Consider the following 56080-nt stretch of genomic DNA (forward strand, 5'->3'; position numbering starts at 1 on the left):
CCGGCGGCACGCCGATCGTCCTCGACCTGCGGATCGATGCCGTCCCGGACGGCCTCGACGCCGTCGCGGTCGACGTCACCGACACCGAGGCGACCGAGCGAGCCGTCCGCGAGGCAGCGGAGCGGCACGGCGGCCTCGACGCCGTCGTGACCGCGGCGGGGATCGACAAGCCCGCACCGATCGGCGGCATCTCGTCCGGCGACTGGGAGCGGATCGTCGCCGTCAACCTGCTCGGCACGGCGGCCGTCGTCCGTGCGGCGCTGCCCGCGCTCGAGGCGTCGCACGGTCGCGTCGTCACGGTCTCCTCGTCGCTCGCCCTCCGCGGCGTCGGGGACGGCACCGCCTACTCGGCGTCGAAGTTCGGCGTCCGCGGGTTCTCGCAGGCCCTCGCCGCCGAGACCGGCGGCAGCGTCGGCGTCACGAACGTGATCCCGGCGGGCATGCGGACGAACTTCTTCGCCGACCGCACGGAGCAGTACAAGCCCGGGCCGGACGCGCAGCTCATCGAGCCGGAGTACGTCGCGAACGCGATCCTGTTCGCGCTCGCGCAGCCGGCCGGCTGCGAGATCCGCGAGCTGTCGATCATGCCGGCGACGGAGCCGAGTTGGCCGTAGACGCGACCGTCTGACGGACGGGAGGCGCGGTGCGGGCCCGCACCGCGCCTCCCGTCACGTGGTGCGGAGCAGGTCCGCGACGTCGTCGAGCACGGCCTGCGGCTCGACCTCGTCGACGTAGGACGGGTCGTGCGCGCAGCGCTCGGCCGTCCACCCGACCTGCGTCACGTCGACCCCGCACACGGGGCACCGCGTCACGTACGAGAGGTGGACGCGGTGTCGACCGCGGTCGAACGGACCGGCGTTCACCACGTTGCCGAACCAGAACACGCCCACCGTCGGGGTGCCCACGGCCACGGCGAGGTGCCGCGGGCCGGAGTCGTCGCCGACCATGACGTCCGCCGCCGCGAGGACCGCCGGGAGGTCGGTGAGCGGGAGCGCGCCGGTGCGGTCGTGCACTCGGTCCGCGGAGTCGGCGGGCAGCGCGGCCCGGATCGCTGCCGCAGCGGGCACGTCCGTGGCGTCACCGACGAGGACGACGTCGTCACCGGCGGTGAGCCGAGCCCGGGCGACGGCGGCGAACCGGTCCGGGCTCCAGCGGCGCCGTGGATCGGTGGCCCCCGGGTGGATCGCGACGAGCCGCCCGCTGCGGTCCGACGCGGTGCGGACGCCGAGCCGGTCGCGGACCGCCGCGCGCTCCTCGTCGGAGACGCGCACCCGCGGGTCGAGCGTCACCGGTGCGGCACCGGCGAGCGAGACGACCTCGAGGGCCCGGAGGACCTCGTGCTGGTAGTAGACGTAGCGGACCCAACGCTCCGTGACCTCGGCGTCCTCGGTGGCGGTGCCGACCGTGTGCCGGGCGCCGAGCCGGAGGAGGAACGGGTTCGAGTTCCGTCCGCCCCCGTGCAGCTGCACGGCGAGGTCGAAGCGCCCGGCGAGCCGCGACTCGAAGTCCGCGAGGGTCGGGGCACCCTCGCCGGAGTCCCGGACGCCCGGGACGACCGGCAGCTCCTCGAACGCGTGCACGGCGTCGGTCCGGCCGCGCAGCACCGCCGGGGCGGTCGGCGTGCCGAGCAGGGTGATGCGCGCGTCGGGGTACGCCGCTGCCAGGGCCTCGAGCGCCGGCACCGCGAAGAGCAGGTCGCCGAGGCCCCCGCCCCGGAGCACCCCGATCTCGCGGACGTCGTCGAACCGTTCTCCACCGTTGCCGATCAGTTGCACCCGTCCCGTCTACCGACCAGGGGCCGCCCGGACGTCCAGCAGCGGGCTCGGATGGACGAGAAACGCGATGCCGTGGGCGTGCCCAGCTTCCCGCGAGGACCGTCGGACCCCCGCCCGTCCCCCGGAAGGACACCATGACGATCGCTCCCCCCGCCACCGATGACATCGTGGTGGCCGACCCCGCCACCGGGACCCTCGCCTCGACGGTGCGCCGCGCCTCCGAGGAGGAGGTCCGCACCGCCGTCGCCCGTGCCCGCGCCGCGGCCCCGATTTGGGCCCGGACCGCACCGGCGGAGCGGGGTGCCCTGCTGCACCGCGCTGCCGAGCACGTCCGCGCGCACGCCCAGGAGCTGGCTGACCTGAACACCCGGGAGACCGGCAAGGTCCCCGGCGACGCGCTCGGCGGGGTCGAGGCCGGGGTCGGGACGCTCGTGCAGTACGCCGAGCTCGGACCCGTGCACCGCGGCGAGGCCCTGCGCGGCGCGTTCGGCGCTGCCGACTGGTCGGTGCCGCACCCCCGCGGCGTGGTGCTCGCGCTCACCCCGTGGAACGACCCGGTCGCCGTGGCGTGCGGGATCCTCGGCGCCGCGATCGTCACCGGCAACACGGTCGTGCACAAGGGCAGCGAGCGCTCCCCCGCGACGATCGCCCGCCTGAACGCCCTGCTCGCCGAGGTCCTGCCGGACGGCGTCCTCGTCGGGGTGGACGGCGACGGCGCGACGGGTGAACTGCTCCTCGCACAGGACGGCATCAACGTGTACGCGCACGTCGGCTCGACCGCGACCGGTGACCGGCTCTCCGAGGCTGCAGTGCGGACCCGTGCCCACGTCGTCCGGGAGAACGGCGGGAACGACGCGGTCGTCGTGGACGCCGACGTCGACCCGGTGTGGGCCGCCGCCCAGGTGGCCCTCGGCGCCTTCGCGAACACCGGTCAGATCTGCACGAGCGTCGAGCGGGTGTACGTGCACCGCGCGGTCGCCGAGCCGTTCGTGACCGCGCTCGTCGCCGAGGCCGAGCGGCGCACGTCCGCCCCGGCGGCGGAGTACGGGCCGCTCGTCGACGACCGGCTCCGGCGCACCGTGCAGTCGCACGTCGACGATGCCCTGCGGCGTGGGGCGTCGGCGCGCACCGGCGGGGCCACACCGGACGGCCCGGGCGCCTTCTACCCCGCGACCGTGCTCACCGGTGTCACCGACGACATGCTCGTCATGACCGAGGAGACCTTCGGGCCGATCGCCCCCGTGCGCGTCGTCGAGGACTTCGACGAGGGCCTGCGACTCGCGGCGGCCGACCGCTACGGCCTCGCGGCGACGGTGCTCACGAACGACACCGGACACGCCCTGCGTGCGGCCGCGGAACTCCCCGTCGGCACGGTGAAGGTGAACGCCGTCTTCGGCGGTGCCCCGGGCGGCAGCGCGCAGCCCCGGGGTGCCTCCGGAGCCGGGTTCGGGTACGGCCCGCACCTGCTCGACGAGCTCACCACCACGACGGTCGTGCACCTCGAGGCGGCCCCGCCGGCCGGCGGTGCCCGGTGAGCGTCGACGTCCGGCTCGTCCGGGACCTCGTCGCCACGGTCGACGACCGCGAGCCGCTCGTCGTCGTCATCGGCGACTGCATCCTCGACCGCTGGACCGTCGGCGAGGCGGAACGGGTCTCGCGCGAGGCCCCGGCCCCGGTGGTCCGCGTGACGGAGACCGTGGCGGTCCCTGGTGGCGCGGCGAACACCGCGGTCAACGCCCGCGCACTCGCTGCCCGCGTCCGGATGGTCGGGCTGCTCGGTGACGACGAGGCCGGCGCCGTGCTCCGCGAACGCCTCGACGCCGCCGGGGTGGACACGTCCTGCATGGTCGTCGTCCCCGGCACCCGCACCACGACGAAGTCGCGGGTCGTCGGCGGCGACCGGGTCGTCGTCCGCGTCGACGAGATCGCCGCGGAGCCCACCGCCGAGCACGGCGTCCGGCTGGCCGAGGCCGTCGCCCGTGCGCTGCGGTGCGCCGACGCCGCGGTCGTCTGCGACTACGGCCTCGGGGTGGACCCGGCCGACGTCGTCCCCGTGCTCGACGCCGACCGTCCCACCGCGGTCGTCGTCGACGCGCACGACCTCACCCGCTGGGCGGCGCTCCGGCCCGACCTCGTGACGCCCAACGCCGGCGAGGCGGCCGCGCTGCTCGGTGCGCCGCTCGGGACCGGCCCGGACCGGGCGTCCGCGATCGTCGACGCCCGGCACGAGGTGCTCCGACGGACCGGCGCACGTGCGGCGGTCGTGACGCTGGACCGCGACGGCACGGTCCTGGTCGAGCACGGTTCCGACGGTGGCTTCCGGACGCGGGCGGTCCCCGCGTCGGAGCAGCAGGCCTCCGGCGCCGGCGACACCTTCTGCGCCGCTGCGACGGTGGCGCTCGCCGTGCACGCCCCGCTCCGCGACGCCGTGTCGGTCGCCCAGGCGGCAGCCGACGTGGTCGTCCGCGAGGCCGGGACCTCGGTGTGCTCGGCCGCGGCGCTGCTGGAGTCGGTGACCGCGCCGGCCGCGACCGTCGTCGACCACGACGAGCTCGCCGCCGCGGTGGACGCCGCGCGGGAGGCCGGACGACGCATCGTGTTCACGAACGGCTGCTTCGACGTGGTCCACCGCGGGCACACGACGTACCTCCGGCAGGCCCGGGACCTGGGCGACCTGCTCGTCGTCGCACTGAACGACGACGACTCCGTCCGGCGCCTGAAGGGTCCGGAACGGCCGATCAACCCGGCCGAGGACCGGGCCGGCGTACTCGCCGCCCTCGCGTGCGTCGACCTGGTGACGGTCTTCGCCACCGACACCCCGATCCCGCTCATCGAACGGCTGCACCCCGAGGTCTACGTGAAGGGCGGCGACTACTCCCCCGAGATGCTGCGCGAGACCGCCGTGGTGCAGGGCTACGGCGGCGAGGTCGTCATGGTCGACTACGTGCCCGAACACTCCACGACCGCCGTCGTCCGACGGATCCGCGAAGCGGCCGCGGCGACCGAGGCCGCGCGGACGGACCCCGAGGCCACACCGTGACCCGTCAGGGGGAAGTCATACCGCGGTAGGGGGTGGTCGAGACCCGCGCGGGATGGCAGCCGGTCGCACGCTCCGTAGCGTCGATCCCGTCGACGAGGTCCGTCGGCGGAGGGAGCCACCGTGTTCGACCAGATCACCCCGCTCGTCGTCGAGCTGGCGGCCAGCCCACTCGTCTTCGTCGTCCTCTTCGCGCTCTGCCTGGTGGACGGCTTCTTCCCACCCGTGCCGAGCGAGGCCGCCCTCGTCGCGGTCGCCGCCATCGCCGCGACCTCCGGCCAGCCGGTCCTCGCCGGGGTCCTCGCAGCCGCCGCACTCGGCGCGGTCGCCGGGGACTCCGTCGCCTACTGGATCGGCCGTCGGATCGGACTCGGCCGCCTCGCGCGGTCCCGGCGTCCGAGGATCGCCGCGGCGTTCGCGTTCGCCGAGCGCCAGATGCGACGGCGGTCCGCGAGCCTCATCCTCGTCGGTCGGTACATCCCCGTCGGACGCGTCGCGGTGAACATGACCGCCGGTGCGACCCGGCTCCCCTACCGCCGGTTCCTCGCGATCAGCTCGGTCGCCGGGCTGGCGTGGTCGGCCACCTCGATCGGGATCGCCCTCGCGGCGTCGAGCGTGCTGCACGAGCCGCTCGTCGCAGCACTGGTCTCGATGGTGGTCGCCGCCGGACTGGGGATCGCCGTCGACCGGGTCATCGGTAGAGTCACCCGGAAGCGGGAGGCCCGAGCAGCCGCCCGGGCGGACGACCGCGCGGACGCCCGGGCAGCGGTCCTCGACGCCGCCCGCCCCGCACCGCACCTCGCCCACTCCGGAGGGACCGCACGACCGTGACCGCCCACGTCCCACCCGCGACGCCGCGCCGACGCCGGCCGTGGTCGACGCGCCGGGAGTGGGCGACCTGGCCCGTCGTCGCCGCCCGGATCGTGCTCGTCGTCGTGGCCGCGACGCTCTTCGCGGTGGCCGCACCCGTGACGGTCGCCGTGTACGACGTGCCCGTCCCGCTCGCGCTGCTCGTGACCGCGGTGCTCTCCGTCTCGCTCGGGCTCGCTCCCGTGCTGCCACGGACGGCCTCGGTGGTGCACCTGGCGGGAGTGGCGGCCCTCGGGCTCCTCACCGCCGGGTCGCCGGCCGGTCCGTGGCCGCTCCCGGTCACCGCGATCATCGGCGTGGGCGCGCTCCTCGTCGTGCTCGGCGTCCGGACGGACTGGCGACTCACCGCTGCCGTCTGGACCGCGGCGACGGTGCTCACGCTCGGCCTGGTCGCGGTGGTCCCCGGTCGGTGGGACCCGGCCGACGTCTGGGCCGCGACCTTCGTCGTGTCCGCCGGCAGCGACCTGCTCCTCGCCGGGACGGCCGTGGCGATCGGGCAGCGCCGGGCCGTCCGGGTGGAGCTCGCCGAGGCCCGCCGCGACGCCGAACTCGAGCAGGCCCGCCGCCGGTCGGTCGAGGAACGCTCCCGGATCGCCCGCGAACTCCACGACGTCGTGGCGCACAGCATGTCCGTCGTGCACATGCAGGCCGAGTCGGCGCCGTTCCGCGTGGCCGACCTCCCGCCGGCAGCACGTGCGGAGTTCGCGGCGATCGCCGAGACCTCGCGGACGGCGCTCCGCGAGATGCGGCAGCTGCTCGGCACCCTCCGCGGCGACGGCTCGGCCGAACGGGCGCCGCAGCCCCGGCTCGCCGACCTCCCCGCGCTCGTGCAGGCCACGCGGGCCGCCGGGATCCCGGTCGAGCTCCACCTCGACGACGACGCACCCGACGAAGGGGACGACCGGCTGGCACAGCTGAGCGCGTACCGGGTCGTGCAGGAGGCCCTCGGGAACGTCGCGCGGCACGCTCCCGGTGCCGACACGACCGTGACGGTCGCCCGGCGCGGCCCCCTGCTGGCGGTCGAGGTGACCAACGCCGCGCCACCCGCCGGCACCGTCCCCGCCGCTCCCCCGGACGACGGCGGGTTCGGGCTCGCCGGCATGCGGGAGCGCGTGTCGGCACTCGGCGGGACGATCGAGCACGGGCCGCTCCCGGACGGCGGGTTCCGGGTCGCCGTGACCCTGCCCGCCCAGCCGAGCACGGCCCCGCCCGCCCAGCCGAGCACGGCCCCGCCCGACCGAGGAACCCGATGACGCGTGTGATGGTGGTGGACGACCAGCAGATGTTCCGCATGGGACTGCGGGCGATCCTCCAGGCCCAGGACGACGTCGAGGTCGTGGGCGAGGCGTCGGACGGCGCCGAAGCGGTCGTCGAGGCGCTGCGGCTGCGACCCGACGTCGTGCTCATGGACGTCCGGATGCCCGAGCTCGACGGGATCGAGGCGACCCGACGGATCACGGCCGCCCCGGCCACGCAGCCGGTGCGGGTCGTCATGCTCACGACGTTCGACATCGACGACTACGTGTTCGACGCCCTCCGGGCCGGGGCGAGCGGCTTCCTGCTCAAGGACGCCAGCGCCGACGAGCTCGTGCAGGCGGTCCGGACGGTCGCGGCGGGTGACTCGTTGCTGGCGCCGCGGGTGACCCGGCACCTCGTCGAGGCGTTCGTCGCGGGCCCGCTCCCGGCCGCACCCCGGACCGAGGTGCTCGAGGTGCTGACCGAACGGGAGCGCGACGTGTTCCTGCTGCTGGCACGGGGTCGGTCGAACGGGGAGATCGCGGCGGAGCTCTACATCGCCGAGCAGACGGTGAAGACGCACGTCGGCCGGATCCTGGCGAAGCTGCAGCTGCGGGACCGGGTGCACGCGGTGGTGCTGGCGTACGAGACCGGCCTGGTGACGCCGGCCCCCTGAGGGACCGGTGCCACCAGGCCGTCTCGACCGAGCCGAGGAGGCTAGCGGACTCGGACCTGCTTCGAGGCCTGCTTGCCGGACTGCACGCCGGTGAAGGTGATCGTCGACTTCCCCGACGTCGCCTTCCACGCCACCGTCGCCGTGCCGTCGATGACGTCCACCGTGCCGAGGTCGGTCGACCCGACCGCGACCCGCACCTGGCGGTCACCGGCGAACCGCGACCCGGTGAGCGTCACGCGCTGGTTCGGACGCGGTGCCCCGACGGACAGGTCGATGCGGGCGCCGCGCGACAGTGCTGCGAGGTCGTCGTGCAGCCGGAGCCCGTCGCGGATGGTGAAGAACGTGTCCGTCTGGTCCGACAGCCCGACGACGTTCGCGGCACCCGGGCCGTACGCCGCGATGCGGACCTGCGTGCCGGTGTGCTGCTGCGAGCTGCCCGCGGCCGAGGTGCCGTACGAGACCTTCATCGTGGTGCCGTCGGCGGTGCGGAGCGCCGTGGAGAGCGAGGTCGGCGGCGTGCTGTCGACGATCTGGCTCGAGTGGGCGTGGTCGGCCGTGGCGATGACGAGCGTGTTGCCGTCCTGCTTCGCGAAGGCGAGTGCGGACTGCACGGCCTCGTCGAAGTCGATCGTCTCGCCGATCTGGCCGCAGGCGTCGGCGGCGTGGTCCTGCTTGTCGATGCTCGCGCCCTCGACCTGCAGGAAGAAGCCCTTGCCGGTCTTCGCACGGTCACGGTTCAGCAGGTCGATCGACTTGTTCGTGAGCGACTGCAGCGACAGCCCGGTCGACAGGCGTGCCGGGTTCGGCGTGCACTGCACCGGTGCCTGGTCCGCCCCGCCGACGGTCGCCGTGGTGGGTGCGTACCGGGTCGGGAAGTTGCCCGGGGTGAAGAGCCCGAGGAGCGGCTTCGACTGGTCGGCACGACGGACGGCAGCGAGGCCGTCGGCGTCGGAGACCACCTGGTAGCCGCGCTGCGCGGCCTGGGCGAAGAGCGTCGAGCCCTGCCACTGCCCGGCCTTCGCGGTCTGTTGGAAGCTCGCCGAACCCCCGCCGAGGGTGAGGTCCGGGCGCGTGTTCAGCAGCTGCTCGCTGATCGACCCGAGCCCACCGTTCTGCAGCGCGTCCGTGCCGCACGACGCCGTGTCCGGGCCGTAGCAGGAGCGGGCGCCGACGTGGGCGACCTGGACCGCCGGGGTGGCGTCCTGGATCTCGGCGGTGGACACGTCGCCGGTGCGGAGACCGTTCGCCTTCGCGAGCTCGAGGAGCGTCTGCTGCTGCTTCCCGTCGATGTCGACCGAGATCGCGCCGTCGTACGTCTTCGTCCCCGTCGCCCAGGCGCTCCCGGAGGCCGCCGAGTCGGTGACGTAGTCGGGCTTGCCCTTGTCCGCACCGTCCTTGTACAGGGAGTACGTCGTGTACGAGCCGGTGAGCGGCAGCGCGTCGAGGCCCGGGAGTCGACCGGCCGCGCCGTACTGGTAGTTCCGCGCGATGGTGATCTCGGAGTCGCCCATCCCGTCGCCGATGAGCAGGATGACGTTCTTCGCGCCGGCCCGCTTGATCTCCTGCTGGATCGACCGGGTCTGGTCGCCCTGGTGGCGCTGTGCGCCGCCGTGCTGGTTCAGCGCGAGCTGCCCGACGGCCTCGGCCGCGCCCGGCAGGGCGACGGCGCCGGCGATGAGCGCGGCGCCGAGTGCGAGCGCGGCGCGGCGGCGGCGCTGCGGAGTGTGCTGCATTGGGTGTTCCCCTCGTCTGTGCCCCGAACGGGTGCCATCCGAGGATGGCTGTGCGTGGGTACAGGCGGGTGAACGGGCCCGGTCTGGTCGATGAACAGACGCGGTGACAGCGAGACGGGAGGCGCGGTGCCAGCTGGCACCGCGCCTCCCGTCGGAAGTCGGTCGCGTCTACGCGGCGAGGTGCGCCTGCAGGAACCAGCGGTCCTTGGTCAGGCCGCGCTCGATCTCGATGACGACGTCCTGGCTGTTGAGGTCGACCTCGTCGAGGCCCTCGACGGCGCGGCGGACCTGCAGCAGCGCGGCGTCGATCTCGGCGATGACCTCGGTGATGGTCACGTCGGAGTTCTGGAAGCCCTCCGACAGCGGCGGGATAGTGGTCTTCGCGGCGACCGTGGCGATGCGGGAGTCGACCGGGAGGCCCAGGGCGACGATGCGCTCCGCGGCGAGGTCGGCCCACTCCTGGGCGTGCTCGACGATGGTGTCGAGGAGCTCGTGGACGCCGACGAAGTTGCGGCCACGGACGTGCCAGTGCGCCTGCTTGCCGTTGACGACGAGCGCCTCGAGGTCGATCACGACGGGGGCGAGGAACTGCGCCACCCCAGCGGCGAGCTCCGGCGTCGTCGAGAACGGGGACGTGGTGGGCGTGGTGCTGGTGGTGTTGGTCATGTCGTTTCCTCCTGCCTCGTGGTCCCACCCGAGTGGGGTGGATCCGATGGTGACAACAGTGCCCGCTTCTCTTGTATGCCGCAAGGAAGCGAAGGCTGACCTCACCCGGTCAGCCGACGAGGGTGTCGAAGCCCGCGTCGGCCAGTTCGATCTGCACGACGGAGCGGGCGCGCTCGACCCAGGGGCTGTCGGCGCAGCCGATCCAGACGCTCGTGCGCGGTTCGCAGTCGGCGACGCACCACTCGGCCGCCCACCCGGTGACGGCGTGCGCGAGGGCCTCGCCGTGGTCGGCGAAGACGAGGGGTGACACCGCGGACGTCCGGGCGCTCCGGAGCAGCCACGTCACCGTGACGCGCGGGGGCGCCGGGAGCGTGCGGACCTGCTCGGCGAGGGCTGCCTCGACGAAGACCTGGCCGTAGGCGTTCTCGGGCAGGTCCTCGAGCATGCGGGTCATCTCGGGGAGGTCGTCGACACTGCCGGCGATGAGGATGCGTTCGCTGGGCTGTCGCCGGGTCCGTGCCATGCGTCAACGGTAAGGGAAGCCTTACCTCATCACAAGGGTGTCGCGGCGGTTCCCCCGAGACGCGCAGGTGCCACACTGAGCTCGTGGGCGAGGAAGGTCCACATCCAGGACAGGGCGACCGTGTTCGTGAGGTCCGGCACCCCCTGCGCGATCTGCGTCGCGACCCCGTCGCTGTACGCCGCGAGCTTGAGCGCCACGACCTCGGGCGACTCCGCGGGCGTGAACACCCCAGCCTCGACGCCTCGACGGACGACGCGGACCAGGCAGGCCTCCCACACGCGGATCCGCTCGGCGTACTCCGCCGCGACCTCGGGCCGCCGCACGACCGCCGTCCAGTAGTCCGACCAGATCCGCCAGTGCTGCCGCACCTGCTCGGTGTCCCCGAAGAGCGGTTCCACGAGCATGCGGATGCCGGCGACGGGGTCCGGCTCCGCGTCGACCGCGGCGACGATCGCCCCGTAGAAGCGCTCCGTCTCGAGCACGACGACCTCGTTGAGGATCTCCGCGACGCTGCCGAAGTGGTACGTGACGGTCCCGACCGAGACGTCCGCCTCGGCGGCGATGTCCCGCAGGCCCGTCGCCCCGACGCCGTTCCGGACGATCACGGCACGTGCCGCCTCGACGATCATCGCCCGCCGGACCTCGGGACGCTGCCGGACCCGTGTCTGCTCCGGCCCGCTCACGCCGAGGTCCTCGGGACCTCGTCGACGAACGTGTGCTCGGCGACGAGCACCTCGGCGACGTCGGGACCACCGTCCCGGGCCCAGGCACGCACGGTGTTCCGGACGTGGAAGGCGTCGGCGTCCGCGGTGACCTCGGAGGCGGTCTCGAGCCGTGCGGCCCACTCCGGCTTCGCCAGGCCGATCGACCAGCGGGACGTCGCGCTGGCACTGGTCGGGTCGTCGGACCGGATGCGGTAGGTCTCGCGGGCGTCCTCGCTGAAGACGAGCCCGTCCGGGTACACGCGTCCGCCGCCGTACCCGGGGTCGACGTCGAGCGTCCACTCCCCCGACTCGACGTCGTGCGTGACGGTGCGCTGCGGCAGGACCTCGGTCGGCGCGACCCGTTCGATCGCGAGCGGCTCGGAGCGTTCCGGCTGCTCGAACCGCACGCCGTCGTCGGTGGCGCGGGTCCACACCGGGAGCTCGACGCGTGAGGCGGCGGGGTCGATCGCGACGGTCGGTGCGACGCCGTGCGGCCAGACCCACGGCCAGTACGACGTCGACACGGCGATCCGGAGCCGGTGTCCCGCGGCGAACCGGTGACCGGTCGACACGAGCCGGACGGGCAGCGACGCCGCGGCGCCGGGTTCGAGCGGGTCGTCCCGGTCCATCCCGTCGCGCTTCGCGGCGTTGAGCACACCCCGGGTGACGAGGGTCGACGACCCGTCCGGCGCGACGTCGCACAGGCGCACGGTCACGGTGGCCCGGGGTTGATCGCTCGTCACGGCGAGGTGGACGAGGACGGTGCCGAGCACGTCGACCGGCTCGTCGAGCGGCAGGTCGAAGCAGACCGAACGGCCGTCCTCGGCGCGCTGGTCCGGCGGCAGGTCGGTGGCGTTGCCGAACGGGAAGAAGCGTCCGGCGTCGGCACCGGTGTGCTGCGGCGACCGGACGACGACCGCGCCGTCCGCGCCGCCGCGGAACCCGGCGAGGGAAACCGTGCGGGACACGGTGGCGGACGACGGCCAGGCCTCGGCACCGACCCACCGGCCGCGGCGCGTCTCGTAGTACGTCGCCGGCGGCTCGCCCTCGTTGATCCAGGCCCGGAGCGCGGGCTCCTGCTCGACGCCGGTGTCGACCCCGCGCAGCCAGTGGTCCCACCACCGCAGGGTCTCCTGCAGGAAGCCGATCGACGGCCCGGGTGCGAGCCCCCGGTCGGGGTACTGGTGCGACCACGGTCCGACGATCCCCTTGACCGGGGCGTCCACGTTGGCCACGAGCCGGAGCACGGCGTCGCGGTACGGGTCGGCCCAGCCGCCGACCGCGAGGACCGCGGCGCCGATGTTCCCGTACTCCTCCGCGGCGCTGCCGTGCCGCCAGTAGTCGTCGCGCTCCTGGTGGGACAGCCACACGGGCGTCGTCGGGCGGTTCGCATCGAGGCGGTCACGCCACTGGTCGACCCAGCCGGAGCCGACCACCTCGGGCCGCGGCGGCCGCGAGTTGAACGCGAACATCGTCGCACCCCACGCCGCCATGTCGATCCCGAGCACCGCACCGCCGACGTAGTGCACGTCGTTGTCGTACCGGTCGTCGGTCGAGCACACCGTCACGATCGCCTTCAGTGCCTCGGGTGCGCGGGCCGCGAGCTGCAGCGCGTTGAACCCGCCCCACGAGATGCCGAACATCCCGACGGCACCCGTCGACCACTCCTGTGCGGCGAGCCAGGCGATCACGGCCTCGCCGTCGCGGAGTTCCTGCTCGCTGTACTCGTCGTCGAAGAACCCGTCCGACGAGCCGGTCCCGCGGATGTCCACCCGCACCGAGGCGTACCCGTGCTGCGCGTACCAGGGGTGCCGCTCGGAGTCCCGCGGCGCGGTCCAGTCGTCGAGCCGGTAGGGCAGGTACTCGAGCAGCACCGGCACGGGGCCGTCGGGTGCCGCCGGGGACCAGATCCTCGTGTGCAACCGGACGCCGTCGGGCATCGGGATCCACTCGTCGCGGACGGTCACGCCGTCGGGCAGGGCCGGGTCCACCCCGAGTGCGGTGAAGCCGGTCATGCGTCCTCCCAGTTCCGGGTCAGGTGTCCGTCGCCGCGGTCGGTCCACCCCGGAGCCTCGCGCCACCGCGGCACGCCGTCGCCGACGTCGGGCAGCTCGGTGCTGCCGGGTTCGAGCGTCGCTGCGAGGAGCGTCGCCGTGTACGGGTGGTTCGGGCCGCCGAACACGGCCTCGGTCGGGCCGATCTCGACGATGCGCCCGCCGGTCATCACGGCGACGCGATCGGCCACACCCCGCACCACCGCGAGGTCGTGGCTGATGAACAGGCAACTCAGCCCGCGCTCGCGCTGCAGGTCGGCGAGCAGCGCGAGGATCCCCGCCTGCACCTGCACGTCGAGCGCGGTCGTGATCTCGTCGGCGATGACCAGGCGCGGCTCGGCGGCGAGGGCCCGGGCGATCCCGACACGCTGCCGCTGCCCGCCGGAGAGCTGCGCCGGCAGCCTGTCAGCGAACTCCGGCCCGAGGCCGACCTGGGAGAGCAGTTCCCCGACCCGCTCGCGCGACGAGGAACCGGTGAACAGCTTCAGCGGCCGCGCGATGGCGGCCCCGACGGTCCGGCGGGGGTTCAGCGAGGTGTCGGCGTTCTGGAACACGAGTTGCACCGCACGACGGAGGTCCGGGGACCGTCCGGCGATCGGCTCGCGCAGGTCCCCGCTCACGGTCCCGTCGTCGAACGAGAACGTGCCCGACTCGGCCGGGACCAGGCCGGCCAGGGCCGTCGCGAGCGTCGACTTGCCGCTGCCGGACTCCCCCACGACGGCGAGCGTCTCGCGCGGCGCGATCGTGAACGAGACGCCGTCGACGGCGGCCGGCAGGCCGCGTCCGTAGCGGATCACCAGGTCCTCGGCGGTCACCACGGGACGGACGAGCGGTTCGGGACCAACGGTCCGGCCGGCCCTGGAGGCGACCGTCGACGAGACGGTCGCCGTCTCGGGCACGTGGTCCGTTCCTCCTGGCCGGCGCCCGTCCGGCACCGCGGCCAGCAGGGCACGCGTGTACTCGTGCTGCGGGGCGGCGAAGAGCGCCGCCGTCTCGGCGTGCTCGACGACCTTGCCGTCGCGCATCACGGCGATCTCGTCGGCCATCGCGGACACGACGCCGAGGTCGTGGCTGACGAGCAGGACGGCCATGCCGAGCTCGCGGCCGAGGTCGGCGACGAGGTCGAGCACGGCGGCCTGCGTGACCACGTCGAGGGCGGTGGTGGGTTCGTCGAGGACCAACACGCGGGGGCGCGCGGCCACGGCCATCGCGATCGCGACGCGCTGCTGCTGCCCGCCGGAGAGCTGGTGCGGGTACCGGCGGACGATCGTCTCCGGCGACGGCAGCCGCACGAGCCGGACGAGCTCGAGCACGCGCTCGGGGCCGTCGGGCTCGCCGTGGGCGCGGAGGGCCTCGCGGATCTGCTCGCCGACGCGCATCGACGGCGTGAGTGCCTGTCCGGCGTTCTGCGCGACCACCGACGCGGTGCCGCCACGGAGCGCCCGTCGGCCGGCCGGCGAGAGGGCGAAGACGTCCTCGCCGTCGACGTGCACCGTGCCGTGCTCGATGCGCGACCCGGTCCGGAGGTGCGCGAGCAGGGTGCGGGCGACGGTGGACTTGCCGCTGCCGGACTCGCCGACGAGCCCGAGGGTCCGGCCCGCCTCGATGGCGAACGAGACACCGCGGACGACCGGCACGGAGCGCTTGCCGGCGGCGTACGAGATCGCGAGGCGGTCGACCTGGACGATGCTCACGCGCTGACTCCCTTCGTCGCGCGGTCGACACCGAGCGACTTGCTCAGCCCGTCGGCCGCGAGGTTGAGGCCGACCACCAGGGTCGCGAGCGCCACGATGGGCGCGAGCGTGCCGAGGGGCACGACCGTGAGGGCGGTCCGGTTCTCCTGGACCATGAGCCCCCAGTCCGGTGTCGGCGGGTTCGCACCGAAGCCGAGGAACGACAGCGACGCCACGAGCAGCACGATCCAGGAGGCGCGCATCGCGTACTCGACGAGGACCACGTCGAGGACGTTCGGCAGGATCTCGCGGAACACGATGGACAGGGAGCGTTCGCCCCGGGCGCGCGCGGCCGTGACGTAGTCCTGCGTGATCACCGTCCGCGCCGCGCCGCGCACCACCCGGGTCGCGGCGGGCGCGTAGACGATGGTCACGGCGAGGACGATCACCCAGAGCCCGGCGTCGAACACGGTGACGACGACGAGGAGCGCGAGGATCGACGGCACGCTGAGCAGGGCGTCCACGATCCGCATGACGACCTCGTCGAACCAGTTGTCGGCGTACGCGGTGACGCAGCCGAGGACGGTGCCGACCGCCACGGCGATCGTCGTCGCCAGGAAGGTCACGAGCAGGGCGTAGCGGCCGCCGTTGAGCGTCCGGGACAGGATGTCGCGGCCGTACTGGTCGGTGCCGAGCCAGTGCGTCCACGTCGGGCCGGCGAGCACGTCGGCGGAGTTCGTCGCGACCGGGTCGTGGCCGGCGATGACGGGGGCGAGGACGGCGAGCACGAGGTGCAGCGCGATCAGGCCGAGGCCGATGCTCAACGCGGTGGAGCTGCGCAGGGGGGCGACGGCTGCGCCGATGACGTTCCGGGAACGCGGGGCGATGGCGGTCATGCTGCTGCCTTCCGGGTGGGGCGTGTGCCGGTGCGGCTCCGGGTGCGCGCCCGTCGCTGTCGTGTGCGGAGCTTCGGGTCGAGCACCAGCGCGACGAGGTCGGCCGCGAGGTTGCACACGACGTAGACGAGGGCGCTGAGAAGCGCGATCGCCTCGATCGTCGGCAGGTCGCGGTTGAAGACGGACTCGAGCATGAGCTTGCCCATGCCCGGGTAGTTGAAGACGTTCTCGACGACGACCACGCCGCCGAGCAGCCAGGCCACGTTGAGCGCGACGACGTTGAGCGTCGGCAGGAGCGCGCTCGGGACCGCGTGCTTCCAGACGACCCGGCGCATCGTCAGGCCCTTCAGCTCCGCGGTGGTCACGAACTCGGACGCCATCACGTCGATCGTCGAGGAACGGGCGGTCCGGACGATGTACGCGGCCATCGCCAGGGTCAGCACGATGATCGGCAGCCAGATCGTCGGCAGGAGCTCGCCGACCGTGGCGTCGCTGCCGCGCAGGACGACGGCGGGGAAGAGCGGCAGCCCGATCGCGAAGAGCAGCACGAGCACGGTGGCGACCATGAACTCCGGCACGCTCATCACGACGAGGCTGACGATCGAGATCACCCGGTCGGACGCACGGCCGCGGCGGACCCCGGCGATGACGCCGAGCGCGAGGGACAGCGTGACGCCCACGACCATCGCGGGGACGGCGATGAGCATGCTGTTGCGGAACGCCGTGAACAGCGTCGGGGCGACCGGCTCCCCGCTGACGAGCGAGGTGCCGAAGTCGCCGTGCACCGCTCCGGCGAGCCACTGCAGGTACCGGAGCCAGACGTTCTGGTCGAGGCCGAGCGACTCCCGGAGCTGCTTGACGGCGTCGGGTGTGGCGTTCTGCCCGAGCAGCTGCTGCGCGACGTCGCCGGGCAGCGCCTGCACGGCGAGGAACACGAACAGCGAGGCGAGCACCACCGTGAGCACGGCGATGCCGAGCCGACGGAGGACGGGGACGAGGACGTCCGACGGCTTGCTGGTGGTCGTCATCGTCGCAGTCCGATCCGGAGGTAGTCGAACTCGAAGCCGTACTCCGAGTAGTTCACGACGTCGCGGGACAGCCCGACCAGGCGGTCGCCGAACATCGGGGTCATGTCCGCGCCGTCCTCGACCACGAGCCGCTGGGCGTCCTGGTACAGGGTCAGCCGCTTCGCGTCGTTCATCTCGGCGCGGGCGTCGTCGAGCAGCCCGTCGAACCGCTCGTTGGACCACGCGCTCTCGTTGTACGACGAGCCGGACCGGAAGATCTGGTTGAGCAGCTGGTCGATCGGACGGCCGGTGAACCAGTAGCTCACCATGAGCGGCTTCTGCATCCAGATCTGCGTGTAGTACGAGTCCGAGCTGGCGTTCTTCACCGTCAGGCGGATGCCCGCGTCCGCGACGGCGTCGCGGTAGGCGACGGCCATCGGGGTGAACACCGACTCGTAGCTCGACGTGTAGATCGAGGCGCGGAGGTCCGACCGACCGGCGGCCTTGAGCAGCGCCTTCGCCTTGTCGGGGTCGTACTCGCGGTGGTCGTCCACGAAGGCGGCGAGCTGCGGCGGCACGGGGTTGTCCCAGCCCGGCGACCCGGTGCCCTGCAGGGCGGTGTCGACGATCGTGCGCGGGTCGTAGGCGAGCTTCATCGCCTGGCGGACCCGCGGGTCGCGGAACTCCTCGGAGGTGGCGAGCATCGGGATCGTGTACCACTGCGCGTTCTTCGAGCGGGCGATGGTCGCACGATCGGAGGCGGCGACGACCCGAGCCGTCGCGAAGTCGAGGTTCGTCTGCGAGATGAGGTCGATCTGCCCCGCGAGCAGGGCGTTCACCCGGGCGGTGGTGTCCTGGATCGAGTAGAAGTCGATTCCGTCGAGTGCGGGGCGGCCGGCGAAGTGGTCGTCGAACGCCTCGACGCTGCCGGCACCCGCCGGGGTGAAGGACGACAGGCGGAACGGCCCGGTGCCGATGCCCGTCCGGCCGATGTCGGCGATCGCCCCCTCCGGCACGATGTAGCACTGGTACGCGGTGAGCAGCGACGGGAACTCCGCGTTCGGCTTCGTGAGGGCGAACCGCAGCGTGTACGGGTCGACGGCCGTCATCGAGCGGGCGTCCATCACCTCGCCGAGCACCCCGGCCTGCGGGCTGCCGGTCTTCTCGTCGAGGATGTGCCGGATGCTCGCGATCGCGTCGTCGGCGGAGAAGCGCGACCCGTCGTGGAAGCGCACGCCCCGGCGGAGGCGGAAGGTCCACTCGGTGCCGTCCTGGTTCGCCGACCACTCCTCGGCGAGGTCGGGCACGGTCCGGCCCTGCTGGTCGAGCTTGACGAGCCGGTTGTAGAGCGCACCGAGGTACTCGTACGCCGACAGGGAGCTCGCGGAGTCGAGGGTCTCGGCGGCCGACGCGGCGGGTCGGGCGATGCGGAGTCGACCGCCGCTCCGGGCGGTGCCGGTGGCGGCGGCCTCGGGAAGGTCGGTGGTGCCGGCCGAGGCGCCGGAGCTGCACCCGGTGAGCGTCAGCAGGCCGAGGCCGGCGAGTCCGGCGGCGCCGGTGAGGAGCGCACGACGGCTCGGGCCGCGGGCGTTCCGGGGTTCGGGGACGATGGGCTGCATTCGGGGTGACCCCTCCTGGTAATCGTTCCGGTGAACGATAGAGGGCGGATCGTCCCCGGCCAAGCCCGACGCGACGGACGCCGGCTGCCTGCATGGGGCCCCGATCCGCACGGTGACCGCGATCGAGCGGTCTCCCGCAGCCGCACCAGAGGCACGGGAACGTTTACCAACCCGTTACACGAGCGCCTGTGCGAGGCGGGATGATCGACCAGAGCGGCGCCCGCGTGGTCGCCGGACACGCGACCGAGGAGCACCGATGGCGACGTTCACCCGAGGCTTCGGCGGTCGCCGTGACGACCGCGACGACCCGCGCATCCCACCGGGCCAGACACTCGTCCGCGACTGGCCCGTGCTGTCGGCCGGCGCCACCCCCGAGATCGAACCGTCCGACTGGAGCTTCTCGATCCGCACCGAGTCCGGCCTGCACAGCTGGACCTGGGACGAGGTGCAGGCGCTCGGCGTCGAGGACGTCACCGTCGACATCCACTGCGTGACGCACTGGACGAAGCTCGACATGCCGTGGCGCGGTGTCCCGCTCGACCGGCTGTTCGCCGACGTCGAGACCTCGCTGGACTACTGCATGGTGCACAGCTTCGGCGGGTACACGACGAACGTGCCGCTCGACGAGCTCCTCGACGGCCAGGCGTGGATCGCGTTCGAGGCCGACGGCGAACCGCTCACCCCCGAGCACGGCGGTCCCGCACGCCTGCTGGTCCCCCACCTGTACTTCTGGAAGAGCGCGAAGTGGGTGCGCGGCATCGTCATGCAGTCCGACGACGAACCCGGCTTCTGGGAGAACGCGGGCTACAACCTGCACGGCGACCCGTGGAAGGAAGAGCGGTACTGGTGAGCGCGGTGGAGGGCCTGGAGGAACGGATCACCCCGCCGACGTCGGCTGGCGTCCGGCGGCGGCCGGCCTGGCACGCCGCGACGGTCGCCGCCGTCTCCCCCGAGACCCCGAACGCCAGGCGGATCGTCCTGGAGGTCCCGACGTGGCCGGGCAACGACCCCGGCCAGCACCTCGACCTGCGCCTCACCGCCGAGGACGGGTACCAGGCGTCCCGCTCCTACTCGATCGCCTCGTCCGGCGCGACGACGTCGGTCGTGCTCGCGGTCGACCGGGTCGAGGACGGCGAGGTCTCGCCCTTCCTGGTGGACGCCGTCGAGGTCGGGGACGCACTCGAGGTGCACGGACCGCTCGGCGGGTGGTTCGTCTGGCGCCCGGGCGTGTCGGAGCGGCCCGTGCAGCTCATCGCCGGCGGTTCGGGGATCGTCCCGCTCGCCGCGATCGCGAGCGCGCACGCCGACGCCGGTGACGCCGCACCGTTCCGGCTCCTCTACGCCGTGCGCACGCCGGAGGACGTGTTCTTCCGCACCGAGCTCGCCCGTGCCGAGGCCGCCGGGGTCGACACCACCGTCGTGTACAGCCGCCGTGCCCCGGACGGTGCCGCGGTCCCGGCCGGCCGACTCACCCGGGACGCCCTGGCCGCAGCGGTGTTCCCGCCGGACGCCGGCGCCCTCGTCTACGTCTGCGGGTCGACGCCGTTCGTCGAGCAGGTGCTGACGTGGCTCGGCGAGCTCGGGCACGACACGAGCGACGTCCGCGCCGAGCGGTTCGGAGGCAGCGCATGACCGTGCTCGACGGCAACGCGTTGGCCGGGGTGCTCATCGGGTTCCTCGGCTCGGACCCCACGGTGGCCGCGCTCCGGTGCTCGGGGTGCAGGACGGTCGGGGCGCTCGCGGGCACCCGGGTGCACGCCAGCCCGATGGGCTTCGTCGCGCGGTGCCCGCACTGCGACGACGTGCTCGTCACGGTCGTCGATGCTCCGGGCGGACCGTGGGTCGGCATCCCTGGTGCACGGGTCGCGCTCGACGCCGACTGAGAACGTCCGTCCGGGCGGAGTGCAAACGACACGCCGAGCATGTGCGAGGGGATGCGGGATCCGTGCGGGAAACCGCACGGTCCGGGATCCGACCCATCCGGACGGGGCGCCGCTCCGGATCACCCGATGGGCGCCGACCGGACCACCCATCCGCCGGCGCTCGAGTGGGCACGGTGGCCCGCGCGTCCGAGGGGCGCGGGCACCCGAAGCCTGCGCCCCACGGAGCGGATCCGGCCACCAGCCCGGACGACGAAGGCCCCGGTCGAGTGACCGGGGCCTTCGCAGTTCCGAGCGGATGACGAGATTCGAACTCGCGACCCTCACCTTGGCAAGGTGATGCGCTACCACTGCGCCACATCCGCGTACACGAGAACACTACCAGGCCGAGGGAGTTCGATCACACCATGAGCTACGTGCACGACAACCCCGGCGGTACCCAGGCCCACGGTGTGGACCTCGTCGACGGCGACGAACCAGCGGCGCGGATCCTCGTGCACGGCGACCTGCCGACGACGATCGAGCACGAGGGTCGGACCTGGCTGTCCTCCGGCGAGAGCCACGACGACGGTGACGACCAGGCACCCCCGATCGCGATCTACCGGCCGGTCGGCTGAGCAGTGACCACCGCTCTGGAGGACGTCACCGCCCTCTTCGAGTACGCCACCACGCGCCTCCTGGACCGCGTCGCGGGCCTGACGGACGACGAGTGGGCCTGGGAGCCGATCGGGGACGAACCGCGCGTGTCGATCCGCTGGCGGCTCGACCACATCGCCGAGACGCTCGACGAACCGCGCAACCGGGAGTTCCTCGGCGCCGGACCGTCCGACGAGGCGGCACCCGTCCCCGCGGCGTCGGCGGATGCGGCAGTCGCCGCCGTCCGCGACGCCGCCGCCCGCTTCGCCGCGCTGGCCCGTGGGCTCGGCGACTCGGCGTCCGAGCCCCTCGGTCCGGTCGCGGGTCCGTACGGCGCCGACAGTCGGCTCTCGTTCGTCCTGCACGTCGTCGACGAGCTCGTGCACCACGCCGCCGAGGTCGCGCTGCTCCGCGACCTCCACGCCGGCTGGGAGCGTGCACATCGGGTGGCCCCACACTGACGGCACGGTGTCACCAGGGTGGACCGCGGAACCCCTCGGTCACCCTGGGGAACCGCCGAGGGAGACCCCATGACGAACCCATCCGAGGCGGCCACGACACCCCTCGCACTCACGAGCGTGGTGGCCTCCGGCCTCCCCAGCGAACTCGGTAGCCCCGCGTCAGCGGAGTACTACGACGTCCCGGCCGTGTTCAACCGTCGACCAGACGCCACCGAGACCACGGCGCTGCGCGGTGCCGACGGACACGCCCGGCTCGCCGCCGCCGGGTACCCCGACGTGACACTCGACGTCCAGGACCGCCGCCTCGTGATCGGGCACACGAACCTGGGGCAGCTCGAACGCGGCCTCGCCACCGCCGTCGCGACGATCGTCGACACCGTCAGTCGCGCGTCGCTGGCCGAGAAGGAGGTCGCGCGGGACGCAGCACGGGCCGACTTCGACGACCGGACGGCCCGGGCGCAGGACGTGACACGGGCAGCGGAACGCATCCGCTTCGTCCCGGAGGCAGCACGGGTGCACTAGGGTCTCGGAAAACGGACAATGCATCGACGGCCGGATGGACCGTGCGACGGATCGCACGACGGCGGACGACCGAGAACGGTGTCACCCATGGATCACTTCGCTGCTGCAGCGGCCGCCATGCAGGCCGCGCCGGAGGGCACCGACCTGTGCCCGCCCTTCCTCGCCACCCTCCCCGTGACGAGCGTCGGCATCTCGACGCTCGGCGACCCATTGGGTTCGGTGACGGTGTGCGCGAGTGACGCGATGGCGGAGCGCGTGGACGAGATCCAACTCGACCTCGGCGAGGGACCGTGCTGGCAGGCGCTCGAGACCCGGCGTCCGGTCCTCGAGGCCGATCTCACCGCCACGACGACCGCGAGCTGGCCCGTCGCGCTCGAGGAGCTCCTCCGGGCCGGGGTCGGCGCGCTCTTCTCCTTCCCGATGCGCATCGGCACGATCCCCGTCGGCGCCGTCGACCTCACGGTGGGCGAGGAACGGACCCTGACCCGCGGACAGGTCCAGGGCGCGATCGAGCTGAGCACGGTCGCCGCTCGGCGTGTCCTCCGGGACGCCCTGCTGGCCGCTGCCGCCGACGGGCGCGCGGACATGGAGCCCGGACGATACTCGAGGCGAGAGGTGCACCAGGCCACCGGTATGGTCGCAGCCCAGCTCGGCATCAGCGTCCAGGACGCCCTGCTCGTCCTGCAGGCCCACGCGTACGCCACCGAACGCACCGTCCGCGACGTCGCCGCGGACATCATCGAACGCCGACTCGACCTCGCCCGGCCGTACGGTTCCGAGACCTAGGGAGCACGCACCATGGCACCGACCCGCGAGCACCGACTCGTCGACACCTTCGTCGCCCTGACCGACATCCTCGTGGACGACTACGACGTGGTCGAACTCCTGCAGAACCTCGTCGACAGCGTCGTCGACATCTTCGACGCGTCCGCCGCCGGCATCCTGCTCGTCAACCAGTCACAGGAGCTCGAGGTCCTCGCGTCCACGAGCGACCGGTCGAGCTTCCTCGGACTCCTGCAGCTCGACGCCGGCGAAGGCCCCTGCGTGGAGTGCTTCGCCACCGGGCGCCCGGTGTCGGTGCGCGACCACGCCGAGATGGAACGCCGGTGGCCGACGTTCGCCGCGGCCTCGGCCGAGTCCGGCTACGCCTCGGTCCACGCCATCCCGATGCGCCTCCGCGACACCACGCTCGGGTCGCTCAACCTGTTCCGCGAGAGCGAGGGCGCCCTGAACCGCGACGACGCCCTCGCTGCCCAGGCGCTCACGGACGTGGCCACGATCAGCATCCTGCAGCAGCGGTCGCTCGAACACGCCAACCTGGCGCAGCAGCAGCTCCAGCGCGCGCTCGACAGCCGGATCGTCATCGAGCAGGCGAAGGGCTTCCTCGCCCAGACCCACCGGATCGACATGGACCAGGCCTTCGCGAAGCTGCGCGCCCACGCGCGGTCCAACCAGGAGCTGCTCGCCGACGTCGCGCGCGCGGTCGTGGAGCGGCGACTCGTCATCCCCTGAGCCGCGCAGGTCGCTCCGCGTACCGTGCAGGACAGCACGTAGCCCCGGTCCCCGGTTACAGCGTCACCGCTGCACCCAGGAGGACACCATGGTCGACGACACGACCGCACCGGTCAGCTACCGGAAGACAATACCGCGCGACGGCCGCCCCGACACGACGTCGACCTACACCGCGCTGCTCGCCCAGGTCCGCACCGCCGGACTCCTCGGTCGTCGGACCGGCTGGTACTGGGGGCTCGTCGCCGTCCTCACGGCGCTGCTCGTCGCCACGGGCACCGCGTTCGCCGTGCTCGGCGGCTCGTGGTGGCAGCTCGTCGTCGCGGGGGTGCTCGGACTGCTCTTCACCCAGTTCGCGTTCCTCTCGCACGAGGCCGCACACCGGCAGGTCTTCGCCAGTCACGACTGGAACGACCGTGCCGCACGGTACGTCGGCACGTTCCTGACCGGCATCAGCTACGCCTGGTGGATGAACAAGCACACCCGGCACCACGCGAACCCGAACACGGTCGGCAAGGACCCGGACATCTCGTTCGACGCGATCTCGTTCCGGGCGGAGGACGCGCGGAGCCGCACCGGCTTCCTGCACGTCCTCGTCCGGGTGCAGGGGTGGGCGTTCTTCCCGATGCTCCTCGTCGAGGGCGCGAACCTGCACTGGCAGTCGATCCGCACCTACACGGGACGCGGCGCCGTCAAGCACCGCTGGGCCGAGGGCTCCGTCTTCGCGGGGCGCTTCGTGCTCTACGTCGGTGCGGTCTTCTGGGTCCTGCCGATCGGCATCGCGTTCGCGTTCCTCGGCGTCCAGCTGGCGGTGTTCGGCTTCTGCATGGGGATCGCGTTCGCGCCGAACCACAAGGGCATGCCGATCATCGAGGCCGGACGCCGGGTCGACTTCCTCTCCCGCCAGGTTCTGACCTCCCGCGACATCAGCGGCGGGCGGTGGGTCGAGTTCTTCATGGGCGGTTTGAACCACCAGGTCGAACACCACCTCTTCCCGAGCATGGCCCGGCCGAACCTCCGTGCGGCGCGGGACCTCGTCCGCCGGTACTGCGACGAGCAGGGGGTGCCCTACACCGAGACGACGCTCGTGCACTCCTACGTGATCGTCGTCCGGTACCTCAACGAGGTCGGCCTGGCGGCGAGCGATCCGTTCGCCTGCCCGGTGGTCGAGCGCTTCCGGGCCCCGTGACCGTCGGCGGTCCCCGCTAGGGTCCGGGCGTGATCACACGCACCACCGGTCAGGGCCGCCCGCTCGTCGCCGTGCACGGCTTCGGCATCGACCACCGCATCCTGCTCCCCCTCGAGCGCGCCGTCACGGACGCGCCGTGGCGGTGGGTCCACCTCGACCTGCCGTGGGTCCGCGAGTCGCCGGGGTACGACCCTTCGGCCTCGAGCGCGCAGGACGTCGCCGACGCCGTCCGGGAAGCGGTCCGTGCGCACCTGGGCGACGAGCCGTTCGCGATCGTCGGCAACTCGTTCGGCGGCATGGTCGCGCGCTCCGTCGCGCACGAGCTCCGCGGCCAGGTGCTCGGCCTCGCCACGATCGTCGGCGTCGTCGAACCGGACCACGCACGCCGACGAGTGCCCCCGCGACAGGTCGTCCTCCCCGATCCGGCCGTGGTCGCCGCGGCCGAGCCCGGTGCCGCCCGCGACGACTTCGCCGCGCTCAGCGTCGTCCAGACCACCGCGACGCTCGAGGCGTACGAACAGTCCGTGCTCCCCGGCCTGCGCGCCGCCGACCAGGCCGTGGTCGACCGGATCGCGTCCGACTACGCGCTGCACACCGAACCCGAGGCGCTCCACCCCGATCCGTTCACCGCGCCGACACTGCACCTCTTCGGCCGTCAGGACGACGTGGTCGGGTACGAGGACGGCTGGGCGCTGCGCGACCACTACCCCCGCGCGACGTACGCCGTGCTCGACGCGGCGGGGCACAACGCCCATCTGGAACGTCCGGCCGTCGCGGCGGCGCTGTTCCGCGACTGGCTCGACCGGATGGCCTGAGCCGGGGCGTCCGCCGCCCAGCCGCCGAGGACTACCGTCGAGCCAGGTGACCCCAGCCCACGGCCGCCGGAACGATCCCATCGTCCAGCGACCGGAAGCACCATGACCTCCCTCTCCAGCACCGACCACTCCGAGACCGACGACGTCCGCTGGGCGGCGGTCGATCCGCGGACCTGGGAGGCGCGGTGCGGCTCCGTCGTGATCGGCACGGTGGTCTTCGGGTCGCGGTACGTCGTGCGGCTGCGGGACGGCGACATGACCGGCTTCCACACCAGTCTCGAGAGTGCGAAGGCGCAGCTCGAGGCGTGGGTCCGCTGGCAGTCGGGGCCTCCCGGCGAGCTCTGAGAGGCTGGGTCGGTGCACATCACACTCGACTCCACGACCGCGACCGACGTCGCCGCCGACATTCGGTTCCCCGAGGGCAACCGGTGGCACGACGGCAGGCTCTGGTACTCCGACATGCACACGGGCGAGGTGTTCTCGCTGCGCCCCGGCCCGGGCGTGCAGCCCCGGCTCGAGGCCACGGTGGACGGGCAGTCCTCGGGCCTCGGGTGGCTGCCGGACGGCCGGTTGATCGTCAGCGCGATGGAGTCCCGCACGGTCGTCGCCGTGGGCGAGGACGGCGCGGCCGACGTGTTCGCCGACCTGTCCGGGGTCGAGTCCTCGCTGCTCAACGACCTGGTCGTCGACGACGCCACCGGCCGCACCTACATCGGTGCCTTCGGCTACGACCTCTACGGCGGTGAGGAGCTCCGCCCCGGCCCGCTCTGGGTGATCGACACCGACGGCTCCCACCGCCTCGCCGCGGACGGCCTCGTCTTCCCGAACAGTGCGAACGTCCTCCCGGGGACCCGCACGCTCGTGGTCAGCGAGACGTGGGGTGGTCGTCTGACGGCGTTCGACATCGAGCCCGACGGTTCCCTGGCCGGACGACGCGAGTGGGCGGCGCTCCCCGGCACCACGCCGGACGGCAGCACCGTCGACCGCGACGGCGCGGTCTGGGTCTGCTCCGTCGACACCGGCGAGTTCCTGCGGGTCGTCGAGGGCGGCACGGTGACGGACCGCATCGAGGCCCCGGGGCGGTGTGCGATCGACTGTGCGCTCGGCGGCGAGGACGGGCGCACGCTCTACCTCGCGACCGCCGACAGCTACGACCCCGCCGTGACGGCACGGACCCGGGCCGGTCGGATCAGTTCGGTGCGCGTCGAGGTCCCGGGGTGGTGACGGCGACCGGTCGGTCGTGACGCCGCGCGGAGATCGCTCCGTGCGGCCGCGGGGTCGCGTCGTCGGCGTCCCGGGTGACCGCCTCGACGACGTCGAAGCCCGCTGCGGAGACCGCTGCTGCCAGACGGTCCACCGACCACCGGTGGGCGGTGGTGACCGCGTGGTCGAACGGCTCCACGTCCGGTCCGGTGGGGAACCCGACGAGCAGCCGGCCGCCGGGGCGGAGGACCCGCGCGAACTCCTCGAGCGGGCGTTGCAGGGCAGCCGGGTCGTGGTGGATCAGCGAGTACCAGGCCAGGACGCCTCCGAGGCTCTCCGGCTCGTCGGGGAGTGCGTCGACGTCCGCGACCGCGAACGGGACGCCCGGGTGTGCCTGCCGAGCGTGCGCGACGAACTCCGGGACCCGGTCCACACCCCGTGCGTCGTGACCGAGCGAGGCGAGCTGTGCGGTCCAGTGTCCGGGGCCGCACCCGGCGTCGAGCAGGGGTCCGTCGACGGTCGACGCCCACGCCGTCACCAGCGCCTCGTCGGCCGCGTGCACGGACGTCATCGACCCCAGGTGCTCGATGTACTCGGCGGCGCGACGCGAGTACGCCGACGTGACGGGGTCCGGGTCGCCGGGACGCACCATCACCACGTCGACGTCGTCCTCGTGGTCACGGACGAACCCGTGCCGCGCGTAGAGCCGCTGTGCCGCACTCCCCTGCAGCACGATGAGCCGCGTGTCCCCGGCGTGCGGCTCGGCCAGCACGGTCCGCAGCACCGTCGACCCGATGCCGCGCCCCTGCAGGTGCGGCGCGAGGTAGAGGTGCTCGATCCACCGGTCGCTGCCGTCGAACCGAACCGTGACGGAGCCGACGTCGGCGCCGTCGACCACGACGACCCGCGTGCTGTCGGGCAGGAACCCGCACCGCAGCCGCTCCCGAACGCGCACGTCGTCGTACCGGCCGAGTCGGCGGAGGTCGGCTCGGAGCACCTCGGCCCGGAGCTCCGCGACCCACTCCACGTCGTCGGGGGTACCGGGGCGCAGCGAGATGTCCATCACCGCCATCGTACGGTCGCCGGGACACGCCGTAGCCTGGCCGCGTGGCACCTTCGCGAGCGGTCGGGTTCGACCTCGACGGAACCCTCTTCGACCACCGGGGCGCCGCCCGCACCGGCGCGGAGCAGTTCCTCACCGGGCTGGGCGTCACCGTCACCCCGTCGGTGCTCGACGCCTGGTCCGCCGCCGAGGACGAGCACTTCGAGCGCTGGCGTTCCGGCGAGATCGGCTTCCAGGAGCAGCGGCGCGAGCGGCTCCGGACCGTCCTGCCCCCGCTCGGGATCGTGCTCCCCCACGACCCCGACGCTCTGGACAGCGTGTTCGAGCGGTACCTCGACGCCTACCGCGCCGCCTGGCGTGCGTTCCCGGACGTTGTGCCGCTGCTCCGCGAGCTCCGGACGCGCGGCTACCGCCTCGGGCTGCTGACGAACGGGTCCGCCGCGCAGCAGTCCGAGAAGCTGGCCGCGACCGGACTCGACACCGCCCTCGACGCGGTGTGCATCTCGGAGCGCATCGGCGTGCAGAAGCCCGACGAGCGAGCCTTCCACGCGCTCGCCGACGCACTGGGGGTGCCCGCGTCGGCGTGCCTCTTCGTCGGCGACGACCCGGTCCGCGACGTCGCCGGGGCCCGGTCCGCGGGGATGCGCACCGTCCTCGTCGACCGGTACGCCGAGGGTGCACCCGACGTCCGGCAGCAGGTGCTGTCCGCGCTCGGCGAGTCCTGAACGACGCGTCGTCCGGGTCGGCTCGCGCCGTTCCCTAGGCTGGTGCGATGCGCTCCCTGACCCGGCTCGACGACTGGACGGCAGACGAGGTCGAGGAGGTCTTCGCCCTCGCGGACGCGTACCGCACCGGTCAGGGGCCGACGACCGACGGCTCTGCGGTGATGTTCTTCCCCGCGACCAGCCTGCGCACGCGGGTCACGTTCGAGCGCGGTGCCGCGACGATGGGACTGCAGCCGATCGTCTTCCCGGACACCACGCTCGACAAGCCCGAGGCGCTCTCGGACGTCGCCGGCTACCTGGCCTCGTGGGCGGACGTCCTCGTCGTGCGCCACCACGACCTCACCGTCGTCGAGGGCCTCGCGGCTGCCGGAGCACTCCCCGTCGTGAACGCGATGACCGACGAGAACCACCCGTGCGAGGTGCTGTCCGACCTGTACGCCCTGCGGCGGGAGCAGCGCGACCTCGGCACGCTGCGCTTCCGTTTCGTGGGCGCCGACGGCAACATCGCCCGGGCGTGGCAGGAGGCCGCCCGCGTCCTGCAGCTCGACCTGGTGCAGTGTTGCCCCGCCGACCTCGCGACCCCCGGAGCCGCGTGGACGGACGACCTCGCGACCGCGATCCGGACGGCCGACGTCGTCATCACCGACGGGCCCGGGCGGCATGCCGAGGCGCTCGAGCCGTTCCGGGTCACGGCGGACCTGCTCGACACCGCACCGACCGGCGTCCGCTTCGCCCCGTGTCCGCCGTTCGTGCGCGGACGGGAGGTCAGCGCGGACGCCGCGGCACACCCGGCCTTCGTCGGGCACAGGTTCAAGGGGTCGCTGCTGCCGGTGCAGCAGGCCGTCCTGGCGCACTGCATCGGTCTCGCCTGATCCGGCCCACTCCCTACCGCTCGACTCGCACCGGAGCACGGCCCGACCGCCCGGCACGGACCCGGAGAGATCGCACGGAGAGCGCGATGCCGACACCGTCGAGCACGACGAGGAGTCCGAGCGCAGCGTGCGCGACCACCCAGAGCGCAGCATCGTGCGGGAGCAACTGCGACGGGTCGAACGCACCGGTCGACTCCGAGCGGTCGACAGCCCGGTCGTGAGCCTCCGTGTACAACGCGAAGAAGGCGACGAACGCCGCGTTGAACACGGCCGCCAGCGCCCAGATCACCGAGACCGTCACCCGGGAGAGCGGCCCGGGCGCACCGACGTCGGACATGGGGCAACCGTAGACGGGAACGACCGGGCGACGGGCAGGGGAACCGCGTCCTGGCGTGAGCGTCCTCGAAGGGACGGAGAGCGAGACCCGACGCCGGAACGACGAAAGCCCACGGATCCCCGGGGGCTTCCTCGTGGTGCACGGCAGCGTCGGCGTCTGCGGTGTCAACGGAATGGCGCAGACTCGGAGCAAGCATGACGGGACGCTGACTGTTCGGTCACGAACGGTACGGGAGCCACACGCCTGCACCGCGATTGCCGCATAGTTGCAGTCATGGGGACATGGACCGCACGTGAGACCTTCGGGCTCGTCGGCAAGAGCTACCTGTGGATGGTCGGTGTCACCACCCCCACCGTGCTGCTGGTGTGCATCCTGGTCAGCCTGTTCTCCGGTGCCGACGGCTCCGCAGTGTTCCTCGGCATGACCACGGTGTTCATCGCCGGCATCATCAGCATCGGCGGGGCGGCCGTTGCACTGCCGTTCACCTACGTCACCGGCAGGCTCCTCACCTCCGTCCGGAACACGGCGGTGCACGTCGCTACCCACGCGGTCGTCGCCGGTGCGCTGGCTGCCGGCTGCATGCAGGGAGTGGTCGCGTTGTACGGCGGCGGCTGGATCTGGCAGTTCCCCTTGCTGGTGTCAGCACCAGCGGGTGCAGCGGCCGCCATAGCCACATGGCGTCACACGCACCCGCAACCGGCCCCGCCTGTCCGCCATGCCGTTGCTCCACCTCATCGAGGTCGACCCGATGAAGCGCCGGCACCGATGTCGGCCGTCGAGCGCGACCGACGCAGATGCTGAACCGGTGGCTGAACACGCCGAGCTCGCACCACGGGCACACGCGGACGCTCGATCGCGCCAAGACCATGCCACGTGCTCTGATCTGCGGTTCGCGCCGTGGCTGATCAAACACGAAAGCCCCCGGTTTCCCGGGGGCTTTCTTGTGTGGTGGGCGATACTGGGATCGAACCAGTGACCTCTTCCGTGTCAGGGAAGCGCGCTACCGCTGCGCCAATCGCCCAGAGGAGTGTGGAACTGGAGGTGGGGACGGGATTCGAACCCGCGTGGACGGCTTTGCAGGCCGCTGCCTAGCCTCTCGGCCACCCCACCATCGAGGTTCACGTCTCCGTGAGTACCCGAACGGTGGGATACCCTCTGGTGAGTCGTGACGTTCCGGAGAACACCACACTCGAGCGGATGACGAGATTCGAACTCGCGACCCTCACCTTGGCAAGGTGATGCGCTACCACTGCGCCACATCCGCATTTGTCTGACCCGCTGTCGCGGCGACGACGTAAACTCTATACGAACCCGGGGGCATCCACCAAAATCCTCCTCGTTCACCGGGCGTGTCCCCCGTGTTCATGCGGATCGGGCGGGTTCCACCGTCCGCGCCACACCCGGGAAGCGCGCTGTGTTCGGCACCGGCCCCGGCATCCGCTACTATCGACTGGCACGCACAGTGCAGGGGGCGATTGGCGCAGTTGGTAGCGCGCTTCGTTCACACCGAAGAGGTCATCAGTTCGAGTCTGGTATCGCCCACCCACCCGCAAGAGCCCGGCGCAACAGCGTCGGGCTCTTCGCATCTGTTGAGACAGTCACCAGCCAGATCGGACGAAGGGGCGCATGACCGACGTCGACCTCGAGTTCGCCCGGGTCCGGGCAGTCCTCGACCGTCCGACCCTCCGGCTGATGTCCCGGCCGACCAGCGCCGTCGTCCTCGCCGTGTTCCGCACGGTGTTCGACCGCGACGTCCAGTACGTCCCCGCGGACCGGATGCACCTGCAGGTCGAGGAGCACGTCGCACGGCTCCAGGCCGCCGGCGCGCGCACCCCCGCGAGCGAGCAGGCGGAGCAGCCCGAGCAGGACGCCCGACCGAACGGCCGCGCCCTCTGCCGCGAGTGGGTCGCCGCGCAGTGGCTCGTCCGCTCGAACTCCCCCGACGGCGACGAGCAGTACTCCCTGACGAGCCACGCGCTCGAGGCCCTGTCCCTCGTCCACGCCCTGTCGTCAGACCGGGCGCTCATCAGCGAGAGCCGGCTCGCGATGATCGTCGACGCCGTGCACCGCTGGGCCGCCCGCGCCGAGCCCGACCCCGACGTGCAGATCCGGCGCATCGACGCGCAGATCGCCGAGCTCCAGGCCGAGCGGGAGCGACTCGAGCACGGTGACGTGGACACCGTGGACGACGCCCGGATGCGCGACGGCTACACGAACATCTCCGACCTGATCCGCCAGCTCCCGAGCGACTTCAAGCGTGTGGAGGAAGCGGTGGCGACGATGCACCGCTCGATCGTCGAGGACTTCCGGCAAGAGGTCCGTCCGATCGGCGAGATCCTCGACGACTACCTCGCCCGCACGGACAACCTCATGCAGGCCACCCCCGAGGGCCGTGCGTTCGAGGGGGCGTTCGAGCTGCTCCGCGACGACGCCCTGCTGCTGCGGCTCCGAGACGACATCGCGACGATCCTGGCCCACCCCTTCGCGGACTCCCTCGGGGCGTCCGAGCGCCGGGCCTTCCGCAACACGGTGGTCATCCTCCGCCAGGGCATCGAGGACGTCCTCGCCCAGCGACGACAGCTCACGGCGACGCTGCGCGACCAGATCGTCGCGCACGACGTCGCCCGCGACCGCGAGCTCGACGCCGTCATCCGGTCGATCGAGCGCGGGCTCGCGACCTGGATGGAGCAGGGGTCGGCGCGCGACCGGCTGCCCCTCGGCCTCCTGCCGGCGACGGCCGAGGTCGGCACGCTGCGCGAACGGTTCTACGACCCGGACGCCGAGTCCGTGCCGCCCGCGATCGAGGAGCCGGACGACGACGTCTTCGAGGAACTCGACGTGGAGACGCTCCGGCGACACGGCGGACCGCTCCTCACCGAGCTCCGCGCGGCACTGCGCTCCGCCGAGGCCGACTCCAGCGTCGACGCCTTCCACGGCCTGCCGCCGGAGCAGCGGCGTCCGGTCGAGCTCTTCGGGCTCGCGCACCTCCTCACCGGTCACGAGGACTTCGAGTCCGCCACGCACCTCGCCGAGCACCGGACGGTCCGTCCCGACGGCAGCCCGGTCACCTTCCACATGCCGACCGCGGCGCTCACCGACGAGCGCCACGACCGGACGCCAGACACGACGAACGACGAACACGCACAGGAGGCGCGGTGAGCGACACGACGCCGGCACCGGTCGACGAGACGGTCCCCTACGACGGCCCCGCACCCGTCCCGCAGGACGACGAGCGCGACGAGACCAGCTTCGCCCTCTTCGAGGGCGACGAGGGCCGACTGGACGACCGGCAGCGCCGTGCCCTCGTGGCCCTGCTCCGCAACTCCTACGTCAGCGCACGGACGCACGCCGACGAGTGGCGCGCCGTGCTCGACGCGGAGTACCAGCTCCGCTCGCGCCTCAACGACCTGTTCCTCGAACTGCACGTGGACCGCGACCGCGAGGTCGCCTGGAAGCGTCAGGCCCGCTCCGAGAGCCAGCGCCGCGGCTTCCCCACCCTGCTGCGCGACGTCCCGTACACGCGCGAGGAGACGATCGTCCTCGTCTACCTGCGCATGCGCCTCCGTGCCGACACCCGCCCGGGCCCGGACCAGGTCGTCGTCGACCGCTCCGAGATCCTCGGGCACGTCGCCGGGTTCCGCCCCGCGACGGCGACCGACCGCACCCGTGACGAGGGCCGCGTGGCGAAGGCGGTCGAACGCCTCGTGACCGCCCGGATCCTGCTGAAGACGAGCGACCCGGACCGGTTCCGGGTCGCGAGCGTGGTCGAGGTGCTGCTCCCCCTGGAGCGGCTGCGCGACCTGGACACGTGGTTGGCGACCACAGCGTCGCGGACCGCCACCGCGCCCGGTGACGCGACCACCCCGGACGGCGAGCCGACCGACGGGGACGACCCGTCCCTCCTGGCCGACGAGACCGACACCGACGACGAAGGCGAGACGGAAGCGTGACCGACACCTTCGAGATCCCGGCCTTGTTCGACACCGTCGCGCAGTGGCGCGCCGAGTCGATGCAGGTCGTGAACTGGGGCGGCTTCCACGGCCACCGCCAGGTCGAGCTGTCCGGCACCGCGACGCTCATCTCGGGCGCGTCCGGCACCGGCAAGTCGACGCTGATGGACGCGTACCTCGCCGTGATGATGCCGTCGGACGTGCCGTTCAACGGCGCGTCGAACGACGCGACCACCGGGCGCGCGCGCAGTGCCGACCAGCGGAACCTGCTGACGTACCTGCGCGGCAAGGTGGACACCCGTCGCGACCCCGAGTCCGGTGCCCTGCGCGACGTGAACCTGCGCGGCGACGACCAGACCACGTGGGGTGCCGTCGCGGTGACGTTCCGGAACGACGACGAGCGGCGCTTCACGGTGCTGCGCGCGTACATCGTGCCGAAGCGTGCGCGGGGCGTCGGCGACATCCAGATGACCATGGCGACGGTGGACGACACGTTCGACCTGCGCCGGCTCGAGGAGTTCGTGCCGACGCGGTTCCACCACCTCGAGCTCACCGGACGCGTGCCGGGGCTCGTCATCCGCGACACCTACCAGGAGCTCGCGTACACGCTGCAGACCCGCCTCGGGATCGGTGACTCCGGCGGCGGCAACCGGGCGATGCGGCTCCTCGCGCGCATCCAGGCCGGGCAGCACCTACCGACCGTCGACGCCCTGTACAAGTCGCTCGTGCTCGAGACGCCGGGCACGTACGAGGCCGCCGACCGTGCCCTCGCGCACTTCTCCGCCCTCGACGAGGCGTACGAGGCGATGGACACCGAGGAGCGCAAGGTCCGCATCCTCTCCCCCATCACCGAACTGCACGCCGAGATCGCGCGCTCGAGGGCCGCGGCCGAGGCGCTCGACGGGATCGCGACCGGCGCCGAGGTGTCCCCGTTCGCGCACTGGACCGCATCGCGCAAGCGCGCACTCCTGGACGCCGAGGTGGACCGCAACGGGCGCGAACGCACGGCTGCCCGCGCCGAGGTCGCCGCGGCGGAGGCCCGGCACGCCGCGGTCGAGATCGAGCTGCGCGATGCCGAGGCCCGGCTCCGCGACCAGGGCGGGAACGCGCTGGCGCAGCTCGAGGACCGCATCGACCGTCGGACGCGGGAGCGCGACGCCGTCGTCCGCACCCGGGCGACGTTCGACGAGCGGACGGCCGTGCTCGGGTCGCCCGTGTCCACCGAGCAGTCCTTCACCGCCGTGCAGCGGGCGTCCCACGAGTTCCTCGGCACCTACCCCGCGTCGCGCGCGGAGCTCGACGAGCGCCGTGACGCCCTCACCCGCGAGGAGTACCCGCTCCTCGACCGCGAGCGGTCCCTCCGCCAGGAGCGTCAGTCGCTCGAGCACCGACAGGGCGCCATGCCGCTGCCGATGCACGAGGCCCGACTGGCGATGGCCCGCGCCGCCGGCATCGACCCGTCCGAGCTGCCCTTCGTCGCCGAACTGCTCGACGTGCTGCCCGGCGAGGAGCGCTGGCGCACGGCGATCGAGTCCGTCCTGGCGCCCGTCGCCCGCACGCTCCTGGTCGACCAGGACCGCCTCGCCGACTTCAGCGAGGCGATCGACGCGCTCCGCCTGCCGGTGCGCGTGCAGTTCGAGGGCGTCCCGACGGGGCCGCACATCGACGTCGACGGCGACCCGTCCATGGTGTCCGGCAAACTCGCGATCAAGCAGTCGCCGTTCAGCACCTGGGTGCGCGAACGCATCGAGTCCGACCGCACCGACGCCCGGTGCGTCGGGTCCGCCGCGGACCTCGGCGGCGGCGGCCGGCGCGTCACCGAGTCCGGGCAGCTCCGCGACGGTCGACGCGGTGCCCACGGCGACCGGCGTCAGGCGAACGTCATCGGCTTCACGAACGAGGCGCGGGTCGCCTCGGTGGAGCAGGAGCTGGCCGCGATCGCCGAGGACCTCGCCACGCTCGAGGCCCGGCGCACCGACGTCGCGCAGGACATCACGGCGCTCGACGTCCTCCGCGCCGCGCACCAGCACATCGTCGACGTCACGTGGGAGGCGATCGACGTCGTCGGGCTCGAGGACTCGCTCGCCCGCCTCGACCAGGAACGCCAGGCACTCCTCGCCGCCGACGACGGCCTCCGCACCCTGCGTTCGGCCGTGGGTCGGCTCCGGGCGTCCCTCGACGAGGCGTCGGACCGTCGCGCCGCTGCCCGCCAGTCCGTCGCCCGGCTCGAGGAGCGGCACGCCGTGCTCGTGGACGGTCAGGACGCCGCGGCCGAGATCCTGTCGCGCTTCGAGGACACTCCTGACGCCCTGCCGGACGACCGACAGGCGCAGCTGCTGTCCGAGACGTTCGAGGAGATCGGAGCGCCGGACGGCGTCGACGGCTTCGACGACGCCACCCGCCGCCTGAAGCGCCGGCTCGAGGAACGCCTCGCGCAGGCGCTCGACGGCGCCGCCTCGGCCTCGACCGCGTTGACGCTGACCTTCCAGCGCTACCAGGACGCATGGCCGGACCCGAACCTCGGGACCGGCGTCGCGTCCTACCCCGACTACCGCGCCATCCTCGACCAGATCGTCGCGACGGGCCTGCACTCCCGCCGGAGCGAGTGGCGCCGACGCCTGTCGCAGTGGAGCGGCGAGGACCTCGTCCCGCTCGCCGGCGCCTTCGACCGGGCCGTCGTCGAGATCGAGGAGCGGCTCGAACCGGTCAACGAGATCCTCCGCGAGCTGCCCTTCGGTGCGAACCGCGACCGGCTGAAGATCCAGATCCGCCGGGTCACGCGCGAAGAGGTCACGGCCTTCCGTCGGGAGCTGCGGGCACTGTCGGCGTCGGTCGACACCGAGCTGACCGACGACGTGCTCGAGACCCGGTTCCGCCGGCTCCGACGCTTCATGGCCGTCATCCGCCCCGACCCGTCCGTCCCGCGTGGCGGCCGGACCAGGCAGCGCGACGCCGTGCTCGACGTCCGGCGGCACATGGAGATCACGGCCGTGCGGTACGACACCGAGGGCAACGACCTCGGCGTGTACTCGTCCCTCGGCGACAAGTCCGGCGGTGAGACGCAGGAGCTCGTGGCGTTCATCGTCGGTGCCGCGCTCCGGTACCAGCTCGGCGACGAGACCCGGCCGCGGCCGCGGTTCGCGCCGGTCTTCCTCGACGAGGCCTTCATCAAGGCGGACTCGGAGTTCGCGGGGCGTGCGGTGACGGCGTGGCTGCGGCTCGGGTTCCAGCTCGTCGTGAGTGCGCCGCTCGACAAGGTCACGGCGCTGGAGCCCTCGATGGAGCGGCTCCTGTCGATGCGCAAGCACCCGGACACCGGGCACTCGTCGATCACCGAGATCGCGCGGGCCGCCGTGGGGGCGTAGGCGCGCCGCCCGTCCCCGTGCCGCCGCCCGTCTGCGGGCCGACCGCCCGTCCGCGGGCCGCCGGGATCGCACGAACTGCCGCCCGGCGCCGGCAGCAGCGGCACCTCGTGCGACCTCAGCGACGGGCGCACGGCATGTCGTGCGACCGGAGCGAACGTCACCGTCACCCCCGGACTGGGGTGTCGGTAACAGCAGGCCGCCGGGCACTCCTTGACTACGATCGCCAGGAGCTCCACCGACTCCAGCAGGGACCGTACCGTGACCACTCGCACACGCACCGCAGGCGCGATCGTCACCGGGCTCCTCGTGGCCGGCGCGCTGGCTGCGTGTGTCCCGTCCTCCACGGCACCGGGGTCGACAGCCGCACCGACCACCGCCACAGCGACTCCGCTGGTCACGCCGACGCCCACACCCACCGCGACCCCGACCCCGACCGCGACCCCGACAGCCGTGCCGACGACGCTCCCGGTCGGCGACGTCACGTCGAACGGACGCACCTGGCGGCAGTCGTACGCCGAGGACTTCACGAAGCCCGCCGCACTCGGCACGGTGGCGTCCGTCTACCCCGGCATGGGCCTCTACGACGGATTCCAGGACACCAGCGGACTCGGCACGTACGCCCCTGCGAAGGTGCTGTCCGTCGCCGACGGCAACCTCGACTTCGACTTCCACTCCGAGGGCGGCCGACCGCTCGTCGCCGCCGTCATGCCGGACGGGTACGCACCGCACACGACGGCACGCGTCAGCATCCGCTACAAGACCACGGTCACCGACGGGTACAAGTTCGTCGGCATGCTGTGGCCGTCCTCCGACGACTGGAACGACGGCGAGATCGACTGGCCGGAGTCACTCACGCTCGGGGCATCGCCGCGACCCGCGTCCGCGATCCCGGGAACGTACGCGAACCGTCACGTCAAGTACGACCGCTCGGTGCAGGTCCACGCGAAGACAGACACCACCGAGTACCACGTCGCCACCACCGAGTGGGACACGGGCATCGTCCGCTTCTACTGGGACGGGGAGCTCGTCTCCTCCACCACCGAGGCCGTGCCGACGAAGCCGATGCGCGTGACCCTGCAGGGCGAGACGTGGACCGATCACGGCGCCGTCCCGACGGACGCGACGGGCACCGTGTCCGTCGACTGGATCTCCATCTGGAACTGACCCGCGCGCGGTACGGTGGGCGCGTGTTCGGACGCCGCTCCCCCAGCCCCCGCCCCGACGACCGACCGGGCCTCGGCATCGGTGCCCTCGTGCAGGTCGTCGACACCGACCAGGGCGGCGAGGAGTGGGCCGACGAGCCGATCGGCGTCATCGTCGCACCGGGCGGCAGCCAGCTCGGCGGGACCCAGCGCACCTGGACGATCGCGTTCGAGGAACCCGTCTACACGAAGGACGGCCGCGGCCCGTTCGAGCGCGCGACCGTCCTGAGTCGTCAGCTGGTGCCGATCGAGCCGGCACCGGACACCGAGGGCTAGTACTCCTCGTTGCCGCTCTTCATCATGGCTGCGAAGGCCATGCAGACCCCTACGCCGCCGAGCACGCCGATGCCGATGATGACGCCTGCGATGAGTTCGAGCATTGGTGACTCCTTGGTTCCGGGGCCGGTCTGGCTGCCCTCAGGTTAGCGGATGCCGCGCATGAGCTTCAGCACCGGCTTGGCGAGGACGAGCAGGACGACACCGACCGCGACGGCGACGAGCCCGAGGACGGCGAAGTACGGCGCCTCGTCCGCCGGGTCGTAGTACTGCGAGAGCACCCCCGTGACGGCGGTGCCGAGCGACACCGACAGGAAGAACAGGGCCACCATCTGCGTCTGGAACTTCGGCGGTGCGAGCTTCGTGGCCACCGACTGGCCCACCGGCGACAGCAGGAGCTCGGCGATCGTGAAGACGAGCAGGATCCCGACGAGGGCGAGCAGCGGCGTGCCGTTCTGCCCGGTGCCGACGAAGGGCAGGAAGAGCAGGAACGCGACGCCCATGATGCCGGTGCCGAGGGCGAACTTCGTCGGGGTGGACGGCTGACGGTCGCCGAGCTTCGTCCAGATCGCCGCGAACACGCCGGACAGCACGATGATGAAGACCGGATTGATCGACTGCACCCACGAGACCGGCATCTCCCAGCCGAACAGGGACCGGTCGAGGCGCTCGTCGGAGTAGACGGTCACGACGGTGAACTGCTGCTGGTACAGCGACCAGAACACCGCACTGCCGATGAACAGGGGGATGAAGGCGAACACGCGCGACCGCTCCTGCGCGGTGATGCCGCTCGAGAGGATCACCACGAAGTACCCGATCGTGGCGAGGATGACGATGGCGACGACCACGGTGGGCAGGTTGTCGACGTTCAGGAGCCCCGTCAGCACGGCGACCACGATCACCGCGAGTGCCACGAGGACGAGCACGCCGATGAGCGGGAGCCGACGGCGGTCGACGGGGTTCGTGACGTGGCGCACGGACTCCGGCAGCTTGCGGCGGCGGATCGCGTACTGCACGAGCCCGGCCGCCATGCCGACCGCAGCAAGGCCGAAGCCGTAGTGGAAGCCGAGCGAGCTCTGCAGCAGGCCGGTCAGGAGCGGACCGAAGAACGCCCCGAGGTTCACGCCGAGGTAGTAGAGCGAGAAGCCGGCGTCACGACGGGGGTCGTCCCGGCTGTAGAGCCCGCCGACGATCGTCGTCGCCGTGGCCTTGAGCCCGCCGGAGCCGAGCGCGATGAGCACGAGGCCGACGCCGACGCCCGCGACACCGGGGATGAGCGCGAGGGCGATGTGCCCGAGCATCACGACGATGGCGCTGCCGAACAACGTCCGGTCCGCACCGAGCAGGCGGTCGGCGATCCACGCCCCGATGATCGTGAACAGGTACACGGCTCCGCCGTAGGCACCCATGATCCCGCTGGCGACGCCCTTGTCGATGCCCAGCCCGCCCTGCGAGAGCGTGTAGTACATGTAGATGAGGACGATGCCCTGCATCCCGTAGAACGAGAACCGCTCCCAGAGCTCGACGGCGAACGGCGTCGACAACTCGAACGGTTGCCCGAAGAAGGTCCGCCCGCGTGCGGGATTGGTGGTACCTGACATGCCGCACATTCTGCCCCTCGGAGCCGGGCCGCGCCGAATCGCTGAACTCGCCTCAGGAACGCCGGGCGCGGTCGTTTGGAGGGTTCCCACGACCGCGGCCGACCCACGGGCCACCCGCGTTGTCAGCCCCGGACGGCGTTCACGCGACTCGCGGGTCCGATCAATAGCGTGGGTTCTGCAACACCGGACAGAGCAGTTCAGGAGGGCTCCGACCATGGTCGACACCGCACCCGTCCACAGCACGAACACGCCCAAGGCCGACGCCGCGGGCGACCCCGCCGCGGGCACGCCCGCCGGCGGGACGGACACCGACGTCCGGATCGACGTCGACCTGCTCGCCGAGCACCTGCTCGGCCGCTGGGCGGACGACCGCCGAGCCTCGCGCCGACTCGCACTCGACCCGGCGATGCACAAGGTCGAGGGCATGCCCTACGCAGACGCCCGCGCCCGGACGCTCGACCAGCTCCGCATCCTCGTCGACGCGGGAGCGATCCAGCGCCCCTACCCCGAGGAGTTCGGCGGCTCGAGCAACCACGGCGGCAACCTCGCCGCGTTCGAGGAGCTCACCACGGCCGACCCCTCGATGCAGATCAAGGCCGGCGTGCAGTGGGGGCTGTTCGGCTCGGCCGTGCACCACCTCGGCACCGAACGGAACCACCGCGAGTTCCTGCCGGGCATCGTCTCGTTCGAGGTCCCCGGCTGCTTCGCGATGACGGAGACCGGGCACGGCTCGGACGTCCAGAGCATCGCCACGCGGGCGACCTACGACCCGGCGACCCAGGAGTTCGAGATCCACACGCCCTTCCGCGGTGCGTGGAAGGACTACATCGGCAACGCCGCCCTGCACGGCAAGGCCGCCGTCGTCTTCGCGAAGCTCGTGACGCGGGGCGTCGACCACGGCGTCCACGCGTTCTACGTGCCGCTCCGCGACGCCGCGGGTGCGTTCCTGCCCGGTGTCGGCGGCGAGGACGACGGCTACAAGGGCGGCCTGAACGGCATCGACAACGGCCGACTGCACTTCGACCACGTGCGCGTCCCCCGCACCAACCTGCTGAACCGCTACGGCGACGTCGCCGAGGACGGCACCTACTCCTCGCCGATCGCCTCGCCCGGTCGCCGCTTCTTCACCATGCTCGGCACCCTCGTGCAGGGCCGCGTGTCGCTCGACGGCGCCGCGGTCGTCGCCCAGAAGATCGGCCTGGAGATCGCGCTGACGTACGCAGCACAGCGCCGCCAGTTCCCGACGGGCGACGGCACCGAGGGTGTCCTGCTCGACTACGGCCGGCACCAGCGCCGGTTGATCCCCCGCCTCGCCACGGTGTTCGCGCAGTCGTTCGCCCACGAGAAGCTCCTCCGCACCTTCGACGACGTGTTCAGCGGGCGTGAGGACACCCCGCAGCGTCGCGAGGACCTCGAGACCCAGGCAGCGGCCTTCAAGTCGATGTCCACGTGGTCGGCCCTCGACACGCTCCAGGAGTGCCGCGAGGCCTGCGGTGGCGCCGGGTTCCTCGCCGAGAACCGCCTCACCGGACTCCGCGCCGACCTCGACGTCTACGTGACGTTCGAGGGCGACAACACCGTGCTGCTCCAGCTCGTCGGCAAGCGCCTGCTCACCGACTTCCGCGCGAAGGCGCCGAAGGACCCGGCGTCGACCGCGAAGTTCGTCGCAGCCCAGGCGGCCACGAAGCTCGCCGACGCCACCGGTCTCCGGCGCCTCGGGCAGACCATGACCGACCGCGGCTCGCTCGCCGCGTCCGTCACGGATCTGCAGGACGCCAAGACGCAGCGCGACCTGCTCGCCGGCCGCGTCGACACGATGGTCACCGAGATCGGCATGCGCCTCGCGTCGGCAGGCAAGGACCGCGCACGCGGCGCCCGACTGCTCAACCGCTCGCAGCACGAGCTCATCGAGGCGGCGAAGGCCCACGCGGAGCTCATGCAGTGGGAGGCCTTCACCGAGGCCATCGACGAGGTCCCGCCGGGAGACACCCGCCGCGTGCTCGTCTGGCTCCGCGACCTGTTCGCCCTCGGCCTGCTGGAGCAGCACCTCGACTGGTACCTCATGCACGGGCGCATCACGGCGCAGCGGGCGCGGGCGGTCTCGGCGTACATCGACCGCCTCGTCGCCCGGGTCCGACCGGTCATCCCGCAGCTGCTCGACTCGTTCGGGTACGAGGCCGGCCACGTCCGCGCCCCGATCGCGCTCGGTGCCGAGCAGGCCCGGCAGGACGAGGCGCAGGCCTGGTTCGCCGCCGAGGCGGCCGCGGGTCGCCTGCCCGAGCAGGAGAAGAAGCCCCGCGCCTAGCCAGGCGCGGACGCGCAGCGCTGGTCAGGCGTCGCCGGCGGGCCCGCGGTCCTCGAGTGCCCGGCGGAGCCGCGCCTCGGCGTCGTCCCCGGCGCCGGCGGCAGCGGCAGCGGCCTCGGCGTTGGCCTCGGTCACCGCGCGCACGACCTCTTCGCGCTGGATCTTCACCCCGCGAGGCGCGTCGATACCGATGCGGACGCCGTCCCCGCGGCTGTCGAGCACCGTGATGACGATGTCGTCACCGACGAGGATCCGCTCGCCGACCTTCCGCGTGAGTACCAGCACCCGTTCAGCCTAGCGACACGACGGGGACTCCCAGCAGGTGCACCGACTCCGGCGTGGCGGTCTCCCCCGCGCCGATCGCCACGACCCCGGCCACGTGGGCCCGGTCGGCGACCGCGGCGAGCATGCGGACCGAGTCCTCGTGCTTCCGACCGACATCCACGACGACCCAGACCTGGTCGGGTGCGAGTCCAGCGGCCGTCGCCACGTCGTCCCAGGCGGCGACCGCGAGCAGCGCGTACCCGGCGCGGACGCCCTCGGCCCGGGCGAGGATCCCGCTCCGCCGGTCGGCCGCGTCGGTCGGCCGCAGTGCGTGCCGGGTCGCGAAGATCCCGGCGGCCGCGTCCACGTCGTTCGGACGCCCGACGAGCAGCACGAGGTCGCCGTCGGCGGACCGGACCGACGGGGCGGGCCGTGTGGGCGCGGTGGCGGCGACCATCTGCTCGGCCACGACGTCGTCGACGAGCCGAGCCGTCCCTCCAGGAACGACCGACGGACCGGGCACGTCCAGGAGGCGCGACCCGCCTGGCTCCTCCGCCCCCGCCTCCGGCAGTGCGCGCGTCGGGCGCGGGGCGCTCCCCGTGATCCCGTCGGCGACGAAGCCGTCGAGCACCGACGCGAACGCGTCGGCCCGCGTGGACGCGGTGCCGTCGTGGCCGGCGATGCGCGCCTCCGCGGCTTCGGCGTCGGCCAGGAGCGCGGCGATGCCCACCCGCTGGACCGGCGAATCGGCGATGGCGACGCGCGCGGTCGGGACGTCGTCGGGGCCGGGGACCTCGACGGTGGCCTCGACGTGCGCCTTGCGGAACAGCCCGCCGATGCCCGGCGTGGTGACGCGCTCGGCGGCGACGATGCGTGCGCCCGGTCCGAACTCCGAGCGGACGGCGTCCCGGAGCTCGTCGAGCGTGGCGCCGTTACGCTGCAATCGGGTCGGCGGCACGGACCACTCCCACGGTCTCGATGGTGGAGCCCGCGGCGGTGGCCTCCTGGTAGGAGAGCACCGGCAGGCCGTTCGACTGCGCGGAGACCATGCGGTGCACGGCCGGGCGGAGCTGCGGGGCGCAGACGAGGACGGCGGAGATGCCCTGGTCCTCGACGGAGCGCACGGCCTCCCGGAGCGACCCGAGGACCTGCTCGATGCGGTGGGCGTCGAGGACGATCTGGGTCCCCTGCTCGGACGGCCGGAGCCCCTCGAGCATCGACTGCTCGAGCAGCGGGTCGATCATGATGACCCGGAGCGTGCCGGCGTCGAGGTACCGGGCGGGCAGCGCGGGGCCGAGTGCGGCGCGGGCGGCCTCGACGAGCCCCTCCGGGTCGGTCGACACCTTGGCGCGGAGCGTGAGGCCCTCGCAGATCCGGCCGAGGTCGTTGATCGGGACCCGTTCGGCGAGCAGGCCCTGCAGGACCCGCTGCAGCTCGGCGAGCGAGAGCATCCCGGGGACGAGCTCCTCGACGGCCGCGGGGTTGACCTGCTTGACGCCCTCGGTGAGGACCTTGACGTCCTCGCGGGTGAGGAGCCGCGCGGCGTTGTCGCCGATGATCGCCTGCAGGTGCGTGACGAGCACGGAGACGCGGTCGATCACGGTCGCGCCGGTCATCTCGGCGGCGTGCCGGAGCTCGGCGGGGACCCACTTGCCGGCGAGGCCGAACACCGGTTCGACGGTGGTCTCCCCGGGGAGGCCCTCGAGGTGGTCGCCGAGCGCGAGCACGCTGCGCGACGGTGCGGTGCCCCTGCCGGCCTCGACGCCGGCGATGCGGATGGCGTAGGTCGACGGCGGGAGCTCGATGCTGTCGCGGGTCCGGACGGGCGGGACGACGATCCCCATGTCGATCGCGATCTTCCGGCGGAGGGCACGGACGCGGCCGAGCAGGTCGTCCGAGGCGCCGGACACCATGTCGACCAGGTCGGGCGCGAGCAGGATCTCGAGGGCGTGCACGCGCATCTGCTCGATGAGGTCCTCGGGGGTGTCGGCGCTCGGTGCGGCGGCCTCCATGGCCTGCTGCTGGGCGACGGCCGCCTCCTCGCGCTTGGTGTTCTGCCCGAGGCGCCACCCGATCACCAGCAGCGTGGCGCCGATGACCAAGAACGGGACGATCGGCATGCCGGGGATGAACCCCATCGCGATCGCCGCCACGCCCGCGATCACGAGGGCGTTCCGCGACTGGGTGAGCTGCTGCGACGCCGAGGTGCCGATCTCGGTCTCGGCGCCGGAGCGGGTGACGATCATGCCCGTCGACACCGCCATGAGGAGCGCCGGGATCTGCGTGACGAGCCCGTCGCCGATGGTCAGGATGCCGTACTTCGACAGGGCGTCGGTGATCGACAGCCCGTTCTGCACCATGCCGATGGCGATGCCGCCGACGAGGTTGATGACGATGATGAGGATGCCGGCGATCGCGTCGCCCTTGACGAACTTCGACGCACCGTCCATGGCGCCGTAGAAGTCGGCCTCGGCGGACACGGCGGCACGGCGTTCCTTCGCCTGGGCGTCAGTGATGAGCCCCGCGTTGAGGTCCGCGTCGATCGCCATCTGCTTGCCGGGCATCGCGTCCAGGGTGAACCGTGCCCCGACCTCGGCGACGCGCTCGGCGCCCTTCGTCACGACGACGAACTGGATGACGACGAGGATCAGGAAGATGACCGCGCCGATGATGATCGAGCCGGAGACCGCCACGTGGCCGAACGCCTGGATGACGTCGCCGGCGAACCCCTCGCCGAGGACGAGCCGCGTCGACGCGACGTTCAGGCCGAGCCGGAACAGCGTCGCGACGAGCAGCAGTGACGGGAACACCGAGAAGTCGAGCGGCTTCTTCACGAACAGCGTCGTGAGCAGGATCACCAGCGCCAGCAGGATGTTGCAGATGATGAGGAAGTCGAGCAGGAAGGACGGCACCGGCAGGATCAGCAGCAGGATGATGCCGACGATGAAGACCGGGACGACGAGCTTCGGCAGGTCCTTGCGGTTCATGCGGGCACCCCTTCGGGAGTCGAGTTCGGGCGGAGCTTCCGGGGCCGGAGGTCCCCGCTGATCGTGGCCGGGTCGATGACCGTGGCGACCTCGTCCGGGGTGGTCGGCCGCGGCGGGGCGTGCGTCCCGGCCGCCGCTCCCCTGGCCTTGAGCGCCATGACGAACGACAGCACGCGGGCGACCGGCGTGTAGAGGTCGACCGGCACCTCCTGCCCGAGCTCGCACGCGGCGTGCAGCGCACGGGTGAGCGGGACGTCCTGGACGATCGGCACCCGGGCCTCGAGCGCCTTGTCGCGGATCATCGCCGCGACCGGACCGGCGCCCTTCGCCACGACGCGCGGCGCGGACTTCCCCGGCTCGTACGACAGCGCGACGGCGTAGTGCGTCGGGTTCGTCATCACGACGTCCGCGGTGCCGATCGCCTGCACCATCCGGTTCCGGCTCATCGCGAGCTGTCGTGAGCGGCGCTGGGACTTCACGAGCGGGTCGCCCTCGGCGTGCTTGTTCTCGTCCTTGACCTCGCGCTTGGTCATCATCGTGCGCTTGCGGTTGCGGCGGATCACGACGAAGACGTCGAGCGCGGCGAGGACCAGGCCGGCGACGATCGCCGCCCGCAGCAGGGTGCCGGTCCCGGCGGCCGCGGCGTCGAGCACGGCGGACAGCGGCAGCGACCCGCTCGTCATGAGGACGGGGACGAGTGCCTGCACGGCCATCCAGAGGACGAGTCCGACGACGGCCGTCTTGAGGAGCGCCTTGCACCCGTTCCAGAGCGCCTGGGTGCCGAACACCCGCTTCAGTCCCTGGATCGGGTCGAAGTGCTCGGGCTGCGGCGCCAGCTTCCGGACGTGCACGCCGCCCTGCGCGACCGCTGCGGCCAGCACGGCGACGGCGACGACCCCGAGCATCGGGCCGAGGGTCCCGCCGAGCGAGCCGAGGGCCTCGTGGAAGACGGCGTTCATGGTGCCGATCGTCGGGTCGGCGATGACGCGCTGCACGGCTCGGAGCTGCTCGGAGCCCGCGGCGGCGGCGTTGCCGATCGCGGACGGCATCATGAGTGCCGCGACCGCGATCCCGATCCACGCGCCGAGGTCCTGCGACCGCCCGATCTGGCCCTTCTGGTGGACCTCGCGCATGCGCTTCTGGGTCGCCTGCTCGGAGCGTTCTCCGCTGTCGGACACGTCGTCACCCCCGTCCCGTGATCGCGGCCACCGCGTCGCCGGTGAGGGACGAGACGACGGACGGCAGGGCCATGAAGAGCGCGCCGGCGAAGACGACGGTCAGCCCGATCTTGATCGGGAAGCCCATCTGGAAGGCGTTGAGCGCCGGGGCCACGCGGGTGAGCAGGCCCAGGCCGACGTCGGCGAGGAAGAGCACCACCACGAGGGGCCCGGCGATCTGCAGCGAGGACAGGAACATCTGCGTGAGCGCGGTGACGAGCACGGACGCCAGGCCGCCGAGGTCGAACGTGCCGGTCAGGGGCACCGCGTCGAAGGAGCGCACGAGTCCGGCGACGATGAGCTGGTACCCGCCCGAGGCGAACAGCAGCGCGAGCGCCGCCATCTGGAACAGCCGCGTGAACTGGGCGCCGTTCACCTGCGACTGCGGGTCGAAGGCCTGCGCCAGCGTGAACCCGCCGAACAGGTCGATGAGCGCTCCGGCCGACTGCACGGCGGCGAACACGAGGAACACGAGGAACCCGAGGGCGAGTCCGACGAGGAGCTGCGTCAGGAGCGCGAGCAGGAACGGTCCGGTGTCGAGCGACTCGTACCCGACCGCGACGCGCGGGGCGACGCCGATCGCCAGCCCGATGCCGAGGATCACCTTCACCGTCGCGGGGAACGCGCGGTACGAGAACGGCGGCGCGATGACGAAGAACGCGACGAGACGGACGCCGGCGAGCATCGTCGCCTCGAGGCGGTCGCCGTCGATCGACAGCTCCATCAGGCCGTTCCCAACAGCTTCGGGATCATGTCGAACGCGACGTGCGTGAACCCGACCATCTCCGAGATCATCCAGTTGCCGCAGACGACCAGGGCGATCGCGACGGCGACGGCCTTCGGCACGAAGGAGAGCGTGACCTCCTGGATCTGCGTGACCGACTGGAACAGCGAGATCGCGAAGCCCACGACGAGCGACGTCACGAGCACGGGCGCGGCGAGCTTCGCCGACACCAGGAGCGCCTGGAGCGTGAGGTCGATGACGGCCTGCTGGTTCATCAGTGCACCACCTGGTAGCTCTCGATGAGGGACTTGATGATGAGCCCCCACCCGTCGACGAGGACGAACAGCAGGATCTTGAACGGGAGCGAGATCATGACCGGCGGGAGCATCATCATGCCCATCGACATGAGCGCCGCGGAGACGACGAGGTCGATGACCAGGAACGGGATGAAGATGACGAACCCGATGATGAAGGCGCTGCGGAGCTCGGAGATCACGAACGCGGGGATCACCGTCGTCATCGGCACGTCGGCCATCGACTTCGGGTTGTCCTGACCGGCGGCACGGGTGATGAGCGCCACGTCCTCCTCACGCGTCTGCTGCAGCATGAAGGTCCGCAGTGGCTTCGTCCCGATCTCGACCGCCTGGGTGAAGTCGAGGTGACCGGCGAGGTACGGCTGCAGGGCGTCGTCGTTGATGTGCCCGAGGACCGGGGCCATCACGAAGAGCGACAGGAACAGGGCGAGGCCGGCCAGCACCTGGTTCGGCGGGATGGACTGCAGCGCGAGGGCGTTCCGCGTCATCGCGAGCACCACGAAGATCTTCGTGAACGACGTCATCATCAGCATGAGGGCCGGTGCGACGCTGAGCAGGGTGATCCCGATCAGGGTGACGACGGCGGACGACGGGGTGCCGTCCGGGCCGTTCACGCTGACGCTGAAGTCACCGGTCGACGGCGGCGTGGGCGTGGCTGGGGCGGTCGGCTGCACGACACCGGCCGCGTGGGCGCCGGTCGCCGTGAGCATGAGGAAGCCGGCGACGATCGTCACCCCCAGCAGGAGGAGGGCGATCAGGCGTCCGGTGCGGGCCGCGGTCACCCGGCCCGCCGGTTCCGGAGCGCCGAGGCGGCCTGCCGCCAGGTGTCGGCGGACAGGATCGACCCCTGCAGCTGCTGCGCCGTGGGCAGCGTGGTGCGCTGCGAGCGGCGGTTGCGGGGACGCATGGGCAGCGGCTGCGCCGCGTCGGACGGGAGGGACGGCTCAGCTGCCGTCTGCTGCTCCAGTTCCTGACGGAAGCGGTCGGCCGACGGGGTCGGACGCACCGGCAGCGTCACCGGCCCGGTCACGATCGTGAGTTCCGGCGCCGGCGCCTGCCCGCTGGTGAGCACGGCGACACCGTGCTCGGAGACACCGAGCACGAGGCGCTCGCCCTCGACGTCGACGACGACGACGCTCGCCTTGCCGCCGATGCCCTGGCGGCCGACGACCTCGACCGACGCCGAGCGGCGGCCCTTGGCCTTGCCCGCACCCAGGCCGCTCTTCGCGACGCGACGGTGCAGCACCCACATGAGGGCGAGCACGACGCCGAGCGAGAGCGCGACGCGGAGGACGATGACGGCGGTGTCCACGTCGGGGCTCAGACGCTCTCGGCGACGTCGAGGATCTTCGTGATCCGGACCGCGTAGTCCTGGTCGACGACGACGACCTCGCCGTGCGCGATGAGCCGGCCGTTGAGCAGGACGTCGGCCGGGGCTCCGGCGCTGCGGTCGAGTTCGACGACCGCGCCGGGCTCCATGCCGAGCACGTCGCGCACGGACATCCGGGTGCGGCCGATCTCCACCGTCAGGGTCATCTCGACGTTGTTGATCCGGCCGAGGTTCCCGGCGGGCAGGCTCGTCGTCGGTGCCGCGGCGGCGGGTGCGGACACCGTGCCGTTCTCGCGGACGCGCAGGGCGAACCAGCCGCCGGGGACGCCACCGGCGGTCAGCTCGAACACGACCGTGTCCGGGTCGGCCAGGAGCGCCGAGGCCGACTCGCGCCGAGCGTCGCCGAGGACGCCGACGCCGAGGACACCGGCGGCGGCCTCGAGGGACGGGCGGAGCACGTCGGTCACGTCGACGATCCCGTGGTCGGTGCCGCCCGCGGCGACGACGGCCTCGAGGTCGGTGAGCACGAGGACGAGGTCGGCCGACAGGCCGCCGACGAAGGACGCGACCACCGCGTCACCGGCGGCCTCGAGGGCAACGGGGGTCGCGCCTCCCGGGACCGCCACCGCTGCCAGCGGAGCGGCCGTCGGGAGCTGCGCGGCGAGGGCCTCGGCCGCCTGCGTGTGGAGGGTGGTCGTGACGGTCATGCGGGCTGCTCCGATGTGGTGGTGACGACGATGCCGGCGAGGCGCGAGCCGTTCGCGCCGACGGCGGCGGTGCCGACGGGCTCGCCGTCGACCGCGATGGTGAGGGGGCGGTGCTGCGGGTGCGGCAGCGGCAGCACGTCGCCGACGGCGAGGCGCAGGACCTGCGACGGCAGCACGGTCGCCGGGGCGAACCGCAGGCTGACGCCGACCGGGACGCCGGCGAGCTGCGCGTCGACGAGGGCGCGGGCGTCGGCGGGGGTGACGTGGGCAGCGGCCTCGCCGAGCTGCGGCAGGACGGCGTCGGCCGGCAGCGCGAGCGTGCCGGGGGCGACGCGCTCCCCCACGCGGATCGTGAACGAGGCGACGATCATGAGGTCGCCCTTCTGGGCGGCCTGGGCGAACTGCGAGTTGAACTGGAAGCCGCCGGCGGTGACGTCGTGCGCGAGCAGGCCGCCGAACGAGTAGCGGAGGTCGTCGAGGGCGTCCTCGACGATCTTGCGGACGAGCGCCTGCTCGATCGGGGTGAACGTCCGGTCCGGCGTCGGGAGCGGCTTGGAGGCGCCGAGCGCGTGCGAGACCCAGGTGAGCGCGGCGTCGAGCGGGACCTGCAGCACGCCCTTCGGGACGACGTCCGCGATGGGGAGCAGGACCATGCCGGTGAGCGCGGGCAACGAGGCGGCGTACTCGTCGTACGTCGTCATCTGGACCTGCTCGCACGTGACCTGGCTCACCGCGCGGACCTTCGCCGTCAGCTGGGTGCCCCACTGGCGCGCGAAGGTCTCGAAGGCGAGCTCGAGGACCCGGGCGTGCTCGCGGGCGAGCGTCGACGGGCGCGCGAAGTCGTACACCTCGGGCGCTGGCAGGGTCTCGGTCACGGGTGCGTCTATCGGTCCGCTGTGGAGCACCCGTCAGTGCTGTGCCCCGTTCTGGGGCGGTGGTGCGCTCAGCCGGCTCGTGCTCCGTCCTGTGCCTTCGCCAGGGCCGGCATCAGCGCGCTGACGTCCTGGTCCTGGTTCGACAGCACGACGATGTCGACCCGCCGGTTCAGCGTGAGGTCGGCGTCCGTCCCGCCCTTCGCCAGCGGGCGGCTCGACCCGAACCCGACGCTCTGGATGTGCTGGGCCGGCATCCCGCCGCGTTCCACGAGGTCGCGGAGCACCCCGGTCGCGCGGGCGGCGCTCAGCTCCCAGTTCGTGGCGTACGGCGCGGTGGAGTTCCGCTGGTCGGCGTGGCCCTCGACGCTGACGTCGTGGCCGCTGGTCTTCAGGACCGGGGCGATGGCGTCCATGATCCGCTTCGCCTGGTCGGACAGGTCGGCGCTGTTCGTGGTGAAGTACGTCTCGCTGCCGACGAGCCGGACCGTGAGCCCACGGGCGTCGACCGTGAACTGCACGTTCGATGTCTGCCCGGCCTTCGCGAGGTTCGCCTTGATCGCCTGCTCGATGGCCTGCAGGTCGTCGAGCTCCTTCTTCGCCGCAGCGACGTCGGCCTTCGTCGCGGTCGTCGGCACCACGGTGGAGGCCGGGTCGACGTTGGTGTCCTTCGTGCCGGACGACGCGGTCGAGTGGTCCGCCTGGGACTTGTCGACGGAGTACCCGGAGCCGTCCTCGACCTCGTCCTTCGTCACGACCGTGCCCGACGCGGTGTCGACCTTCTGCGACTTCACCTCGCCGAAGCCCGTGGCGAGCGAGTTCTTCAGCTGGATGTACTTCTGCTGGTCGACCGTGGACATCGCGAAGAGCACGAGGAACATGCACATCAGCACGGTGATCATGTCCATGTACGAGGCCATCCAGCGCTCGTCGGGGTGCTCGGCCTCGTCGTGCGACTTCTTCGACCGTCCGCGACCGCGCCCGCGGGGGTTGGCGCTCATCGTCAGGCCGCCAGCTGCTGGTCGTCGGCGTCCGCGTCGCTGCCCTTGCCGGACTTCGCCTTGCCGCCCTTGGCGTCCCCACCGCGCGCCGCGGGCGGGACCATGGCGGTCAGGCGCTCGCCGAGCAGGCGCGGCTGGCTGCCGGCCTGCACCGCGAGGAGCCCCTCCATGAGCAGCGTCTGGCGGTCGGCCTCGAGCTGCGCGAGCTTGCGGAGCTTCCCGCCGATCGGCAGCCACAGGAAGTTGGCGGTGAGCAGGCCCCAGAGCGTCGCGACGAACGCGCTCGCGATGAGCGGACCGAGCTCGTCGGGCTTCCCGAGGTTCGCGAGGACGTGGGTCAGCGACACCACGGTGCCGATGATGCCGACGGTGGGGGCGAAGCCGCCGAGGCCCATGAAGAACGAGCTGGCCGACCGGACCGGTGCGGCGTTCGACTCGATCTCGTCCTCGAGCAGGATCCGCAGCTCGTCGCCGTCCGTACCGTCCGCGATGTTCTGCAGCGCCTTCTTCATGAACGGGTCGTCGTGCTTGTCGGCCTCCTGCTCGAGTGCGAGCAGACCGTTCGCACGGGCCGTCTCGGCGAGCCCGACCACGTCGTCGATGACCGACTGCGGCGGGGTGACCCTGCCGGTGAACGCCTTCGGCACGGCCTTGAAGCTGGCGATGGCGTCCTTGAGGGTCGTGCTCGCGATGCCGCAACCGATCGTGGCGCCGAACACGAGCAGCATCGGTGCCGGCAGGAACAGCCCCGCGAGCTCGACGTGCTCCATCTCGACCATGCCGAACAGGGCGCCGAAGGCGAGCAGGATCCCGATGATCGTCGCGATGTCCACGTCAGCGCCCCCCGTCCTGCGTGCGGGGTGCCCGGTCGGTGGACACGGCGTGGATCGGGGCGACCGGTGCCAGCGTCGGCTGCGGGCCGGTGGCGTTCCGCGCGGCGGTGTCCGTGCCGTAGGCCATGCCGACGATGCGTGCCCGGTACGCGGCGATCAGGTCGATGACGTCGGCCAGGGACTCGCGGACGATGTACTTGGCGCCGTCGACCATGATGAGCGTCGTGTCCGGCGTCTCCTGGATGCGCTCCACGAGATCGGGGTTGACAGCGAATCCGCTGCCGTTGAGTCGTGTGACGACGATCATGGCCCGTCCTGGTTCTCGATCGTCCCGCCGCCGTCCGTGGGGCGGGATGCTGCCCGTCCGTGGGCTGCACCGAGGACTATCGGCGGGCCGGGGCCCGTCGTTAGGCGTGACCTGCCGACGCCGGATTCCGGATCCACTGCATCCGATCGGCTCCTTCCGCCGGTAGTGCCGGTGTGACGTCGACGACGACGTCGTCCGTACCGGCCCGAACGGGCCAGAAGGAGACCCGACATGCGCAAGACACTCGCTACCGGCCTCGCCGCCGGTGTGCTGCTCGCCGCTGCTGCGGCCGCGGTCCCGGCCGCTGCCTCCGCCGCCACCGGGGACGCGACGCTCTCCGTCCTGCACGCCGTCCCGGACGTCACGGTCGACGTCTACCTGGACGGGAAGCGCGCCCTCGACGACTTCACGCCGGGGACCCTCGCCGGCCCGATGATGGTCCCGGCGGGCGCCCACCAGCTCGCGATCACCGCCTCGGACGCAGCCGATGCGTCAGAACCGGTCATCGGCCCCGTGGACGTCACGCTCGACGCCGGCGGGAACTACACCGCCGTCGCGCACGACGACACCAGTGGGAAGCCCACCGCCACGCTCTTCACCAACGACGTCTCGGCCACGCCGGCCGGACAGGGCCGCCTGATCGTCCGGCACGTCGCCGCTGCGCCGGCGGTGGACGTCCTCGCCGGTGGCGAGGCCGTCGTCAGCAACCTGTCGAACCCCGACGAGCAGGCACTCGAGCTCCCCGCCGGCACCGTCTCGGCATCCGTCGCCGCCACCGGCACGACCGACCCGGTGATCGGTCCGGCCGACGTCGCGGTCACCGCCGGCGCCGACACGATCGTGTACGCCTGGGGCAGCCTGGACGACCAGAACCTGGCGCTCGCCACCCAGACGATCTCGGACCTCGGCGGCACGCCGAACGGGGTCCCCGCGGGCAACGCCGGACTCGTCGCGACGAACCGGACCGACACCGTCGGGATCGTCGGCGGGACGACAGCAGCCCTCGCGGCTGCGGTCGCGATCGGCGCGGTGGTGCTCCGGCGCCGCCGCACCGTGACCGGGGACCAGCGGCAGGACTCGGGTCACTGACCGTGCCGTCCCCGGTCCGGACCACCGCGGCGGCGCTCGTCGTCGCCGCGGTGGCCGCGACCATCCTGACCGGGTGCTCGTCGGGCGGCTCCCCCACCCCCGACGGGCACCCCTCGACCGCGATCGTCACCGGTCCGTCGTCGACGCCGACCCCGGTGCCGTCGGCGTTCTCGACCGCGGTGCCGCAGGTCCGCGCCACGGTCCCGCCGGCCGTCCGGGTCCCCGCTCCGTCCCGGATCGCCGTCGACTGGGCCGGGGTGCGGGCCGAGGTCCGTCCCGAGGGCGTCGACGACCGGGGCGCGATGTCCCTGCCGTCCGATCCGGCCGTCGCCGGCTGGTACCGGTACGGCGCAGCACCGGCGTCGACCACGGGGACCGTCGTGATCGCCGCCCACGTCGACGCCGTCGGCTACGGCGTCGGGCCGTTCGCCCATCTCCGGGACGTCCCCGCCGGCACGACCGTCACCCTGACCGACACGGCCGGTGACCGGACCCGGTGGCGGATCGACTCGGTCGCCCTCGTCGCCAAACGCGGCCTCCCGTGGGCCTCGGTCTTCCGGACCGACGGGCCGCGACGGCTCGTCCTGGTCTCCTGCGGCGGCGTGTTCGACGAGTCCACCCACCACTACGAGAGCAACCTCATCATCAGCGCGACGCCCGCCTGACCGGACCGAGCACGTCCGCCGTACGATCGGGTCACGGTCGACGACGACCACGCCAGCGACAGGATCCAGTGACGACCACCCTCCCGGACGACAGCGAGCTCTCCGACGCGTTCAGCGCCGGGAGCGGGGACGCGCTGCGTGCCGTCTACGACCGGTGGTCCCCGCTCGTCTACTCGTTGGCGCTCCGCGCGCTGGGCGACCAGTCGGCAGCAGAGGACGTGACGCAACAGGTCTTCGTCAAGGCCTGGCGTCGGAGTGCCAGCTACGACCCGGGGCGGGCCCCGCTCGGCGCCTGGCTCGTCGGGATCACCCGGAACTGCATCGCGGACGCCTTCGCGGAACGGACACGGCACGCCAGGACCACCGACCCGAGCGTCGTCGAGGAGACCGCGGCGGCACCGGAGTCCGAGTTCGACCTGGCCGAACGCGCACTGGTCGCGGGCGAGCTCGACCGGCTCGACGACGTGCCACGCCGGGTCATGCGCTTGGCGTTCTACGACGAGCTGAGCCATCGTGAGATCGCCGAACGGCTCGGACTCCCCCTCGGCACCGTCAAGAGTCACATCCACCGAAGTCTGGCTCGGCTCCGAACACGTCTCGAGGTGATCGAATGAAGCACGTCGACGACGAGACGCTCGCCATGCTCGCGGTCTCCGGTGTCGTGGCCGACGACGCCGTGACGGAGCACCTCGCTGCCTGCGCCCGGTGCCGCGACGAGGTCGCGGACCTGCAGCGCGTCGCCGCCGTGACGCGGTCGTCCTCCCACGTCCGGCTCGACGCGCCCCCGGAGGCGGTCTGGGACCGCATCGCCGCCGAGGTCCGGGACGGTCCGCCGCGCGACCTCCCGGCGGAGTCACCCGCACCGGTCGCGGTCACCGGAGCGGGCCGCCCAGGAGGAACGACCCGCCCCCGCGGACGGGTCACCCCCGGTGGGCCCCGCGTCCACCGCCGTCGGCGCGTCCTCCTGACCGTCGCGGCCGTCGTCGGGGCGTTCGCGATCGTGCTCGGGATCGGCGTGGCGACCGGTGCCCTGCCCGGGCTCCCCGGCTCGGCGTCCGAGACCGTGCTCGCACGGGCGGAGCTCGACGCGCTGCCCGGATGGTCCGGGGCCGGTGGCACCGCCGAGCTGGAGCGGGACCGCGACGGGCGGCTCTCGCTCGTGGTCGACCTGCGCGGCGGCACCGGACGAACGGGTACCGGTGCCCTGCGCGAGGTCTGGATGATGCGCTCCGACCTCGACGGGCTCGTCAGCGTCGGGTTCCTCGACGGCGACCGCGGGCGGTTCACGGTCCCGTCGGGCATGGACACCGCACGCTTCCCGGTCGTCGACGTCTCGGCCGAGGCGGACGACGGTGACCCGGCGCACTCGGGCGACTCGATCGTGCGCGGC

Annotated in this window: 57 protein-coding genes and 5 tRNA genes (1 of these 62 cut by a window edge); 32 read left to right on the top strand and 30 right to left on the bottom strand. The window is 72.5% G+C overall.

Annotated features, from left to right (window positions below):
- Positions 1-614, top strand: a 614-nt coding sequence (locus BIV01_RS00635) for an SDR family oxidoreductase (RefSeq protein WP_071301597.1), incomplete at its 5' end; no start/stop codon positions are given.
- Between the two features lie 54 nt (positions 615-668).
- Here BIV01_RS00635 and BIV01_RS00640 read toward each other — a convergent pair.
- The gene (locus BIV01_RS00640; protein ID WP_071294655.1) at positions 669-1775 is read right to left on the bottom strand and encodes a glycosyltransferase family 9 protein; all 1107 of its coding nucleotides are present in this window, start codon (positions 1773-1775) and stop codon (positions 669-671) included.
- A 134-nt stretch (positions 1776-1909) separates the two neighbouring features.
- Here BIV01_RS00640 and BIV01_RS00645 point away from each other — a divergent pair, with 134 nt between their 5' ends.
- From BIV01_RS00645 to BIV01_RS00665, 5 genes are all read left to right on the top strand, one after another.
- Complete coding sequence (locus BIV01_RS00645; protein ID WP_071294654.1) at positions 1910-3310, top strand: aldehyde dehydrogenase family protein; 1401 nt, start codon at positions 1910-1912, stop codon at positions 3308-3310.
- Positions 3307-4815 (top strand): D-glycero-beta-D-manno-heptose 1-phosphate adenylyltransferase, encoded by a 1509-nt coding sequence (gene rfaE2 / locus BIV01_RS00650; protein WP_071294653.1) that lies wholly within the window; start codon positions 3307-3309, stop codon positions 4813-4815. The genes BIV01_RS00645 and rfaE2 overlap by 4 nt, the downstream gene beginning before the upstream one ends.
- Before the next feature lie 120 nt (positions 4816-4935).
- Positions 4936-5643, top strand: a complete 708-nt coding sequence (locus tag BIV01_RS00655; RefSeq protein ID WP_071294652.1) for a DedA family protein — start codon at positions 4936-4938, stop codon at positions 5641-5643.
- On the top strand, positions 5640-6935 hold the full coding sequence (locus tag BIV01_RS00660; RefSeq protein ID WP_083413680.1) for a sensor histidine kinase: 1296 nt from the start codon (positions 5640-5642) through the stop codon (positions 6933-6935). Before BIV01_RS00655 ends, BIV01_RS00660 begins: the two co-directional genes overlap by 4 nt.
- The gene (locus BIV01_RS00665) at positions 6932-7594 is read left to right on the top strand and encodes a response regulator (protein WP_071294651.1); all 663 of its coding nucleotides are present in this window, start codon (positions 6932-6934) and stop codon (positions 7592-7594) included. The genes BIV01_RS00660 and BIV01_RS00665 overlap by 4 nt, the downstream gene beginning before the upstream one ends.
- Before the next feature lie 41 nt (positions 7595-7635).
- Here the strand turns inward: BIV01_RS00665 and phoA are convergent, their stop codons facing one another.
- The 9 genes from phoA to BIV01_RS00710 form a co-directional block, all read right to left on the bottom strand.
- The gene (gene phoA, locus BIV01_RS00670) at positions 7636-9327 is read right to left on the bottom strand and encodes an alkaline phosphatase (RefSeq protein WP_071301598.1); all 1692 of its coding nucleotides are present in this window, start codon (positions 9325-9327) and stop codon (positions 7636-7638) included.
- 168 nt (positions 9328-9495) lie between these two features.
- Positions 9496-9993: a Dps family protein gene (locus BIV01_RS00675; RefSeq protein WP_071301599.1), complete on the bottom strand. Its 498-nt coding sequence runs from the start codon at positions 9991-9993 to the stop codon at positions 9496-9498.
- A gap of 109 nt (positions 9994-10102) precedes the next feature.
- The gene (locus BIV01_RS00680; RefSeq protein ID WP_071301600.1) at positions 10103-10516 is read right to left on the bottom strand and encodes an SIP domain-containing protein; all 414 of its coding nucleotides are present in this window, start codon (positions 10514-10516) and stop codon (positions 10103-10105) included.
- A gap of 29 nt (positions 10517-10545) precedes the next feature.
- The gene (locus tag BIV01_RS00685; protein ID WP_254791750.1) at positions 10546-11199 is read right to left on the bottom strand and encodes a TetR/AcrR family transcriptional regulator; all 654 of its coding nucleotides are present in this window, start codon (positions 11197-11199) and stop codon (positions 10546-10548) included.
- Entirely contained in the window at positions 11196-13235 is a 2040-nt protein-coding gene (locus BIV01_RS00690; protein ID WP_071301601.1) for a CocE/NonD family hydrolase, read from the bottom strand. The genes BIV01_RS00685 and BIV01_RS00690 overlap by 4 nt, the downstream gene beginning before the upstream one ends.
- Positions 13232-14968 carry a dipeptide ABC transporter ATP-binding protein gene (locus BIV01_RS00695; protein WP_071301602.1) on the bottom strand — a complete coding sequence of 579 codons (1737 nt, stop codon included), beginning with the start codon at positions 14966-14968 and terminating at the stop codon, positions 13232-13234. The genes BIV01_RS00690 and BIV01_RS00695 overlap by 4 nt, the downstream gene beginning before the upstream one ends.
- On the bottom strand, positions 14965-15843 hold the full coding sequence (locus BIV01_RS00700) for an ABC transporter permease (RefSeq protein WP_071301603.1): 879 nt from the start codon (positions 15841-15843) through the stop codon (positions 14965-14967). The genes BIV01_RS00695 and BIV01_RS00700 overlap by 4 nt, the downstream gene beginning before the upstream one ends.
- On the bottom strand, positions 15840-16871 hold the full coding sequence (locus tag BIV01_RS00705; RefSeq protein WP_071301604.1) for an ABC transporter permease: 1032 nt from the start codon (positions 16869-16871) through the stop codon (positions 15840-15842). The genes BIV01_RS00700 and BIV01_RS00705 overlap by 4 nt, the downstream gene beginning before the upstream one ends.
- Positions 16868-18469, bottom strand: a complete 1602-nt coding sequence (locus BIV01_RS00710) for an ABC transporter substrate-binding protein (RefSeq protein ID WP_071301605.1) — start codon at positions 18467-18469, stop codon at positions 16868-16870. The genes BIV01_RS00705 and BIV01_RS00710 overlap by 4 nt, the downstream gene beginning before the upstream one ends.
- Positions 18470-18725: 256 nt before the next feature.
- Here BIV01_RS00710 and BIV01_RS00715 point away from each other — a divergent pair, with 256 nt between their 5' ends.
- Genes BIV01_RS00715 through BIV01_RS00725 form a run of 3 tightly spaced genes read left to right on the top strand, consistent with a single transcriptional unit; the run spans position 18726 to position 20352 of the window.
- Complete coding sequence (locus BIV01_RS00715; RefSeq protein ID WP_070418930.1) at positions 18726-19319, top strand: molybdopterin-dependent oxidoreductase; 594 nt, start codon at positions 18726-18728, stop codon at positions 19317-19319.
- A complete protein-coding gene (locus BIV01_RS00720) occupies positions 19316-20101 on the top strand; it encodes an FAD-binding oxidoreductase (protein ID WP_254791751.1) in 786 nt (261 codons plus the stop codon). The genes BIV01_RS00715 and BIV01_RS00720 overlap by 4 nt, the downstream gene beginning before the upstream one ends.
- The gene (locus tag BIV01_RS00725) at positions 20098-20352 is read left to right on the top strand and encodes a DUF6510 family protein (RefSeq protein WP_071301606.1); all 255 of its coding nucleotides are present in this window, start codon (positions 20098-20100) and stop codon (positions 20350-20352) included. Before BIV01_RS00720 ends, BIV01_RS00725 begins: the two co-directional genes overlap by 4 nt.
- Positions 20353-20642: 290 nt before the next feature.
- Here the strand turns inward: BIV01_RS00725 and BIV01_RS00730 are convergent.
- Positions 20643-20714: transfer RNA gene (locus tag BIV01_RS00730), tRNA-Gly, on the bottom strand.
- A gap of 42 nt (positions 20715-20756) precedes the next feature.
- Between BIV01_RS00730 and BIV01_RS00735 the strand changes: the two genes are divergently transcribed.
- From BIV01_RS00735 to BIV01_RS00775, 9 genes are all read left to right on the top strand, one after another.
- On the top strand, positions 20757-20966 hold the full coding sequence (locus BIV01_RS00735; protein ID WP_071301607.1) for a hypothetical protein: 210 nt from the start codon (positions 20757-20759) through the stop codon (positions 20964-20966).
- Positions 20967-20969: 3 nt separating this feature from the next.
- Positions 20970-21446, top strand: a complete 477-nt coding sequence (locus tag BIV01_RS00740; protein WP_071301608.1) for a DinB family protein — start codon at positions 20970-20972, stop codon at positions 21444-21446.
- 69 nt (positions 21447-21515) lie between these two features.
- On the top strand, positions 21516-21968 hold the full coding sequence (locus BIV01_RS00745) for a hypothetical protein (protein WP_071301609.1): 453 nt from the start codon (positions 21516-21518) through the stop codon (positions 21966-21968).
- Between the two features lie 87 nt (positions 21969-22055).
- Positions 22056-22754: a GAF and ANTAR domain-containing protein gene (locus BIV01_RS00750; protein WP_083413681.1), complete on the top strand. Its 699-nt coding sequence runs from the start codon at positions 22056-22058 to the stop codon at positions 22752-22754.
- Between the two features lie 12 nt (positions 22755-22766).
- Entirely contained in the window at positions 22767-23480 is a 714-nt protein-coding gene (locus tag BIV01_RS00755; RefSeq protein ID WP_071301610.1) for a GAF and ANTAR domain-containing protein, read from the top strand.
- Positions 23481-23568: 88 nt separating this feature from the next.
- Positions 23569-24666: a fatty acid desaturase family protein gene (locus BIV01_RS00760; protein WP_071301611.1), complete on the top strand. Its 1098-nt coding sequence runs from the start codon at positions 23569-23571 to the stop codon at positions 24664-24666.
- Positions 24667-24695: 29 nt separating this feature from the next.
- On the top strand, positions 24696-25481 hold the full coding sequence (locus BIV01_RS00765) for an alpha/beta fold hydrolase (RefSeq protein ID WP_071301612.1): 786 nt from the start codon (positions 24696-24698) through the stop codon (positions 25479-25481).
- Positions 25482-25583: 102 nt separating this feature from the next.
- Positions 25584-25826 carry a hypothetical protein gene (locus tag BIV01_RS00770; RefSeq protein WP_071301613.1) on the top strand — a complete coding sequence of 81 codons (243 nt, stop codon included), beginning with the start codon at positions 25584-25586 and terminating at the stop codon, positions 25824-25826.
- Between the two features lie 12 nt (positions 25827-25838).
- The gene (locus BIV01_RS00775) at positions 25839-26705 is read left to right on the top strand and encodes an SMP-30/gluconolactonase/LRE family protein (protein WP_083413682.1); all 867 of its coding nucleotides are present in this window, start codon (positions 25839-25841) and stop codon (positions 26703-26705) included.
- Here the strand turns inward: BIV01_RS00775 and BIV01_RS20400 are convergent.
- Complete coding sequence (locus tag BIV01_RS20400; protein WP_083413683.1) at positions 26671-27747, bottom strand: GNAT family N-acetyltransferase; 1077 nt, start codon at positions 27745-27747, stop codon at positions 26671-26673. The two genes, BIV01_RS00775 and BIV01_RS20400, sit on opposite strands and share 35 nt — an antisense overlap.
- Before the next feature lie 44 nt (positions 27748-27791).
- Between BIV01_RS20400 and BIV01_RS00785 the strand changes: the two genes are divergently transcribed.
- Positions 27792-28472 (top strand): HAD family hydrolase, encoded by a 681-nt coding sequence (locus BIV01_RS00785; RefSeq protein WP_071301614.1) that lies wholly within the window; start codon positions 27792-27794, stop codon positions 28470-28472.
- Positions 28473-28519: 47 nt separating this feature from the next.
- Complete coding sequence (locus BIV01_RS00790) at positions 28520-29344, top strand: ornithine carbamoyltransferase (protein WP_071301615.1); 825 nt, start codon at positions 28520-28522, stop codon at positions 29342-29344.
- 13 nt (positions 29345-29357) lie between these two features.
- On the opposite strand, the gene BIV01_RS00795 is transcribed toward BIV01_RS00790, so the two are convergent.
- Entirely contained in the window at positions 29358-29681 is a 324-nt protein-coding gene (locus tag BIV01_RS00795; protein WP_071301616.1) for a hypothetical protein, read from the bottom strand.
- 330 nt (positions 29682-30011) lie between these two features.
- Here BIV01_RS00795 and BIV01_RS00800 point away from each other — a divergent pair, with 330 nt between their 5' ends.
- Positions 30012-30482, top strand: coding sequence for a hypothetical protein (locus tag BIV01_RS00800; RefSeq protein WP_139199155.1), 471 nt, complete (start codon positions 30012-30014; stop codon positions 30480-30482).
- Between the two features lie 145 nt (positions 30483-30627).
- Here BIV01_RS00800 and BIV01_RS00805 read toward each other — a convergent pair.
- The 3 genes from BIV01_RS00805 to BIV01_RS00815 all read right to left on the bottom strand — a co-directional run bounded on the left by BIV01_RS00805 (position 30628) and on the right by BIV01_RS00815 (position 30945).
- Positions 30628-30702, bottom strand: a tRNA-Val gene (locus tag BIV01_RS00805).
- A gap of 15 nt (positions 30703-30717) precedes the next feature.
- Positions 30718-30791, bottom strand: a tRNA-Cys gene (locus BIV01_RS00810).
- An 82-nt stretch (positions 30792-30873) separates the two neighbouring features.
- Positions 30874-30945 (bottom strand) — tRNA-Gly (locus BIV01_RS00815).
- A gap of 205 nt (positions 30946-31150) precedes the next feature.
- Here BIV01_RS00815 and BIV01_RS00820 point away from each other — a divergent pair.
- The 6 genes from BIV01_RS00820 (at position 31151) to BIV01_RS00845 (ending at position 38474) form a co-directional block, all read left to right on the top strand.
- A tRNA-Val gene (locus BIV01_RS00820) sits at positions 31151-31223 on the top strand.
- 84 nt (positions 31224-31307) lie between these two features.
- Positions 31308-32840, top strand: a complete 1533-nt coding sequence (locus BIV01_RS00825) for a DUF3375 domain-containing protein (protein WP_071301618.1) — start codon at positions 31308-31310, stop codon at positions 32838-32840.
- A complete protein-coding gene (locus BIV01_RS00830; protein ID WP_071301619.1) occupies positions 32837-33631 on the top strand; it encodes a DUF4194 domain-containing protein in 795 nt (264 codons plus the stop codon). Before BIV01_RS00825 ends, BIV01_RS00830 begins: the two co-directional genes overlap by 4 nt.
- Positions 33628-36996 carry an ATP-binding protein gene (locus tag BIV01_RS00835; RefSeq protein ID WP_071301620.1) on the top strand — a complete coding sequence of 1123 codons (3369 nt, stop codon included), beginning with the start codon at positions 33628-33630 and terminating at the stop codon, positions 36994-36996. Before BIV01_RS00830 ends, BIV01_RS00835 begins: the two co-directional genes overlap by 4 nt.
- A gap of 258 nt (positions 36997-37254) precedes the next feature.
- The gene (locus BIV01_RS00840; RefSeq protein WP_071301621.1) at positions 37255-38160 is read left to right on the top strand and encodes a glycoside hydrolase family 16 protein; all 906 of its coding nucleotides are present in this window, start codon (positions 37255-37257) and stop codon (positions 38158-38160) included.
- A 23-nt stretch (positions 38161-38183) separates the two neighbouring features.
- Positions 38184-38474: a hypothetical protein gene (locus BIV01_RS00845; protein WP_254791752.1), complete on the top strand. Its 291-nt coding sequence runs from the start codon at positions 38184-38186 to the stop codon at positions 38472-38474.
- Positions 38475-38620: 146 nt separating this feature from the next.
- Here BIV01_RS00845 and BIV01_RS00850 read toward each other — a convergent pair whose 3' ends face one another.
- Positions 38621-40084, bottom strand: coding sequence for a peptide MFS transporter (locus BIV01_RS00850; RefSeq protein ID WP_071301622.1), 1464 nt, complete (start codon positions 40082-40084; stop codon positions 38621-38623).
- A 205-nt stretch (positions 40085-40289) separates the two neighbouring features.
- Between BIV01_RS00850 and BIV01_RS00855 the strand changes: the two genes are divergently transcribed.
- Positions 40290-42380: an acyl-CoA dehydrogenase family protein gene (locus tag BIV01_RS00855; RefSeq protein ID WP_071301623.1), complete on the top strand. Its 2091-nt coding sequence runs from the start codon at positions 40290-40292 to the stop codon at positions 42378-42380.
- A gap of 24 nt (positions 42381-42404) precedes the next feature.
- Here the strand turns inward: BIV01_RS00855 and csrA are convergent, their stop codons facing one another.
- From csrA to BIV01_RS00920, 13 genes are all read right to left on the bottom strand, one after another.
- Positions 42405-42665, bottom strand: coding sequence for a carbon storage regulator CsrA (gene csrA / locus BIV01_RS00860; protein ID WP_070418910.1), 261 nt, complete (start codon positions 42663-42665; stop codon positions 42405-42407).
- 4 nt (positions 42666-42669) lie between these two features.
- Positions 42670-43602, bottom strand: a complete 933-nt coding sequence (locus BIV01_RS00865) for a hypothetical protein (protein ID WP_139199156.1) — start codon at positions 43600-43602, stop codon at positions 42670-42672.
- Positions 43577-45631: a flagellar biosynthesis protein FlhA gene (locus BIV01_RS00870; RefSeq protein WP_070418908.1), complete on the bottom strand. Its 2055-nt coding sequence runs from the start codon at positions 45629-45631 to the stop codon at positions 43577-43579. The genes BIV01_RS00865 and BIV01_RS00870 overlap by 26 nt, the downstream gene beginning before the upstream one ends.
- Positions 45628-46809 carry an EscU/YscU/HrcU family type III secretion system export apparatus switch protein gene (locus tag BIV01_RS00875; RefSeq protein ID WP_071301625.1) on the bottom strand — a complete coding sequence of 394 codons (1182 nt, stop codon included), beginning with the start codon at positions 46807-46809 and terminating at the stop codon, positions 45628-45630. The genes BIV01_RS00870 and BIV01_RS00875 overlap by 4 nt, the downstream gene beginning before the upstream one ends.
- Positions 46810-46813: 4 nt before the next feature.
- The gene (locus BIV01_RS00880) at positions 46814-47572 is read right to left on the bottom strand and encodes a flagellar biosynthetic protein FliR (protein WP_070418906.1); all 759 of its coding nucleotides are present in this window, start codon (positions 47570-47572) and stop codon (positions 46814-46816) included.
- Complete coding sequence (fliQ, locus tag BIV01_RS00885) at positions 47572-47847, bottom strand: flagellar biosynthesis protein FliQ (RefSeq protein ID WP_070418905.1); 276 nt, start codon at positions 47845-47847, stop codon at positions 47572-47574. Before fliQ ends, BIV01_RS00880 begins: the two co-directional genes overlap by 1 nt.
- Positions 47847-48668 carry a flagellar type III secretion system pore protein FliP gene (gene fliP, locus BIV01_RS00890; RefSeq protein WP_071301626.1) on the bottom strand — a complete coding sequence of 274 codons (822 nt, stop codon included), beginning with the start codon at positions 48666-48668 and terminating at the stop codon, positions 47847-47849. Before fliP ends, fliQ begins: the two co-directional genes overlap by 1 nt.
- The gene (locus tag BIV01_RS00895; RefSeq protein WP_071301627.1) at positions 48665-49198 is read right to left on the bottom strand and encodes a FliO/MopB family protein; all 534 of its coding nucleotides are present in this window, start codon (positions 49196-49198) and stop codon (positions 48665-48667) included. The genes fliP and BIV01_RS00895 overlap by 4 nt, the downstream gene beginning before the upstream one ends.
- Before the next feature lie 8 nt (positions 49199-49206).
- A complete protein-coding gene (fliN, locus tag BIV01_RS00900; protein ID WP_071294621.1) occupies positions 49207-49923 on the bottom strand; it encodes a flagellar motor switch protein FliN in 717 nt (238 codons plus the stop codon).
- Positions 49920-50798 (bottom strand): flagellar motor switch protein FliM, encoded by an 879-nt coding sequence (locus BIV01_RS00905; RefSeq protein ID WP_083403170.1) that lies wholly within the window; start codon positions 50796-50798, stop codon positions 49920-49922. Before BIV01_RS00905 ends, fliN begins: the two co-directional genes overlap by 4 nt.
- Positions 50799-50866: 68 nt before the next feature.
- The gene (locus BIV01_RS00910; RefSeq protein ID WP_071301628.1) at positions 50867-51796 is read right to left on the bottom strand and encodes an OmpA/MotB family protein; all 930 of its coding nucleotides are present in this window, start codon (positions 51794-51796) and stop codon (positions 50867-50869) included.
- 2 nt (positions 51797-51798) lie between these two features.
- Positions 51799-52629, bottom strand: a complete 831-nt coding sequence (locus BIV01_RS00915; RefSeq protein WP_071301629.1) for a motility protein A — start codon at positions 52627-52629, stop codon at positions 51799-51801.
- A gap of 1 nt (position 52630) precedes the next feature.
- A complete protein-coding gene (locus BIV01_RS00920) occupies positions 52631-52936 on the bottom strand; it encodes a flagellar FlbD family protein (RefSeq protein WP_070418899.1) in 306 nt (101 codons plus the stop codon).
- Between the two features lie 231 nt (positions 52937-53167).
- Between BIV01_RS00920 and BIV01_RS00925 the strand changes: the two genes are divergently transcribed.
- The 4 genes from BIV01_RS00925 to BIV01_RS00940 form a co-directional block, all read left to right on the top strand.
- Positions 53168-54025 (top strand): DUF4397 domain-containing protein, encoded by an 858-nt coding sequence (locus BIV01_RS00925; RefSeq protein ID WP_071301630.1) that lies wholly within the window; start codon positions 53168-53170, stop codon positions 54023-54025.
- Positions 54026-54027: 2 nt separating this feature from the next.
- Positions 54028-54690 carry a class F sortase gene (locus tag BIV01_RS00930; RefSeq protein WP_083413684.1) on the top strand — a complete coding sequence of 221 codons (663 nt, stop codon included), beginning with the start codon at positions 54028-54030 and terminating at the stop codon, positions 54688-54690.
- Positions 54691-54758: 68 nt separating this feature from the next.
- Entirely contained in the window at positions 54759-55304 is a 546-nt protein-coding gene (locus tag BIV01_RS00935; RefSeq protein WP_071301631.1) for an RNA polymerase sigma factor, read from the top strand.
- Positions 55301-56080, top strand: partial view of an anti-sigma factor gene (locus tag BIV01_RS00940; RefSeq protein WP_071301632.1) — the 5' portion only. The gene runs 18 nt beyond the window's last position; only the first 780 of its 798 coding nucleotides appear in the window; its start codon is at positions 55301-55303; the stop codon falls past the right edge of the window. The genes BIV01_RS00935 and BIV01_RS00940 overlap by 4 nt, the downstream gene beginning before the upstream one ends.

The sequence above is a fragment of the Curtobacterium sp. MCBA15_013 genome (genome assembly GCF_001865095.1).
Lineage (GTDB): Bacteria > Actinomycetota > Actinomycetes > Actinomycetales > Microbacteriaceae > Curtobacterium.

What these genes read in the sequence shown, in the direction of transcription:
- BIV01_RS00645 (WP_071294654.1), top strand. Translation starts at nt 1,910, where the DNA reads ATGACGATCGCTCCCCCCGCCACCGATGACATCGTGGTGGCCGACCCC.
- BIV01_RS00665 (WP_071294651.1), top strand. Translation starts at nt 6,932, where the DNA reads ATGACGCGTGTGATGGTGGTGGACGACCAGCAGATGTTCCGCATGGGA.
- phoA (WP_071301598.1), bottom strand. Translation starts at nt 9,327, where the DNA reads ATGCAGCACACTCCGCAGCGCCGCCGCCGCGCCGCGCTCGCACTCGGC.
- BIV01_RS00675 (WP_071301599.1), bottom strand. Translation starts at nt 9,993, where the DNA reads ATGACCAACACCACCAGCACCACGCCCACCACGTCCCCGTTCTCGACG.
- BIV01_RS00680 (WP_071301600.1), bottom strand. Translation starts at nt 10,516, where the DNA reads ATGGCACGGACCCGGCGACAGCCCAGCGAACGCATCCTCATCGCCGGC.
- BIV01_RS00690 (WP_071301601.1), bottom strand. Translation starts at nt 13,235, where the DNA reads ATGACCGGCTTCACCGCACTCGGGGTGGACCCGGCCCTGCCCGACGGC.
- BIV01_RS00700 (WP_071301603.1), bottom strand. Translation starts at nt 15,843, where the DNA reads ATGACCGCCATCGCCCCGCGTTCCCGGAACGTCATCGGCGCAGCCGTC.
- BIV01_RS00705 (WP_071301604.1), bottom strand. Translation starts at nt 16,871, where the DNA reads ATGACGACCACCAGCAAGCCGTCGGACGTCCTCGTCCCCGTCCTCCGT.
- BIV01_RS00710 (WP_071301605.1), bottom strand. Translation starts at nt 18,469, where the DNA reads ATGCAGCCCATCGTCCCCGAACCCCGGAACGCCCGCGGCCCGAGCCGT.
- BIV01_RS00715 (WP_070418930.1), top strand. Translation starts at nt 18,726, where the DNA reads ATGGCGACGTTCACCCGAGGCTTCGGCGGTCGCCGTGACGACCGCGAC.
- BIV01_RS00725 (WP_071301606.1), top strand. Translation starts at nt 20,098, where the DNA reads ATGACCGTGCTCGACGGCAACGCGTTGGCCGGGGTGCTCATCGGGTTC.
- BIV01_RS00735 (WP_071301607.1), top strand. Translation starts at nt 20,757, where the DNA reads ATGAGCTACGTGCACGACAACCCCGGCGGTACCCAGGCCCACGGTGTG.
- BIV01_RS00745 (WP_071301609.1), top strand. Translation starts at nt 21,516, where the DNA reads ATGACGAACCCATCCGAGGCGGCCACGACACCCCTCGCACTCACGAGC.
- BIV01_RS00750 (WP_083413681.1), top strand. Translation starts at nt 22,056, where the DNA reads ATGGATCACTTCGCTGCTGCAGCGGCCGCCATGCAGGCCGCGCCGGAG.
- BIV01_RS00755 (WP_071301610.1), top strand. Translation starts at nt 22,767, where the DNA reads ATGGCACCGACCCGCGAGCACCGACTCGTCGACACCTTCGTCGCCCTG.
- BIV01_RS00760 (WP_071301611.1), top strand. Translation starts at nt 23,569, where the DNA reads ATGGTCGACGACACGACCGCACCGGTCAGCTACCGGAAGACAATACCG.
- BIV01_RS00770 (WP_071301613.1), top strand. Translation starts at nt 25,584, where the DNA reads ATGACCTCCCTCTCCAGCACCGACCACTCCGAGACCGACGACGTCCGC.
- BIV01_RS20400 (WP_083413683.1), bottom strand. Translation starts at nt 27,747, where the DNA reads ATGGACATCTCGCTGCGCCCCGGTACCCCCGACGACGTGGAGTGGGTC.
- BIV01_RS00790 (WP_071301615.1), top strand. Translation starts at nt 28,520, where the DNA reads ATGCGCTCCCTGACCCGGCTCGACGACTGGACGGCAGACGAGGTCGAG.
- BIV01_RS00795 (WP_071301616.1), bottom strand. Translation starts at nt 29,681, where the DNA reads ATGTCCGACGTCGGTGCGCCCGGGCCGCTCTCCCGGGTGACGGTCTCG.
- BIV01_RS00800 (WP_139199155.1), top strand. Translation starts at nt 30,012, where the DNA reads ATGGTCGGTGTCACCACCCCCACCGTGCTGCTGGTGTGCATCCTGGTC.
- BIV01_RS00825 (WP_071301618.1), top strand. Translation starts at nt 31,308, where the DNA reads ATGACCGACGTCGACCTCGAGTTCGCCCGGGTCCGGGCAGTCCTCGAC.
- BIV01_RS00850 (WP_071301622.1), bottom strand. Translation starts at nt 40,084, where the DNA reads ATGTGCGGCATGTCAGGTACCACCAATCCCGCACGCGGGCGGACCTTC.
- BIV01_RS00855 (WP_071301623.1), top strand. Translation starts at nt 40,290, where the DNA reads ATGGTCGACACCGCACCCGTCCACAGCACGAACACGCCCAAGGCCGAC.
- BIV01_RS00870 (WP_070418908.1), bottom strand. Translation starts at nt 45,631, where the DNA reads ATGAACCGCAAGGACCTGCCGAAGCTCGTCGTCCCGGTCTTCATCGTC.
- BIV01_RS00880 (WP_070418906.1), bottom strand. Translation starts at nt 47,572, where the DNA reads ATGGAGCTGTCGATCGACGGCGACCGCCTCGAGGCGACGATGCTCGCC.
- fliQ (WP_070418905.1), bottom strand. Translation starts at nt 47,847, where the DNA reads ATGAACCAGCAGGCCGTCATCGACCTCACGCTCCAGGCGCTCCTGGTG.
- fliN (WP_071294621.1), bottom strand. Translation starts at nt 49,923, where the DNA reads ATGACCGTCACGACCACCCTCCACACGCAGGCGGCCGAGGCCCTCGCC.
- BIV01_RS00910 (WP_071301628.1), bottom strand. Translation starts at nt 51,796, where the DNA reads ATGAGCGCCAACCCCCGCGGGCGCGGTCGCGGACGGTCGAAGAAGTCG.
- BIV01_RS00920 (WP_070418899.1), bottom strand. Translation starts at nt 52,936, where the DNA reads ATGATCGTCGTCACACGACTCAACGGCAGCGGATTCGCTGTCAACCCC.
- BIV01_RS00925 (WP_071301630.1), top strand. Translation starts at nt 53,168, where the DNA reads ATGCGCAAGACACTCGCTACCGGCCTCGCCGCCGGTGTGCTGCTCGCC.